The 56744-nt window shown below is 64.9% G+C and carries 51 protein-coding genes and 2 tRNA genes (2 of these 53 cut by a window edge); 31 read left to right on the top strand and 22 right to left on the bottom strand.

Going from position 1 to position 56744, the window contains the following annotated elements; translation table 11 throughout:
* The 4 genes in view from NJ75_RS16365 to recO are tightly spaced (at most 34 nt apart) and all read right to left on the bottom strand, a layout consistent with a single transcriptional unit that may run on beyond the window.
* Window positions 1–183, bottom strand: the 5' end (the start) of a protein-coding gene (locus tag NJ75_RS16365) for a DUF2238 domain-containing protein (RefSeq protein ID WP_039336410.1). 450 nt of this gene lie to the left of the window's left edge; the window shows 183 of its 633 coding nt (coding positions 1–183); it begins with the start codon at window positions 181–183; its stop codon lies off the left edge, out of view.
* Between the two features lies 1 nt (window position 184).
* A complete protein-coding gene (locus NJ75_RS16370; RefSeq protein WP_039336412.1) occupies window positions 185–1309 on the bottom strand; it encodes a glycosyltransferase in 1125 nt (374 codons plus the stop codon).
* Window positions 1310–1321: 12 nt separating this feature from the next.
* Window positions 1322–2380 (bottom strand): 3-isopropylmalate dehydrogenase, encoded by a 1059-nt coding sequence (leuB, locus tag NJ75_RS16375; protein WP_039336413.1) that lies wholly within the window; start codon window positions 2378–2380, stop codon window positions 1322–1324.
* Between the two features lie 34 nt (window positions 2381–2414).
* On the bottom strand, window positions 2415–3026 hold the full coding sequence (recO, locus tag NJ75_RS16380; protein ID WP_039336415.1) for a DNA repair protein RecO: 612 nt from the start codon (window positions 3024–3026) through the stop codon (window positions 2415–2417).
* A 112-nt stretch (window positions 3027–3138) separates the two neighbouring features.
* On the opposite strand from recO, the gene apaG reads away from it, so the two are divergent.
* The 3 genes from apaG to NJ75_RS16395 all read left to right on the top strand — a co-directional run bounded on the left by apaG (window position 3139) and on the right by NJ75_RS16395 (window position 6438).
* The gene (gene apaG, locus NJ75_RS16385; protein WP_039336501.1) at window positions 3139–3537 is read left to right on the top strand and encodes a Co2+/Mg2+ efflux protein ApaG; all 399 of its coding nucleotides are present in this window, start codon (window positions 3139–3141) and stop codon (window positions 3535–3537) included.
* A 12-nt stretch (window positions 3538–3549) separates the two neighbouring features.
* Window positions 3550–4347, top strand: a complete 798-nt coding sequence (locus NJ75_RS16390; protein WP_039336417.1) for a LysR family transcriptional regulator — start codon at window positions 3550–3552, stop codon at window positions 4345–4347.
* A gap of 90 nt (window positions 4348–4437) precedes the next feature.
* Window positions 4438–6438: a putative bifunctional diguanylate cyclase/phosphodiesterase gene (locus tag NJ75_RS16395; RefSeq protein ID WP_082013431.1), complete on the top strand. Its 2001-nt coding sequence runs from the start codon at window positions 4438–4440 to the stop codon at window positions 6436–6438.
* Window positions 6439–6584: 146 nt separating this feature from the next.
* Here the strand turns inward: NJ75_RS16395 and NJ75_RS16400 are convergent, their stop codons facing one another.
* The gene (locus NJ75_RS16400; RefSeq protein ID WP_039336505.1) at window positions 6585–7853 is read right to left on the bottom strand and encodes a multidrug effflux MFS transporter; all 1269 of its coding nucleotides are present in this window, start codon (window positions 7851–7853) and stop codon (window positions 6585–6587) included.
* An 86-nt stretch (window positions 7854–7939) separates the two neighbouring features.
* Between NJ75_RS16400 and dinB the strand changes: the two genes are divergently transcribed.
* Entirely contained in the window at window positions 7940–9076 is a 1137-nt protein-coding gene (dinB, locus tag NJ75_RS16405) for a DNA polymerase IV (RefSeq protein ID WP_039336419.1), read from the top strand.
* Here dinB and NJ75_RS16410 read toward each other — a convergent pair.
* The 5 genes from NJ75_RS16410 to NJ75_RS16430 all read right to left on the bottom strand — a co-directional run bounded on the left by NJ75_RS16410 (window position 9055) and on the right by NJ75_RS16430 (window position 14225).
* The gene (locus tag NJ75_RS16410) at window positions 9055–9540 is read right to left on the bottom strand and encodes an NUDIX domain-containing protein (protein WP_052242579.1); all 486 of its coding nucleotides are present in this window, start codon (window positions 9538–9540) and stop codon (window positions 9055–9057) included. The genes dinB and NJ75_RS16410 overlap by 22 nt on opposite strands.
* Before the next feature lie 40 nt (window positions 9541–9580).
* Entirely contained in the window at window positions 9581–10873 is a 1293-nt protein-coding gene (locus NJ75_RS16415) for a cytochrome P450 (protein ID WP_039336420.1), read from the bottom strand.
* A gap of 14 nt (window positions 10874–10887) precedes the next feature.
* The gene (locus tag NJ75_RS16420) at window positions 10888–12438 is read right to left on the bottom strand and encodes an acyl-CoA synthetase (RefSeq protein WP_039336422.1); all 1551 of its coding nucleotides are present in this window, start codon (window positions 12436–12438) and stop codon (window positions 10888–10890) included.
* A gap of 158 nt (window positions 12439–12596) precedes the next feature.
* Window positions 12597–13142 (bottom strand): fasciclin domain-containing protein, encoded by a 546-nt coding sequence (locus NJ75_RS16425; RefSeq protein ID WP_169745736.1) that lies wholly within the window; start codon window positions 13140–13142, stop codon window positions 12597–12599.
* Between the two features lie 45 nt (window positions 13143–13187).
* A complete protein-coding gene (locus tag NJ75_RS16430) occupies window positions 13188–14225 on the bottom strand; it encodes a hypothetical protein (RefSeq protein ID WP_039336425.1) in 1038 nt (345 codons plus the stop codon).
* 76 nt (window positions 14226–14301) lie between these two features.
* On the opposite strand from NJ75_RS16430, the gene NJ75_RS16435 reads away from it, so the two are divergent.
* The 3 genes from NJ75_RS16435 to NJ75_RS16445 all read left to right on the top strand — a co-directional run bounded on the left by NJ75_RS16435 (window position 14302) and on the right by NJ75_RS16445 (window position 18255).
* Complete coding sequence (locus tag NJ75_RS16435) at window positions 14302–14985, top strand: spermidine synthase family protein (RefSeq protein WP_039336427.1); 684 nt, start codon at window positions 14302–14304, stop codon at window positions 14983–14985.
* 140 nt (window positions 14986–15125) lie between these two features.
* Window positions 15126–16070, top strand: a complete 945-nt coding sequence (locus NJ75_RS16440) for a fumarylacetoacetate hydrolase family protein (RefSeq protein WP_039336429.1) — start codon at window positions 15126–15128, stop codon at window positions 16068–16070.
* A 64-nt stretch (window positions 16071–16134) separates the two neighbouring features.
* On the top strand, window positions 16135–18255 hold the full coding sequence (locus NJ75_RS16445; RefSeq protein WP_039336431.1) for an acetate--CoA ligase family protein: 2121 nt from the start codon (window positions 16135–16137) through the stop codon (window positions 18253–18255).
* An 18-nt stretch (window positions 18256–18273) separates the two neighbouring features.
* Here the strand turns inward: NJ75_RS16445 and NJ75_RS16450 are convergent, their stop codons facing one another.
* Window positions 18274–18810, bottom strand: a complete 537-nt coding sequence (locus NJ75_RS16450) for an adenine phosphoribosyltransferase (protein ID WP_039336433.1) — start codon at window positions 18808–18810, stop codon at window positions 18274–18276.
* 25 nt (window positions 18811–18835) lie between these two features.
* Window positions 18836–19480 (bottom strand): HAD-IA family hydrolase, encoded by a 645-nt coding sequence (locus NJ75_RS16455; RefSeq protein ID WP_039336509.1) that lies wholly within the window; start codon window positions 19478–19480, stop codon window positions 18836–18838.
* Between the two features lie 146 nt (window positions 19481–19626).
* On the opposite strand from NJ75_RS16455, the gene NJ75_RS16460 reads away from it, so the two are divergent.
* From NJ75_RS16460 to NJ75_RS16470, 3 genes are all read left to right on the top strand, one after another.
* Window positions 19627–20406 (top strand): universal stress protein, encoded by a 780-nt coding sequence (locus tag NJ75_RS16460; RefSeq protein WP_039336435.1) that lies wholly within the window; start codon window positions 19627–19629, stop codon window positions 20404–20406.
* A 50-nt stretch (window positions 20407–20456) separates the two neighbouring features.
* Window positions 20457–20936 (top strand): COG3650 family protein, encoded by a 480-nt coding sequence (locus NJ75_RS23425; protein ID WP_052242580.1) that lies wholly within the window; start codon window positions 20457–20459, stop codon window positions 20934–20936.
* 394 nt (window positions 20937–21330) lie between these two features.
* Window positions 21331–23649 (top strand): CDC48 family AAA ATPase, encoded by a 2319-nt coding sequence (locus tag NJ75_RS16470; RefSeq protein WP_039336436.1) that lies wholly within the window; start codon window positions 21331–21333, stop codon window positions 23647–23649.
* Between the two features lie 21 nt (window positions 23650–23670).
* Here the strand turns inward: NJ75_RS16470 and NJ75_RS16475 are convergent, their stop codons facing one another.
* Complete coding sequence (locus NJ75_RS16475; RefSeq protein ID WP_052242581.1) at window positions 23671–24993, bottom strand: sensor histidine kinase; 1323 nt, start codon at window positions 24991–24993, stop codon at window positions 23671–23673.
* 169 nt (window positions 24994–25162) lie between these two features.
* Here NJ75_RS16475 and rpmH point away from each other — a divergent pair, with 169 nt between their 5' ends.
* The 7 genes from rpmH to dapE all read left to right on the top strand — a co-directional run bounded on the left by rpmH (window position 25163) and on the right by dapE (window position 30624).
* A complete protein-coding gene (gene rpmH / locus NJ75_RS16480; protein WP_039336437.1) occupies window positions 25163–25297 on the top strand; it encodes a 50S ribosomal protein L34 in 135 nt (44 codons plus the stop codon).
* Window positions 25298–25334: 37 nt separating this feature from the next.
* Window positions 25335–25736, top strand: coding sequence for a ribonuclease P protein component (rnpA, locus tag NJ75_RS16485; RefSeq protein ID WP_039336438.1), 402 nt, complete (start codon window positions 25335–25337; stop codon window positions 25734–25736).
* The gene (gene yidD, locus NJ75_RS16490) at window positions 25733–25942 is read left to right on the top strand and encodes a membrane protein insertion efficiency factor YidD (RefSeq protein WP_039336439.1); all 210 of its coding nucleotides are present in this window, start codon (window positions 25733–25735) and stop codon (window positions 25940–25942) included. Before rnpA ends, yidD begins: the two co-directional genes overlap by 4 nt.
* A 48-nt stretch (window positions 25943–25990) precedes the next feature.
* A complete protein-coding gene (yidC, locus tag NJ75_RS16495) occupies window positions 25991–27781 on the top strand; it encodes a membrane protein insertase YidC (protein ID WP_039336441.1) in 1791 nt (596 codons plus the stop codon).
* On the top strand, window positions 27778–28431 hold the full coding sequence (yihA, locus tag NJ75_RS16500) for a ribosome biogenesis GTP-binding protein YihA/YsxC (RefSeq protein ID WP_039336442.1): 654 nt from the start codon (window positions 27778–27780) through the stop codon (window positions 28429–28431). The genes yidC and yihA overlap by 4 nt, the downstream gene beginning before the upstream one ends.
* A 391-nt stretch (window positions 28432–28822) precedes the next feature.
* Entirely contained in the window at window positions 28823–29497 is a 675-nt protein-coding gene (locus tag NJ75_RS16505) for a glutathione S-transferase family protein (protein WP_039336514.1), read from the top strand.
* Window positions 29497–30624: a succinyl-diaminopimelate desuccinylase gene (gene dapE, locus NJ75_RS16510; protein ID WP_039336443.1), complete on the top strand. Its 1128-nt coding sequence runs from the start codon at window positions 29497–29499 to the stop codon at window positions 30622–30624. Before NJ75_RS16505 ends, dapE begins: the two co-directional genes overlap by 1 nt.
* 93 nt (window positions 30625–30717) lie before the next feature.
* Here dapE and msrA read toward each other — a convergent pair whose 3' ends face one another.
* On the bottom strand, window positions 30718–31254 hold the full coding sequence (msrA, locus tag NJ75_RS16515) for a peptide-methionine (S)-S-oxide reductase MsrA (protein ID WP_039336445.1): 537 nt from the start codon (window positions 31252–31254) through the stop codon (window positions 30718–30720).
* Between the two features lie 77 nt (window positions 31255–31331).
* Here msrA and NJ75_RS16520 point away from each other — a divergent pair, with 77 nt between their 5' ends.
* The 4 genes from NJ75_RS16520 (at window position 31332) to NJ75_RS16535 (ending at window position 33720) form a co-directional block, all read left to right on the top strand.
* Window positions 31332–32189, top strand: a complete 858-nt coding sequence (locus tag NJ75_RS16520) for a class I SAM-dependent methyltransferase (RefSeq protein WP_039336447.1) — start codon at window positions 31332–31334, stop codon at window positions 32187–32189.
* Window positions 32190–32251: 62 nt separating this feature from the next.
* Entirely contained in the window at window positions 32252–33100 is an 849-nt protein-coding gene (gene aguB, locus NJ75_RS16525; RefSeq protein WP_039336450.1) for an N-carbamoylputrescine amidase, read from the top strand.
* A gap of 17 nt (window positions 33101–33117) precedes the next feature.
* The gene (folK, locus tag NJ75_RS16530; protein ID WP_231735667.1) at window positions 33118–33606 is read left to right on the top strand and encodes a 2-amino-4-hydroxy-6-hydroxymethyldihydropteridine diphosphokinase; all 489 of its coding nucleotides are present in this window, start codon (window positions 33118–33120) and stop codon (window positions 33604–33606) included.
* Between the two features lie 38 nt (window positions 33607–33644).
* Window positions 33645–33720 (top strand) — tRNA-Lys (locus NJ75_RS16535).
* Between the two features lie 134 nt (window positions 33721–33854).
* On the opposite strand, the gene NJ75_RS16540 is transcribed toward NJ75_RS16535, so the two are convergent.
* From NJ75_RS16540 to NJ75_RS16555, 4 genes are read right to left on the bottom strand one after another with little or no spacing between them, the layout of a single operon-like run.
* Complete coding sequence (locus NJ75_RS16540; protein WP_039336452.1) at window positions 33855–34808, bottom strand: TauD/TfdA dioxygenase family protein; 954 nt, start codon at window positions 34806–34808, stop codon at window positions 33855–33857.
* Window positions 34809–34844: 36 nt separating this feature from the next.
* Window positions 34845–36206 (bottom strand): MFS transporter, encoded by a 1362-nt coding sequence (locus NJ75_RS16545; protein ID WP_039336454.1) that lies wholly within the window; start codon window positions 36204–36206, stop codon window positions 34845–34847.
* A gap of 10 nt (window positions 36207–36216) precedes the next feature.
* Window positions 36217–38625, bottom strand: coding sequence for a TonB-dependent receptor (locus NJ75_RS16550; RefSeq protein WP_039336456.1), 2409 nt, complete (start codon window positions 38623–38625; stop codon window positions 36217–36219).
* A gap of 4 nt (window positions 38626–38629) precedes the next feature.
* On the bottom strand, window positions 38630–38809 hold the full coding sequence (locus NJ75_RS16555) for a hypothetical protein (RefSeq protein WP_039336458.1): 180 nt from the start codon (window positions 38807–38809) through the stop codon (window positions 38630–38632).
* 512 nt (window positions 38810–39321) lie between these two features.
* Here NJ75_RS16555 and NJ75_RS16560 point away from each other — a divergent pair.
* Window positions 39322–40734: a sulfatase-like hydrolase/transferase gene (locus NJ75_RS16560; protein ID WP_052242582.1), complete on the top strand. Its 1413-nt coding sequence runs from the start codon at window positions 39322–39324 to the stop codon at window positions 40732–40734.
* Between the two features lie 156 nt (window positions 40735–40890).
* On the top strand, window positions 40891–42276 hold the full coding sequence (locus NJ75_RS16565) for an alginate export family protein (protein ID WP_236727174.1): 1386 nt from the start codon (window positions 40891–40893) through the stop codon (window positions 42274–42276).
* Between the two features lie 69 nt (window positions 42277–42345).
* Here the strand turns inward: NJ75_RS16565 and NJ75_RS16570 are convergent, their stop codons facing one another.
* The gene (locus NJ75_RS16570; RefSeq protein WP_039336463.1) at window positions 42346–42963 is read right to left on the bottom strand and encodes a TetR/AcrR family transcriptional regulator; all 618 of its coding nucleotides are present in this window, start codon (window positions 42961–42963) and stop codon (window positions 42346–42348) included.
* A gap of 164 nt (window positions 42964–43127) precedes the next feature.
* Between NJ75_RS16570 and NJ75_RS16575 the strand changes: the two genes are divergently transcribed.
* Complete coding sequence (locus tag NJ75_RS16575; RefSeq protein ID WP_039336466.1) at window positions 43128–45458, top strand: TonB-dependent receptor; 2331 nt, start codon at window positions 43128–43130, stop codon at window positions 45456–45458.
* A gap of 168 nt (window positions 45459–45626) precedes the next feature.
* The gene (locus NJ75_RS16580) at window positions 45627–46382 is read left to right on the top strand and encodes a YkgJ family cysteine cluster protein (RefSeq protein WP_052242583.1); all 756 of its coding nucleotides are present in this window, start codon (window positions 45627–45629) and stop codon (window positions 46380–46382) included.
* Here NJ75_RS16580 and NJ75_RS16585 read toward each other — a convergent pair whose 3' ends face one another.
* Window positions 46383–47348, bottom strand: a complete 966-nt coding sequence (locus NJ75_RS16585; RefSeq protein ID WP_039336522.1) for a complex I NDUFA9 subunit family protein — start codon at window positions 47346–47348, stop codon at window positions 46383–46385.
* A 222-nt stretch (window positions 47349–47570) separates the two neighbouring features.
* Between NJ75_RS16585 and NJ75_RS16590 the strand changes: the two genes are divergently transcribed.
* Together NJ75_RS16590 and NJ75_RS16595 are read left to right on the top strand one after the other, a co-directional pair.
* A tRNA-Leu gene (locus tag NJ75_RS16590) sits at window positions 47571–47657 on the top strand.
* 234 nt (window positions 47658–47891) lie between these two features.
* Window positions 47892–50777, top strand: a complete 2886-nt coding sequence (locus NJ75_RS16595; protein ID WP_039336468.1) for a CHAT domain-containing tetratricopeptide repeat protein — start codon at window positions 47892–47894, stop codon at window positions 50775–50777.
* A gap of 8 nt (window positions 50778–50785) precedes the next feature.
* On the opposite strand, the gene NJ75_RS16600 is transcribed toward NJ75_RS16595, so the two are convergent.
* Entirely contained in the window at window positions 50786–51649 is an 864-nt protein-coding gene (locus NJ75_RS16600) for a dienelactone hydrolase family protein (RefSeq protein WP_039336470.1), read from the bottom strand.
* Between the two features lie 160 nt (window positions 51650–51809).
* Here NJ75_RS16600 and NJ75_RS16605 point away from each other — a divergent pair, with 160 nt between their 5' ends.
* Window positions 51810–52529 carry a nuclear transport factor 2 family protein gene (locus tag NJ75_RS16605; protein WP_039336472.1) on the top strand — a complete coding sequence of 240 codons (720 nt, stop codon included), beginning with the start codon at window positions 51810–51812 and terminating at the stop codon, window positions 52527–52529.
* A gap of 16 nt (window positions 52530–52545) precedes the next feature.
* On the opposite strand, the gene NJ75_RS16610 is transcribed toward NJ75_RS16605, so the two are convergent.
* Window positions 52546–53028: a MarR family winged helix-turn-helix transcriptional regulator gene (locus NJ75_RS16610; RefSeq protein ID WP_169745737.1), complete on the bottom strand. Its 483-nt coding sequence runs from the start codon at window positions 53026–53028 to the stop codon at window positions 52546–52548.
* Between the two features lie 174 nt (window positions 53029–53202).
* On the opposite strand from NJ75_RS16610, the gene NJ75_RS16615 reads away from it, so the two are divergent.
* The 3 genes from NJ75_RS16615 to NJ75_RS16625 all read left to right on the top strand — a co-directional run.
* Window positions 53203–55545 (top strand): TonB-dependent receptor, encoded by a 2343-nt coding sequence (locus NJ75_RS16615; protein WP_039336476.1) that lies wholly within the window; start codon window positions 53203–53205, stop codon window positions 55543–55545.
* 130 nt (window positions 55546–55675) lie between these two features.
* Window positions 55676–56077: a nuclear transport factor 2 family protein gene (locus NJ75_RS16620; protein ID WP_052242584.1), complete on the top strand. Its 402-nt coding sequence runs from the start codon at window positions 55676–55678 to the stop codon at window positions 56075–56077.
* Between the two features lie 14 nt (window positions 56078–56091).
* Window positions 56092–56744 carry the start of an aldehyde dehydrogenase gene (locus tag NJ75_RS16625; RefSeq protein WP_039336478.1) on the top strand. It continues 817 nt past the right edge of the window, so only the first 653 of its 1470 coding nucleotides appear in the window; its start codon is at window positions 56092–56094; its stop codon lies beyond the right edge, outside the window.

Raw genomic sequence — 56744 nt, forward strand, 5'->3', positions numbered from 1 at the left:
ACTTGTCGGCATGGGCCAGCGGCGCAGCGCGAGCCAGAGCCCGGCAACGATGACCAGCGTCGGCAGGTTCTGCAGCGGCGCGAGTGCCGGGTAAGGCGTATCGATCAGGCTGAACAGAGCCCCTGCGCCGGTAGCCCCGAGCAGAAGCGCTTGCGGTCCCGGAAGCCCCGCGACCGCGCGCAAATCAGTACTTGCCCCAGACGAAGCGCGAGGACAGCGCGAAGTTCCACACCGAGCCGAGCACGATGCCGACGATCACCGCAACCACGCTGTGGAAGCCGATGGTCTTGAGCACGGCAGCCGAACCGACGTTGGTCAGCAGGCCCAGTGAACAAGTCAGGCCGAACTGCGCCCACCCGCGCAGCAGCGGGCCGAAGCCGCGCAGGCGCTTGTCGGAATAGGTCAGCTCGTTGTTGAGCACGAAGTTGAAGGTCATGGCGATGATCGCCGCCAGCGTGTTGGCGGTGTTGAAGGTCGCGCTTTCCGACCAGTTGCCATAGACGAAGCGTTCGCCGGCAATGACCTTGAGCAGCACCCACAGCGCGCCCAGTTGCACCGCGACGCCCATGGCGCCAACGGTGCCGAACAGCGCGAAGCGTGTCGGGATGATGCGGCCGAGCCACTTGTCGTACAGGCCTACGAGGAATTCGAACACTACGGTCTGGTCCAGCTTGCTCTCGCCCTCGATGCGGGCGACGAAGTTGAGAGGGAATTCCTTGACCTTGAGCGGGCGGTCGACCGTGGCAAGGATATCGAGCAGGATCTTGAAGCCGACGCCGGACAGACGGTGCGCGTCCGCGCGCAGCGTTTCGGTGCGAAGCATGAAATAGCCGCTCATCGGGTCCGACAGTTCGACGCCGGTCACCTTGTTGGCGATGCGGTTGGCCAGGCCCGACGCCTTGACGCGGTCGGGACGGCCCCATTCCTCGGTACTCGCACCTTCCGCAAAGCGCGAGGCATAAGCGAGGTCATACTCGCCGCCTTCGACCGCAGCGAGCATCTTGGGCAGCAGTTCGGGATCATGCTGCTGGTCAGCGTCCATCACCGCGACGATCGGGGCAGCCGTGGCGCACATGCCCTCGATCGCAGCCGAGGCAAGGCCGCGGCGACCGATCCGCTCGATCACGCGGACGCGCGGATCGGTAAGCGAAATGCGGCGCGCCTCGTCGGCGGTGCCATCGGGGCTGTTGTCGTCAACGAAGATCGCTTCCCACACCACGCCCTGCAGCGCAGCGTCGAGACGCGCGACCATCGGCGCGATGTTCGCGCGTTCACGATAGGTCGGAAGGATAACGGCTAGCTGGAGCATCGGACGGGGCCTTTAGAGCCTTGCGAGCACCGCGTCACCTACTTCCGTCGTCCCGGCGCTACCGCCAAGATCGCGGCCCAGCACGCCATCGGCCAGAGTCCTGGCCACGGCGGCCTCCACCCGGTCTGCCGCTGCTGCCAGCCCCAGCGAGTGGCGCAGCAGCATCGCCGCCGAAAGGATCGTTGCCATCGGATTGGCAAGACCCTGGCCAGCGATGTCGGGGGCCGAACCGTGGATCGGCTCGTAAAGGCCGAAGGTGCCGTGCGCGGTCTGGCGCTCGCCGAGCGAAGCCGAGGCAAGCAGGCCGATCGAGCCTACGCACATCGAGGCCTGGTCCGAGAGAATGTCGCCGAACAGGTTGCCGGTCAGCACGACGTCGAACTTGCCCGGCGCGCGGACGAGCTGCATCGCGGCGTTGTCGACGTACATGTGCTCGAGCGTGACCTCGGGATATTCCCTGGCCACCTCGATCACCACGTCGCGCCACAGTTGGCTGGTTTCGAGCACGTTGGCCTTGTCGACCGAGCACAGGCGCTTGGCGCGGCCCATCGCGGTGCGGAAGCCGACATGGGCGATCCGGCGCACTTCGGATTCGTTGTACGACATGACGTCGTAGCCCTCGCGGTCACCGTTGGCGGCAGTGCGGAAGCCCTTTTCGCCGAAATAGACGTCGCCATTCAGCTCACGCACGATGACCATGTCGATCGCGCCGGCCACCTCGGGGCGCAGGGCGGAATGTCCTTCGAGGCCGGCAAAGACCTTGGCCGGACGCAGGTTGGCGAACAGCGTCAGTTCCTTGCGCAGGCCAAGGATCGCCTGTTCCGGGCGCAGGTGGCGTTCGAGCGAATCGCAATCGGGATCGCCTACCGCACCGAACAGGATGCCATCGGAAAGGCGCGCGATCTCCAGAGTCTCGGCCGGAAGGGGGTGGCCATAGGCCTTGTAGGCCGCGCCGCCGACCGGGGCTTCCTTCATCTCGATGCCGGGCAGGCCGAGCGCTTCGATCACGCGGACCGCTTCACGCGTCACCTCGGGACCGATGCCATCACCGGGCAGAACCGCAATCTTCATGAAATACCCCTTCGTCCCTGCACTCGCTCGCCGCTTATGCGTCGAAGCCAATCCTTCTCAGGCGGCCGAGCAGAATCGCGCGCGCCCCCATAACATCGCGCGTGCGATCGGCAAGCAGGCGGTTGGCGATGGCCTTGCCCTGACGCTCCAGACGGGCCAGCAGATCGGGCCATTGCTCGTCTGGCGGAGGGGCTGGGGCCGTGCCATATCCGACCTCGCGCAGCAGCAGCACTTCGTAGCCAGCCAGGACCCGTGCCCATCCTCGGGCCGAGGGCGCATGGCAGATCGCATCGAGCAAGGCGACGAGCGACTCGTAGAGCACCGGGTAAGGGTGGCCTTCGGGCAGTGTCGCGGCGGTCAGCGCACAGGCCCAGCCGATCCCCGCGCTGGGCAGAGGTTCCGACAGCCACGGCCCCCGACTTGCCACGAGCTCGACGCGGGCAGATGGCAGTTGCGAAGCCGTGCGTGAGCGCACTTCAACCTCGATCAGGTTCCCAGGGATCAGCACGGGCCGCAGTTCGCGCCCCCGCGCCCCGGCGACATAGGCGGCGGCAAGGCCGTGGTCGGCGGTCAGCACGCGGATGATCGCGCCGTGTTCGCCGTTGGGCAGGACCGAGCAGAGAATGGCAGGGGCGCGGATCAGCATTGCGTCATCCTCTGCGCCTGCCACCCTTTTTGGGCAATGCCTTCATGGGCAGGCGGCACAAAGTTGCACATCGGCGTTGGAACATCTGGCGGTTTGCGATAGTTTGATGGGCATGAAGCAGCTCTTCCAGCATGCCGCCATCACCGAAGGCGTCACGGTGCGAGTCGCCGTGAACTTCCTCCCCGAACAGTCGCGGGTGGAAGCAGGCAAATGGTTCTGGGTCTATCATATCCGTCTCGAGAACGACGGCGACCAGCCGGTGCAACTGCTGTCGCGCCATTGGCGGATCACCGACGGGCGGGGCATGATCAACTTCGTCGATGGCGACGGCGTCGTCGGCGAACAGCCCGTCCTGCAGCCGGGGCAGAGCCACGACTACGTCTCCGGCTGCCCGCTTGGCACCCACCATGGCAGCATGGAGGGCCATTACACGATGCAGCGTGCCGATGGCTCGTTGTTCGATGTGGCGATTCCGTTCTTTCCTCTGGCGGCACCGGCTCCGGCGAACTAAATCCGGTTCGCAATGAAGCGGACCCATCTCCCTCTCAATGGCCTGCGCGTGCTTGACGCTGCGGCCCGGCACCTCTCGTTCACGCGCGCCGCCGACGAACTGGCGGTGACGCCGGCGGCGGTCGGGCAGCAGATCCGCGCGCTGGAAGACCTGCTCGGTGTCGTGCTGTTCCGCCGCACTTCGAAGGGCCTTGAACTCACCGACGAGGCGATTGCCGGTCTCGATGCGATCCGCGAAGGCTTCCTGCGCTTTGAAGAAGGCGTGCAGGCGATGCAGGCCGGGCAATCGAGCCATGTCTACACGATCGCCTGCCCGCGCGACTTCTTCGCCGCGTGGCTGTCACCCCGCCTTGCGGCGTTTCGCGCCGGCAATCCGCAGATGCGCTTCTCGCTCGTGGGAGGCGATGCCGATATCGACTTCACCGAAGCCAATCTCGACCTTGCGGTGCGTTGGGCCGAGGGGCCGGGCGAACTGGAAGGCATCGCATTGGGCCAGCCGCTGATGGTGACGGTGGCCGCGCCCGATGCCGCGCCCGATTGCCCGTGGATCGGCTGGCCCGGCGATCCTGCACCGGGCGGCGGCGATGTCGGCTTCTCGGTCGGCGACGCCGGAACCGCGATCAGCGCAGCAAGCGCCGGGCTGGGCCGGGCGCACGTGCCCTATCAACTGGTCGACAATGCGATCGGCATGGGCCGCGTGGTCGTGCAGGGCGAACCCGTGACATCACGCAAGGGTTACTGGCTCGTCGCACCCCTGCCGCAGTGGCGGCAAAAGAAGGTCAAGGAGCTGGTCGCGGCGCTTTCCGCGTAAAGCTAAGGCGATGATTTGCCACGCCAGATAGACCCGATTCGGAATTGACCCTTACGCGCTGTTAACTGCCTTGGTGCTATCCGCGCAGCCATGTTTACCGGGTTGCGCAGTCTTGTCGCTCGCGGACGGCGCTTCGGCCGTCCGCTGCGCAATGCTCGTCCCTTCTCTTCCAGCTGGCAGCAGCGCGAGGGCGACAACTTCACGCTCGCCTATGCGCGAAGCCTGTCGCATCGCCTGCCGCTTCTCTATCTCGTCGTCGTCTTCGACATGCTGCTTGTGGCATTCCGGTTTCGCCATATCGCGCCTGGCTGGCTGATCGCGCCGGGACCGATATTCCTCGGCGGCTTTGCGCTGTGGCGGGCATATTACTGGCGACCGGCCGCGGTCGAGCGGCGTGCAACGGCGGTTCTCCGGCGTGATCTCGCCTCGATGAGCTGGCTGGGAGCATTCGCCAGTTTCCTGTTCGCCCTGTGGGGCATGGCGCTCTACGTCCATGGCGATTGGGAAGCGCAATCCTTCATCCACTATATCTTTGCCGTTACGCTGTTTTCCGGGATTCTCGGCCTCGGCCATTCGCCCATGACGGCATTGCGCATCGCGATTGCGACAACGATCCCGACCACTGGCCAGATCCTCTTCAGCGGGCATCCGAATGCGGTGATGGTCGTGCTGGTGCAAGTGGTGGTGACGACCTTGCTGCTGCTGATCACCAACGGCCACCACCGCGATTTCGTGCGGCTTGAACTGTCGCGTCAGCAATTGACCCGGCGAGAGCGCGAAGCGGCGCGGCTGGCGCAGGAGAACCTGCTCCAGGCAACCATCGATCCGCTGACCGGGGGGCTCAACCGTCGCGCCATCCTCGATCGGCTGGCCGAGGATATCGAACGCAGCGGCAGGGGCGTGCAACGGGCATGGCTTGCCTTGATCGACCTCGACGGGTTCAAGCACATCAACGATACCTATGGCCACGCGGCAGGCGATGCCGTGCTCCAGGCCGTGGCGAATCGGCTTGGCGGAATGGAGCGTGTGCGCTGCTTCGGTCGGCTTGGAGGCGATGAATTCGCCGTGGTGCTCGACCCCTCGCTTGATCACGCAGCCGCCTTTGCGATCGGTACGGCGCTTTCGGATTCACTGCGCGCCCCGGTGCTGCACGGCGGTGCAGTGCTGCGCTTTTCCGGCTCCATTGGCGTCCATCGCATGGACGGGCGCAGCGTCAGCGATTGCCTCGAACGGGCCGACGCCGCGCTCTACAAGGCCAAGGAGCTTTCCGATGGCGCCGTCGTCGTCTTCAGCCCGGACGACGAGGCCGAGCTGCAGGATCGCGCTGCAATCACCCGCCTGTTCAACGAAAGCAATCTCGCTGACCGGCTCAAGCTCGTCTACCAGCCAATCCTCGATGCCGAGAGCGGCGGCGTGATCGGCCTCGAAGCGTTTGTGCGCTGGAGCCCCGATGGCGAACGCTGGCTGGCACCGGGGCAATTCATGTCGCTTGCCGAAGCGACGGGGCGGACCGGCGAACTGACCCGCACGGTCATGGCGCGCGCCCTGGCCGAATGCCCGGCGTGGAAGTACGGACGTTGGCTGGCGATCAACCTCAGCCCCCGCGACGTGATGCGGACTGGCACGGCCGAAGCTCTAGCGCGCCTGGTGGAAGACCATGGGGCGCCGCCGCATTCGATCATCCTGGAGGTTACCGAACGGGCCCTGCTCGAAGATCCCAAGCGCGCCGAAGCACAATTGCTCGCATTCCGCGCGCGCGGTTTCCGCATCGCGCTGGACGATTTTGGCGCGGGCTGGTCAAGTCTCAATCAGGTGCACAGCCTGCCGCTCGACATGATCAAGATCGATCAAGAACTGTCCCGCGCCCTCGCCACCGACCCGGGTGCGCGTTCCCTCGTCGGTACGATCGTTTCACTTGCCTGGCAGCTTGGCATCGACTGCACGATCGAGGGCGTCGAGGACGAAGCGCAGGCCAGCACGGCCCGCGCTCTGGGCATCCGGCTCATGCAGGGGTATCATCTGGGGCGGCCGCAACCCGCAGCAGAAGCCTTGGCGCTGATCGCGGATAATGCCTTGAGCCTGCGCGCCTGAGAGTTCTTTGATCCGAAACTGGCGTTTCGAATCTTGCGGCACCGGCCCGCTCCCCCGCCCGGCCACCCATTCAGGATACTTGCGTGGGTGGCCGGGCGGGGGAGCGGGCCGGTGCCGCATGAACCTCGCCGGTGGCGAGGTTCAGATCAATGCTCCAGCACGATCGGGCGCGGCGTGCCCGGCGGGTGCAGGCGGCGGAACAGTTTCCCCTTTTCGCTGAACAGCACCAGCAGCAGGCTGAGCACGCCTGCTGACAGCAGCGCGAGCGCCAGCGGATGCGCCGTGCCGTCGTAGGCCTGGCCGACGAAGATCCCGATGACCGAGCCGATCACCATGCGCAGGAAGGCGTGCATCGAATTGGCGCTCCCTGCCGTGCGTTCGAACGGCTGCAGCGCGATCGAGCCGAAGTTCGCGCCGATGAAGCCGATTAGGATCATGTTCGTGATCATCAGCGGCATGAACTGCCACAGCGTCTGCCCTTCCAGACTCGAGGAGAAGGTCTGCAGCGCGCTGACGAGGATGAACGCGATTACCGCCGTGTGCGAGACGCGGCGCGCGCCGAAGCGCTCGACGATGCGCGAGTTGGAGAAGCTGGCGCAGGCCATCATCAGCGCCGAAAAGCCGAACAGCACGGGGAACATCTTGCCCGCGCCGAAGTGTTCGCCGACGAGCTGCTGCGAGGAGTTCACATAGCCGATCATCGCCCCGAAAGTGAGCGAACCGCCCAGCACGTAGCCGATGGCCGAGCGGTTGGTGGCAGCGTGCCCCATGTTCTTCGCGATCGTCATCGGGCGGATCGCCTGGCGATATTCGGGGTGCAGCGTCTCAGGCAGGCGGATATACAGCCATGCCGCCATGCCCGTGGCCAGAACGGCCAGCAGCACGAAGATCCAGCGCCACCCGGCAAACAGCAGCACGACCTGCCCAATGCTCGGCGCAAGCATCGGCACGACCATGAAGATCACCGAGATGATCGACATCTGCTTGGCCATCTGATCGCCCGAGAAGCGATCGCGGATGATGGCACCGGGCAGAACGGCAAGCCCGCCGCAGCCGATCGCTTGCCCCACGCGCATCGCCAGCATGCCGTCGAACGAAGTGACGAGCGCGCAGGCCAGCGAAAACAGGATGTAGATCGCCATGCAGGTCAGCAGGACCGGGCGGCGGCCATAGCGATCCGCCAGCGAACCCGGGAGCAGTGAGGCAAAGCCCGAGGCGAGCAGGAACGTGCCGACCACCAGCTGGCGGCGGTTGGGATCGGCAACGCCAAGATCCGTCGCAATGTCGCCAAGCGCGGGCAGCATGGCATCGACGGCGAGCGCCTGCATCGCCATGACGAGCGCCATCATCGCGATGGTCTCGCGCTCGCCCATCGTGCGCGGCGCGCGCAGGGTGTTGGAATCGTTAGCGGGCATAATCACCCTTTGAACGAGAATGGCTTCAAATCCCATCCCCCAAAACCGGGTTTATGTTGCAATGCGAAACGGAGTATCGTGGGCACATGGAATTTGCGCGAGACCAGGACGAGCCTGACCGTCAGGCGATTGCCTTGCGCAAGATCATCCATGTCGACATGGACGCCTTCTTCGCCAGCGTCGAGCAGCGCGACGATCCCTCGATCCGGGGCCTGCCCGTGGCGGTCGGCGGATCATCGGGGCGCGGCGTGGTGGCTGCGGCGAGTTACGAGGCGCGCAAGTTCGGGGTGCGTTCGGCCATGCCCTCGGCCCGTGCGGTGCAATTGTGTCCGGACCTGATCTTCAGGAAACCGCGCTTCGATGTCTACAAGGCGGTGTCGCAGCAGATCCGCAGCGTTTTCCTGCACTTCACGCCGCACGTCGAGCCGCTCTCGCTGGATGAGGCCTACCTCGACGTGACCGACGACGTGCGCGGGATCGGTTCGGCCACGCGTATCGCCGAGCTGATCCGCCAGCGCATCAGGGCCGAGACCGGCCTTACGGCAAGCGCCGGGGTGTCCTATAACAAGTTCCTCGCCAAGCTCGCCAGCGACCAGAACAAGCCGGATGGCCTCTGCGTGATCCGTCCGGGCGAAGGGGCGCAGTTCGTCGGCTCGCTTCCGGTGCGGCGCTTCCATGGCATCGGCCCGCGCGGCGCTGAGAAGATGGCCAGGCTGGGCATAGAGACCGGCGCTGACTTGAGGGCCAAGGACCTGGCTTTCCTGCGCGCCAACTTCGGGAGTTCGGCAGACTATCTCTATCGCGCGGCACGGGGGATCGACCTCAGGCAGGTCAAGGCAGACCGGCCGCGCAAGTCGGTCGGCGGCGAGCGGACGTTCGAGCGGGACATCTCCTCCGGCCCCGCGCTGCGCGAGACACTGGAGCGGATCATCGAGATCGTGTGGGAGCGGATCGCGCGCAGCGGGGCAACCGGGCGAACGATAACGATCAAGATGAAGTTCAACGATTTCACCCCCTGCACGCGCGCCAGGTCCCTGCCGCGCCCGATCGCAGGGAAGGAGGAGTTTGCCGCACTCGCCCGCGACCTGCTCGATGCGCAATTGCCGCTCCCCAGGCCGATCCGCCTGATGGGGCTGACGCTCTCGGCGCTGGAAGGCGAAGAGGCCGAGGACGGCGACGAGGGCGCCGCAGCGACGGTGCTTCAGGCCGAACTGCCGTTCTGATCGGCCAGCCAGCGCGCAACCATCTCTCGCACCGGGCCGCTGGTGTTTGCCGGGAGCGCCTCGGCCGCAAAGAAGCGTGCTTCCTCGATCTCGCGGCCATCGGCGGCGGGCAAGTCCCCTGTCGTCCCAACGACGAGTTCGATCGCATTGGTCCAGCCCTTGCGGTCCAGCACCACCGTGCCAAGGTGACGCGGCGCATCAAGGATGCAGCCGGTCTCCTCCAACAGTTCGCGTGAGGCTGTCACTTCCGGGCGCTCGTCACGGCCCAGCCCTCCGCCTGGCAGCATCCACGTGTCGCGCGCGTGGTAGCTGTGCCGGACGAGCAGCACTTCGCCTGCGGCATTGACGGCGATCACGTTGCAGCCGCGCACGCGCTTGCGCGTGATGCGCCAGTACCACAGCCGCGCGGCATGGGCAGTGCGCAGCAGGGTGCGGTGGAGCGGGCCGGGAAGGAAGTGCAGCACCAGCCCATTGTGAGGCCGGTGCTGCCGGTTGTCACCCCGGTTACGCCGCCTTCCAGCGCAGCGGCAGCGCCTTGAACCCGCCGACGAAGGTTGAATTCACGCGGCGCGGGCTTCCCGCCAGTTCGAGGCTCTCCACCCGGTCGAGCAGCACATCGAGCAGGATGCGCATTTCCAGGCGGGCGAGGTGCAGGCCGAGGCACTGGTGGGACCCCGCACCGAACGCAGCGTGCCGGTTGGCCGGGCGCGTCGCGTCGAACTTGCGCGGTTCCGGGAACTGGGCGGGGTCGTGATTGGCCGCGACGTAGTTCAGCATCAGCCAGTCACCTTCGGCGATCTGCTGGCCGCCAAGTTCGGTGTCGCGTGCGGCGGTGCGCATGAAGTGCTGCACTGGCGTAGTCCAGCGGATCGCCTCTTCCACGATGCCCGGCAGCAGGCTGCGGTCGGCCTTGGCGCGGGCAAACAGGTCAGGGTCGCGGGCAAGGGCAAGCACGGCTCCTGCAGAGGAGGCCGAGGTGGTGTCGTGCCCGGCGCTGGCGACGATGATGTAATAGCCCGCCGTATCGCGATCGCTCATCGGTTCGCCATCGATCACGGCATTGGCGATCACGGTGGCAACGTCCTCCCCGGGGTTCCGGCGGCGCTCGGCAGCAAGCCCGGCAAAGTAGCGCTCGAACTCGGCCACGGCGCCGGCGACGATCTGCGAAATCTGTTCGGGCGGCAGGTCCTTGATGCCGGACTTGTTCATGTCCTCGTCCTGCCCGCCGAACATCTGCTGGGTCAGGAACAGCATCTTCGGCTCGTCCTCCGGCGGCACGCCGAGGATCTGCATGACAACGTGGAGCGGATAGGGCGCAGCGACCAGCGGGATGAAATCGCCTTCCTCGCCCGCCGCCAGCATCCGGTCGATCGATTCGTTGGCGATCTTGCGGATCTCGCCATCAAGCTTCGACAGGTTCTTGGGCATGAACCAGTCCTGCGTCAGGCGGCGCAGCTTCGGGTGCTTGGGCGCGTCCATGGCGACGAGCGAATCCACCAGATGCGGGCTCCCGCCGGTGATCGAGCGGGCCAGCATGTCTCCGACGCGCAGGGTGAAGACGGCCGACTTGGGCCGGTTGAGGAAAGTCGCATTGTCCTTGCTGACCTTCATCACTTCGTCGAAGCCCGAAACCAGCCAGAACGGCTCGTGCTCGTCTTGGGGCGCGACGACCCGGGCCACGGGCGCCTTGGCGCGAAGGGCATCGAACTGGTCGAGCAACGGGTCCCACGTGCCGTAGGACTTGGGGTCGATGACGGCGCGGCCCACTTCGGCCGGAACCACTGGAACGCTTGCCATTGTCCTGTCCTCCCTCAGACCGTGGCCGCTTGCGCGGCTTCGTAGGCCTGCTTGTATTCGTCGCGGAGCAGGCGCTTGAACAGCTTGCCGGTGGGTTCGCGGGGCAGCTCCTCGCGGAAGTCGATCTGGCGCGGCATCTTCACGCGCGAAAGCTGCGGGTTCAGCCACTCGGTCAGCTCGGCTGCAAGTGCCGGACCAGCCTCGGCCATGTCGCGCGGCTGGACGACCGCAACGACTTTCTCGCCCATGTCGGGATCGGGCGCGCCGATCACGGCGACGTCGGCCACCTTGGGATGGGTGACGAGCAGGTTCTCGATCTCCTGCGGGTAGATGTTCACTCCACCCGAAATGATCATGAAGCTCTTGCGGTCGGTCAGGAAGAGGTAGCCGTCCTCGTCGACCCAGCCCACATCGCCAAGGCTGGTCCAGCCGTGCTTGTTGGTGGCGTCGCGCGTCTTGTCGGGGTCGTTGTGGTAGGTAAAGGCATTGCCGCCTTCGAAGAACACCTGGCCTTCGGTGCGCGGCGGAACCTCGTCGCCCTCCTCGTTGCAGATGCGGATCGTGCCAAGAATCGCGCGACCGACCGAGCCGGGACGCTGCAGCCAGTCCTCGCTGGCGATGAAGGTGAAGCCGTTGCCTTCGGTGCCGGCGTAGTATTCGCGCAAGGCCGGCCCCCACCACGCGATCATCGCCTGCTTTACCGGCACCGGGCAGGGCGCAGCGGCATGGATCGCGCACTTGAGGCTGGAGATATCGTACTTCGTGCGGACGTCATCGGGCAGCTTGAGCATGCGCACGAAGTGCGTCGGCACCCACTGGCTGTCGGTGACCTTGTACTTCTCGATCAGTTCGAGGGCATACTCGGGATCGAACTTCTCCATCGCGACCACGGTGCCGCCCATGCGGTGAATGGTCATCGACCAGCGCAATGGTGCGGCGTGGTAGAGCGGAGCGGGCGAGAGATAGACCGCATCGCCGGTGATGCCGAAGGCCTGGTTCGCAATGCCGATCAGCGAATTAACCGCGCCGATCTCGGGGTCTTCGGGAAGCGGAATGCGCACGCCCTTGGGCTTGCCCGTGGTGCCCGAGGAATAGAGCATGTCGCAGCCGGCGCGCTCGTCCGCGATGGGCGTGGCAGGCTGCGCCGCCAGCGCGGCGTCGAGTGAAAGGGGGCCTTCGGTATCGAAGCGCAATTGCGGCACCCCAGGGGCCAGCTTTGCCACTTCGTCGAGCACCGGGGCGGTGTATGCCGAACCGATCAGCAGGCGGCTGCCACTGTCCTGCGCGATATAGGCAATCTCGGGCGCGGCGAGGCGGCACGAGACGGCGACGTAGACGAGGCCAGCCCGCTGCGCGCCCCAGGCCAGAGCGAAGAAATCGGCCCGATTTTCAAGGCACAGTGCGATCGTATCGCCGATCTGGAGCCCGTGCGAGCGCAGCAGCTGCGCGAACTGGTTCGATTTGGCCTCGAGCTGCGCATAGGTGACCACCTCGCCGCTGCCGCCCATGATCACAGCGGCGCGATCGGGATTGCGGGCGGCATGATACTTGGGGTGGAAATGCACCGGCCTTGTCCTCTCGCAATTGGCGGACTCAGGCCGCCATTTGCGAGGAAGCTTAACCGATCAGTTAAGGGGCGCAACCGGGATTTGCGAGTCCGGTTGCACCACCTTGCTGCAATTCTTGCCCGATCCTTTCACAGCGGAATCATCGGCCAAGGCCGTTACTGTGGCGCGGGCAGGACGCGGTCGATCGGATAGATCACGCCGTTGCGGGCGACGATCGGTTCGCCAACCAGTCTCGGCGCGTCGTCTCCGCTGCCGAGGCGAATGGTGTCGCCGCTGCGGGTGAGCGTGAGAGGCTGCCCGCCGAGACTGGCGAGGCGCACCGTGCCGTTGGCGCGCTCGATACCCTGCTCCAGATCGGCCCGCGCGACGTAGCCCGGCGAGAGGTGCTGGCTGACGAGAGCGAGGAGTTGCACCTTGCCGTCCTCGCTTTCCAGCGCCTTGCGATCGGCTTCGGGCAAGGCCTTGATCGCTTCGTTGGTCGGCGCGAACAGGGTGTAGCTGCCGACGCCCTCGAATGTCTTCTCGAGCCCCGCCGCCTTGATCAGCCGGGCCGATTCCGAAAGATCGCTGCTGTCGTCGAGAGCGTCGAACAGGTCCTTGCTCGACGCCTCGGCGACTGCGCCGCTGCTCTTGGCATCTGGCACATCGCTCTTTCCGCAGCCGGCAAGGGCGAGCGCTGCTACCAGCACAGTCCCCATCATCGTATGGCGCACCATGGAAATCCCCTTCGTGTCTTCGAGTGCAGGTCAGGCGATCAGTTCGATCACGGCGCGGACCAGCTGGGTGGTCGGGTCGACTTCGTAGACGTAGCCGTCGCTATAGCGGTACCAGCTGTCGGGCGTGTCGGCGTAGCGGCCGCGCCAGTCAGGGGGGACGTTATAGAAGCCGTAGCCGGCCGGCATCGGCTGGCCCACTACCCACGGATCACCCGTCAGCAGCGCGGCAATGCCCTCGATCACGTTGGACTGCGGATTGACCTCGAAGATGGCGTTCTGTGCGTAACGATAGTCATAGCCATCGCGGAAGCCATAATAGCGGTCGTAATAGCTGGGTACGGCGTAGTCGCTATACTGCGTCGGCCAGACCTGCCCGCCGAACAGCGCACCGCCAAGCAGGGGCACGATACCCGAGACCAGCCCGCCATTGCCGACGCGGTACATGTAGCCGTTGCCGTAGCGCCAGTCATAGTTGTTGCCGAGGTAACGCACCGGGTACCAGTCACCCCAACTGCGCGAGTCCCGGATCTGGCGGGCCTGGCCCGGCGGCAGGCAGCCGTTGTTCTTCTTGGCAAGGCCGGGAGGGCAATCGCTCGCGACCGGAATCAGGAAGCGGCGGTCGTCGTAACGATAGCGGCCGTCCTGCCATTGGCGGCTTGCCACGCGGATGACGTTGCGGTCGTCCCCTCGGTCAACGCGGCCGTCGCCGCCACGGTTGGCTTGGCGTTCGACCTTATCGAAAGCCTTCGCACCGTTGTCGCGGTCCCAGTCCTTCCCGGGGTCCTTGTCATTGTTGCCGCGCATGGCCTGCTGGGGCATTTGCCGCGCGTCGTTGCCGCGGGACTTTTCCGGGCGCATTTCGGCGCGCTTGTCAGGGCCCTTTGCCTTGTCAGGACCCTTGGCCTTTTCGGGGCCTTTCTGGCCGCCGCGATCCATTTTCTCAGCCTTGGCCGGGCCGCCGCCGCCCTTGCTGTGGCCGTTTCCGTTGCCGTTCCCATTGCCTTGGGCGAGGGCCGGGGCACTGGCCGCGAAAGCGGCGATACCGGCCATGAGCATCATCTTGCGCATCGTCTTGTCTCCGAATCCGTCGGTTGAGGCAACGTGCGCCTTGTGGCTGCGGTTCCCGCAGACTAGGGCTTCAGAGATGATAGCACGCGAACTTCTCGGCACGGCTCGAGTGCCCGATGGTGTAGAGCTGAAGCTCTACAGGCACGACCGCGATTTCATGATCGTGCTCGGCCACAACGAATTGATGAGTACGCGGCAGAACGGTTCGGAGATTGCACTCGCCACGCAAAGCATCGCCCGGATTGCCAAGGCGCAGCGGCCGGCGATGCTGATCGGCGGCTATGGCATGGGCTTCACCCTTCGCGCCGCGCTGGAGAAGCTTCCGGCCGACGCGCACGTGACCGTGGCCGAACTGGTGCCCGAAATCATCCAGTGGGCCAAGGGGCCGATGGCGGAACTGGAAGCAGGCTGCCTCGGCGATCCGCGCGTGCGGCTGGTGATGACCGACGTGGCCGACGTGATCTCGGCCAATGCGCTGTCGGTGGGCGGGACCGGGTACGATGCCATCCTGCTCGATGTCGACAACGGACCTGATGGGCTGGTGCGGGCGGGCAACAACCGGCTTTACACGATGCGGGGGCTGCGCACGGCGATGGATGCACTGCGCCCCGGCGGCGTGCTGGCGATCTGGTCTGCGGCAAGGGATGCCAATTTCACCCAGCGCCTCAAGGCAGCAGGATTCAACGTCGATGAAGTGGAAGTGCGCGCCCGCACCAATGGCAAGGGTGCAAAGCACGTGATCTGGTTTGCCAGCGCTTGAGGGGTAGCCCAGGGCGAGACTGCGCACGCGAAGGCTCACGTTTCATTCACGGCGTTTATGCCGGGCAATAAATACCATTCCTTTGCTGTCTCGCCCGGCGCGGACTAGGCGTCGGGGCAAGACAGCATCGGGAGAATGACATGCGCCTCGCCACAATCGACAACGGTACTCGCGACGGGCGGCTGATCGTGGTCTCGCCGCAAGGCGATGCCTTCGCCTATGCTCCGGCCGCGACCTTGCAGGAACTGGTCGAGGGCTGGGAGGCGTTCTCGCCGGCATTGCAGGCCATCGCCGCGTTTCCCGAAGCGCTTGATGATGCAAGGCTGCTCGCACCGTTGCCCCGTGCCTGGCAGTGGCTGGATGGTTCAGCCTTCCAGAGCCATGGGGACCTGATGGACGCGGTGCTGGGGATCACCAAGCCCAAGACCGACGTGCCGCTGATGTACCAGGGCATGTCCGATACCTTCATGGCGACAGGGACCGAAGCGCGCTTCCCTTCGACCGACCTCGGCATCGATTTCGAGGGCGAGTTCGGGGTAATTGTCGATGCCGTGCCGATGGGGACAGGCGCTGCCGAGGCGATGCAGCACATCCGGCTTGTCGTTCAGATCAACGACTGGTCGCTGCGCACGCTCGCGGGGCCGGAAATGAAGACCGGCTTCGGCTGGGTCGGTGCCAAGCCAGCCTGCGCAATGGCGCCCTTCGCCGTGACGCCCGATGAACTCGGCGATGCGTGGAGGGATGGACGCGTCTGCCTCGACCTGCTGGTCGACTGGAACGGGAAGCGCTTCGGCGCCGCCAATGGCCATGCGATGGGCTTTGGCTTCCACGAACTCGTCGCCCACGCCGCGCGCACGCGCGATCTGGTGGCGGGCACGGTGATCGGATCGGGTACGGTCTCCAACGAAAACTTCCGCGAGATCGGCTCGTCCTGCATTGCCGAGCGGCGCGGAATCGAAGTGCTGGACGAAGGCGAACCCAGGACCGCATTCATGGCCTTTGGCGATACGGTGCGGATGGAAGCGGTCGATGCTTCGGGCCGCGCACCGTTCGGTGTCCTGCACCAAAGGGTCGTGCAGGCCTGACCACAACGCCCACTTGCCGTCCTTCCGATAATTGTTATAGCGCATAGCGAAATCGGAGGATGCCATGGCCGTTGTTGCGAGTCTGTCCCACGCTGCGCTTGATCGTTTCCTGCGCCCGAAGTCCGTCGCCGTCGTCGGCGCATCGGACAAGCCCGGCGCGCTTGGTGCAACGCTGCTGACCAATCTCGATCGCAACGGCTATGCCGGTGCCGTCTATCCAGTGAACCCCAAGCGTGACGAGATCATGGGCAAGCCCTGCTTTGCCTCGGTCGACGCGCTTCCCCAAGGTGTGGACGTGGCCGTGCTGGCGATCCCGCGCGCCGGCGTGCTGGATGCTGTGAAGGGCCTGGCGGAGCGCAAGTGCGGCGGCGTGGTGATCTTCTCGGCCGGCTTTGCCGAGGGCGGCGAGGAAGGCCTGGCCGAACAGCGCGAGATCGCGCGCATCGCGCATGAAGCGGGCATGGTGGTCGAAGGGCCGAACTGCCTTGGCCTGGTCAACTATGTCGATCGCATTCCGCTGACCTTCGTGGAAACCAATGCGGTGCCCCCTGCCGGCAAGCGGGCGATCGGCATCGTTTCGCAATCGGGCGCGATGGCGGCGGTGCTCGGCACGATGCTGCTCGCCCGCGATGCCGGCGTCTCCTACTCGGTCTCGACCGGGAACGAGGCAGCCAGCGGGGTCGAGGACTATGTCGATTGGCTGGTCGACCAGGACGATACGCAAGTGATCGCGATGATCGTCGAACAGTTCCGCAAGCCGCAGGCGTTCCTCGCTGCGGCGCGGCGGGCGAAGGCGGCCGGCAAGCCGGTGGTCCTGCTGCACCCCGGCAAATCGAGCGCGGCGCGCGAATCCGCAGCGACGCACACCGGCGCAATGGCGGGCGACTACAAGCTGATGCGGGCCATGGTGGCACGTGCCGGCGTGATCTTTGCCGAAACGCTGGAAGAACTGGGCGACATTGCCGAGATCGCGGTGCGCTGTCCGGCGCTGCCTTCGGGCAAGACCGCGGTGCTGGGCGAATCCGGGGCCTTCAAGGCGCTGACGCTCGACCTCGCCGAAGAGCTCGACCTTCCGCTGGCCGATCTGCACGACGAGGATTCGCCACTGCTGCGCGCGGCCCTGCCGCCGTTCGTGCCGGTGTCCAATCCGCTCGACATCACCGCGCAGGGTCTGTCCGAGCCGGCTATCTACACCCGCTGCGTCGAGGCCCTGCTGGACGACGACCGCGTCGGCACGGTCTTCGCCGGGATCATCCAGGCCGAACCGATCACCTGCAAGATCAAGTTCCCGCCGATCCTCGCCGCTGTGGAAGGCAAGACGCTCACCAAGCCGGTGATCTTCGCCGGGCTCGACGAAGGCGCCGAGGTTCCGGCCGAGCGCATCGCCGCGCTGCGGGCGGCCGGCATTCCGTGGTTCCCCACCACCGAACGCGCACTGCGTGCCGTGACCCGGCTGACGCACTGGTCCGCTCAGGACCTTTCCGCCAACGACCTTCCGGCAACACCGCTGCCCGGCCTTGCCGATGTCCACGGCGTGATCCCGGAATACAAGTCGAAGGAACTGCTCGGCCCGCTGGGCGTGAGCTTCCCCAAGGGCGGCTTTGCCGACAGCGCCGATGCCGCGGTAGCGGCTGCCGATGCCGTCGGCTATCCGGTGGCGATGAAGGCGCAGGCCGCAGCGCTTGGGCACAAGAGCGATGCCGGCGGCGTGATTCTCAACCTTGTCGATGCCGCTGCCGTGCGCGAGGCGTGGGACCGCATCCATGCCAACGTCGCAGCCTACTCCGCGTCAATCCGCTTGGATGGCGTGTTGATCGAAGCGATGGGCAAGCGCGGCATGGAGATGATCGTCGGTGCCAAGAACGATCCCGAATGGGGTCCGGTCGTGCTCGCAGGTTTCGGCGGCGTGACCGCGGAGATCCTGCAGGACGTGCGCCTGCTGACTGCAGACCTGACGCAGGCTGCGGTCGAGGCCGAACTGATGAAGCTCAAGAGCTCAGCGCTGCTCAGCGGCTATCGCGGTTCACCCGCGCTGGACGTTCCGGCGCTCGCGGCCCTGATCGTAAAGGTTGGCCAGGTCCTGCGCGCCGAACCCTCGATCCGCGAGATCGACCTCAACCCGGTGATCCTGCACCCCAAGGGTGAGGGCGTGGTAGCACTCGACGCGCTGATGCTGGTGGAGTAAAGGCCTTTCCGGGGCAGCTCAGTGCCCCGGAAAATCCATCAGCGCCTCTACCGTCAGCCCGGCGTCGCGCAGGCGGGCGGCGCCGTGGAGGTCGGGGAGGTCTATCACGAACAGCGCGTGAGTGACGTCCGCGCCTGCCGTGCGCAGGAGTTCCGTTGCCGCAAGGGCAGTACCGCCCGTGGCGATCAGGTCATCGATGATGACCACGCGCTGGCCTGCGGGAATGGCCGTAGGATCGATCTCCAGCCGGTCGCGCCCGTATTCGAGCGCATAGTCGATGCCGATGGTCTTGACCGGCAGCTTGCCGGGCTTGCGTACCGGCACGAAACCGAGGCCCATATGCGCCGCTACCGCAGCACCGAAAATGAATCCGCGTGCCTCCATCCCGGCGATCGCCTCGGCACCGGCGTCCTGCGCCATCCGCGCCAGGTGGCCGATGCTGGCGGCAAGCCCGGTCCCGTGCGAGATCAGCGTGGTGATATCGCGGAACAGGATGCCGGGTGCGGGAAAGTCCGGCACGGTGCGGACAAGGGCCTTGAGCTCTTCGGGTGTCATGCCTCCAGCCTAGCCGCCATGCAGGTCAAAAGGAAAGGCCGAGAACCTGCCCGAGGTCGGCCAGGGCCTGTTCGCCGCTGGTCACCTTGATCGCCTGCATCCCCAGCGCGGCGGCCGGTTTGCAGTTGATGCCGAGGTCATCGAGGTAGACGCATTGCGCCGGGGCGAGGCCCAGCGTCTCGCACATCATCAGGTAGATGCGCGGATCGGGCTTGCGCACGCCCGCCTTGCTGCTTTCGATGACGTGTTCGAAGCGGGCGAAGATCTGTTCGAGCTCGTCGTGCGCGTCGGCGCTGCGGGCCATGCCGGCGCCGTGGCCGGCGGGCACGTTGTTGGTGATGCAACCAAGCCGGTAGCCTTCTGCCTTCAGCCGATCGAGCGCCGACACCATCGCCGGACGCACCGCGCCGGCAAGGACGGCCAGGACCGACGCGCCATCAAGCTCGTGGCCAAGCGCCCGGGCCTCTTGCGCAAAGCGGCGGTCGAATTCGGCGCTGTCGATCTCGGCGCGTTCGAACAGCGCCCAGGCGTTGGTATCGCCGTTGCGGGCATTGACGGAACGGACGAAGTCCTGCGGCAGGCCCCGTTCCGCCTCGAGCCGGTTGAACGCCTCGAACGGGGAGGAGGTGATCACTCCGCCAAAATCGAAAATCACCGCTGCGTACGCCATCGTGCCTCCCTTTGTGTGGCGCGCAGCCTTAACCGATCGGTGAAATCGGACAAGGCCATCGGATTTTTCCTCCGTTTTGATGTGGATCATCGTATGTTGACGGCGGCGAAGGCAGACTTTTCCCATTGAAGGACAGGAGGATCCCGATGCGCTCCATTCTTTGCCCCGTCGAAAAGTCCGAAACCCTGAACGACCGCGTGGAAACTGCGCTGGCGCTGGCCCGCAAGACCGGAGGGCATGTCACCTTCGTGATCGCGACTCCGTTCGCGCAAATGGCGGCGTGGGAGCCGTTCGGCGGTGCCGCCATTTCCGCTGCCGCAATCAACGAAGCGCGTGAGGCCGACGAGGCGTTTGCGCGCGAGCTCGATGCCCGGCTGGCTCCGCAGGACGTCGCTTTCGACGTCGCGATAGACGACAACGGCCGGGTCGAAGCTGCAGCGGCCGCCGCGCGCTTTGCCGACCTGATCGTGGCCACGCTGGACGATCCCAGCGTCGAGGAACTGGTTCTTGGCGTGCGCAGCCCTGTGCTGGCGGTGCCACGCGGCGTGCCGATGCTCGATTTCGCGGCACCGGTGCTGATCGCCTGGGACGGCGGGCATGAATCCGCCAACGCCCTGCGCGCTGCCTTGCCGTTCCTGGCGATGGCGAAGTCGGTGCATATCCTGACCGTGCGCGAGAAGGACGATACCTTCCCGGCGGTCGATGCGGCCTGCTATCTCTCGCGCCACGGAATCCATGCCGAAGTGCATGAACAGGAGCGCAACGGTTCGATCGCCTTCACGATCGAGGAATGCGCCCGCAGTCTCGGCGCCGGCCTCGTCGTCATGGGCCTGTTCGGGCACAGCCGCCTGCGGGAACTGCTGATGGGCGGCGTGTCGCGCGAAATGCTCGACCGGTCGCAGATTCCGCTGCTGCTGGCGCATTGACGCCTGGGGCCCGGTTGCGACGCAGCCCGGGTGCGAGCCAGAATGCGGCAATGACAACGATCCGCTCGCTTCCCGCGCTCGCCCTGATGGTCACTGTCTCGCTTGCGGCCTGCTCTCCGGAGCCGGCAACCGGACCGACCGGCGTGGCGGGGGAAAGTGCAGCCGCAGTCGAAGCCGATTCCATGCCGCCTGCCGAGCCGCCTGCGCTGGTAGCAACCGAAGCGGCCGCAGTGATGCCAGCGCCGGTGCCGCCATCTTTTCGCGCCATCGGCACCGAGCCGTTCTGGTCTGCGCGGGTGGACGTGGACAAGCTCTCGTGGTCCACGCCCGAGCAGCCCGATGGACTGGTCGTTCCGGTGAAACGGCAGGATGTCGAAGGGAAGGCGATTCTCTCCGGCCAGGTCGAGGGGAGGGCGCTGGTGCTTGAAGTCAGTGCAGGGTCCTGTTCGGACGGCATGTCGGACACGGTCTATCCCTTCACCGTGACACGGCGTCTCGGCAACGACACCCAGCGTGGCTGCGCGCGCTGATGGTATCCAAATCATGCTTGTGCGCTGCACAACGACGAGTCGCACGACATGCCTGCAAACAATTGCGAACGGAACGACCTGGTATCGTTACGCTTGAAACAACTGCAAAATCCCTGTGAAACAGCGGTTTATGCGATAAATTGCAAAAAATGCAACCAATCCCGATCATTTCGCAATTGCACAATATGTGTGTGCAGTGCATACAGAACCTGCCTTTCAGGCATCCTCTCCCAAAACTTTCCGACCCGGCGGGCAACTGCCGGGTCTTTTTTTGCCTGCGTTCCGGGCGGAGCGACGCTCTTCGCAACCTTCGCAGGCCTCCCGCGTTTGAAATCCTGATTGCCGGTTCCCACATCGGAACCCGTCGATAGCTCAAGGGGATTTCTTAAAGCTCATGGCAGATGCGGCAACCGAAGCCCGGACCGATGCGCGCACCGTGCGCCTTCAGGTTGCGGGTGCTCGTCAGGAAGAAAGCGGCCACGGCATTGCCCGCATCAGTCGGCATGTGATGTCGCAGCTGGGCGTGACCGAAGGCGACGTCATCGAGATCGTCGGCAAGCGCGCCACGGCGGCGCGGGTGATCCAGCCCTATCCCGAGGACGAGGGGCTGGAACTGATCCGCCTCGATGGCCTCCAGCGCGCCAACGCCGATGTCGGTTCGGGTGAGCACGTGGAAGTGCGCAAAATCGATTCGCGGCCTGCGCAGCGCGTCGTCTTCGCGCCCGCGCAAAAGGAACTGCGCCTGCAAGGACCGGCCGTGGCGCTGAAGCGCAACTTTGCCGGGCGTCCGCTGGTGACGGGCGATCTCGTGGCGACCGCCGGGCAGCAGCAGGTCAACCGCACCGACATGCCGCCACAGCTGCGCCAGATGCTCAATGCGCCTGCCTTCGCGCTGACCCAGATCCGCCTGACCGTGGTCTCGACCAGCCCGAAGGGCGTGGTCCATATCGACGAGAACACCGAGGTGGAACTGCGGCCCGAATACGAGGAGCCACGCTCGAGCCGTGCCGACGTCAATTATGACGACGTCGGCGGCATGGGCGATACCATCCGGCAACTGCGCGAGATGGTCGAACTGCCGCTGCGCTATCCCGAACTGTTCACGCGCCTGGGCGTCGATCCGCCCAAGGGCGTGTTGCTGCACGGCCCGCCGGGGACCGGCAAGACGCGGCTGGCGCGTGCCGTGGCCAATGAAAGCGATGCCTCGTTCTTCACCATCAACGGCCCCGAAATCATGGGATCGGCCTATGGCGAGAGCGAGAAGCGCCTGCGCGAGGTGTTCGAGGAAGCGACCCGCAACGCGCCCTCGATCGTGTTCATCGACGAAATCGATTCGATCGCGCCCAAGCGCAGCGAGGTTCACGGCGAGGCGGAGAAGCGGCTGGTTGCGCAGTTGCTGACGCTGATGGACGGACTGCACAGCCGGTCCAACCTTGTCGTGATCGCGGCGACCAATCGCCCCGATGCGATCGACGAAGCGCTGCGCCGGCCCGGCCGGTTCGACCGCGAGATCGTCGTCGGCGTGCCGGACGAATCCGGTCGCCGCGAGATCATCGGCATTCACACCCGCGGCATGCCGCTGGCCGAGGACGTCGATTTGCAGGAACTGGCCCGCACCACGCATGGCTTCGTCGGTGCCGACCTTGCCGCGCTGGCCCGCGAAGCGGCGATCGAGGCAGTGCGCCGGATCATGCCGCAGCTCGATTTCGAGCAGCAGACGATCCCGCAGGACGTGCTCGACAACCTGCGCGTGGAGCGCGACGACTTCCTGCAGGCATTGAAGCGCGTGCAGCCATCGGCGATGCGCGAAGTCATGGTGCAGGCACCAACCATCGGTTGGGCCGACATCGGCGGCCTCGACGATGCGCAGGACAAGCTGCGCGAGGGCGTCGAACTGCCGCTCAAGAATCCCGAGGCCTTCCACCGCCTCGGCATTCGTCCGGCCAAGGGCTTCCTGCTCTATGGTCCGCCCGGCACCGGCAAGACGCTGCTGGCCAAGGCCGTGGCGAAGGAAGCAGAGGCCAACTTCATCGCGATCAAGTCGTCCGACCTGCTGTCCAAGTGGTACGGCGAGAGCGAGCAGCAGATTGCCCGGCTCTTTGCGCGCGCGCGCCAGGTCGCACCTTGCGTGGTGTTCATCGACGAGATCGACAGCCTCGTTCCCGCGCGCGGCAGCGGGCAGGGCGAACCGAACGTCACGGCGCGGGTGGTCAACACCATCCTTGCCGAGATGGACGGGCTGGAGGAACTGCAGTCGGTGGTGCTGATCGGCGCGACCAACCGCCCGAATCTGGTCGATCCGGCGCTCCTGCGTCCGGGCCGCTTCGACGAGCTGATCTATGTCGGCACGCCGAGCGTCGAGGGCCGTGAGCACATCCTTGGCATCCACACCCGCAACATGCCGCTGGCTGGCGATGTGGACCTTGGTCGTATCGCGCGCGAGACCGAGCGCTTCACCGGTGCCGATCTCGAAGACGTGGTGCGTCGCGCTGGCCTTAACGCCATTCGCCGTGCGGGCGGCAATGTCGATCAGGTCACCGCGGAGGACTTCGCCGGTGCACTGGAGGCGTCACGCGCGACGGTGACCGAGCAGATGGAGGAAGAGTACGGCCGGATGAAGGGCGAGCTCAAGAAGCGCGCGATGAATCCGGGGCCGCTTGGCTTCATCACGCCGGGAATGGTCACACCCTTGCGCGAATCCAAGCACGGCTGACGGCAACGCGGGCGGAGAGGTTCAGGCCTCTCCGCCTTCCAGCGTGAAGTCCATTTCCACGACGATGCCGCGTGCTTCGAAGCGGCGGACGATCGTGCCGCCCAGCTGACGCTCGGACGAGCGGATCAGGGCTGAGCCGAAGCCTTCGCGGCCTTGCTCTGTCGGTCCAGCCGCTTCCCCGGCGGCAATCTCTTCCCAGATCACCTTGGCGCGCGAGTCCTCGCTCTCCCAGCGGATGCGCAGCAGGCCGCCGGGAGCGGACCAGGCGCCGTACTTCACGGCATTGGTCGCCAGTTCATGCAGGACGAGGCCCAGCGGCACCGCGTGCCGACCCGGCAGGTTCACCGTGCCGCCGTCGAGTTCGCACCGCTCGCTGGAAGAACGGTACGGCGCGATGACCTTGCCGATCAGCTCGGCCAGGTCGACCGTCTGGTCCTTGCCCGACCCTTGCGTGACCTCGTGCGCGGTGACGAGCGCGTGGATGCGCTTCGCGATGCGATCCACCGCGGGGGCGGCTGCAGCATCGCCCCGCGCGCTCATCTTGACGATGGCTAGGATCACCGCAAACAGGTTCTTGACGCGGTGGTTGAGTTCCTTGGCCAGCAGGTCGGCCCGGTCGCGCGCTTCGGCAATGGCGGCGGCGCCCTCTGCCAGAGCCTCGGCCTCGGCCTTGCGGATCGCCTGCCACAGCCCCAGCGCCAAGGCGCAGACGATCACCACGAACAGCGCGGCCAGCGAAGGCAGGATGCGCGCCTCGGCATTGGCCGCGCGCTGCGCCGCCTGATCCAGACGCACCCGCTCGATGTCTTCCAGCCGGGCGACGGCCTTGCGCAAGCCGTTCATGGCGAGCTGGCCTTCGTCGGACAGCAGCCGGGCGTGGGCGTCGGGAATGCGGCGTTGTTCGACAAGGTCGACCACGCCGGCCATCTCGGCCCACTTGGCATCGCCCAGCCGCGCGATCTCGGCAACGAGATTCGCCTGCTCTGCCGGCAGGTCCGGCCCCATGCGGTCGCGCAATGCCCGCATGCCGGCGGCATAGCGGCCCTGGCCTTCGCGGTAGGGTTCGAGGTAGCGGGTGTCGCTGGTGATGAAGTAGCCGCGCTGGCCGGTCTCGCCGCTCATCGTGGCGCGCACGATCTCGTCGAGCGAAGCGATGATGCCGCTGGTGCGGGCGGCCTGCTGGCGCTGGGTGCGTTCAACTTCGACCGTGGCAATGATCAACGAGAAGGTGCCGATCAGCGCCAGGGCGACGACTGCGAACAACGCAAGCGTGGGGATCCGCGGCGCACGTTGCCACCAGTGCAGCCTCATCTCCTTGAGGAGGGATTCGTTTTCCCTGTTCATCCGGGGGGCCTAGACCCTATGGCTTGCATCGGCAATGTATTGAAGCGCTTGTGCCTTTGCCTGCAGGGTTGACGCAAATCGCCTTGTCGCCTATCGGCCACCCCCTGATTCCGGCGCTTTGTCCCGCGGCAAGTGCCAGTCCACAGATTCGATATAGAAGAGAAAAGCCATGAAGCGCACTTTCCAGCCCAGCAACCTCGTGCGTGCCCGCCGCCACGGCTTCCGCGCCCGCACCGCCACTGTCGGTGGTCGCAAGGTTCTCGCCGCCCGCCGTGCGCGTGGCCGCAAGAAGCTGTCGGCCTAAGCCTTTCAGCATAGATCCGGTTCCGGCGAAGGCGGGGATGACCCGAATCGCCACCATCCGGAAACGGGCAGACTTCGTTGCTGCCAATCGCGGAATCCGGGTCGCAAGGCCCGGATTCGTGCTGTTGGTGAACCGCGACGTCGTGCCTGCCGAAGAGGCCGACCTTCGCTTCGGCGTTACCGTCACCAAGAAGATCGGCAACGCGGTCGTCCGCAACCGCATGAAGCGCCGCTTCCGCGCCCTGCTGCGCGAAGCCCTGCCTGATGCCGGCATTGCCGGCGCAGACCACGTGATGATCGGCCGTGAAGGCGGCGTCGAGCGCGACTTTGCCCTGCTGCGCGAGGAACTGGCCGTCGCCCTGTCCCGCGCCGCTGCAGGCAAGGGCGACCCGCCGAGAAAGCGTGGCGGTCAGCGTTCCAGCCACGGCAGGGGCAAGTGAAGCGCCTGCTCATCCTCATTGCCCGAGGCTGGCAGCTCGGCCCTTCGCGCGTGCTTCCGCCATCCTGCCGCTACAGCCCTTCCTGCTCGCGATATGCGATCGAAGCGCTGGAAAAGCATGGCGCGATTAAGGGTGGCTGGCTCGCGGCGAAGCGGCTATTGCGCTGCCATCCCTGGGGCGGGCACGGCTATGATCCCGTACCTTAGGCCGGGTGCCCTGACCAAGACGAATTCAAGATTTAGGACGCGAACACGGTGCAGAATCAGCGCAACGTCATAATGGCAGTGATCCTGACGGGTCTGCTGCTGATCGGCTGGGAAGCGGCCATGCGCTGGTTCTACCCCGCGCCGCCGGCAAAGCCACAGGGGGCAGCGACCGCTGCCAGCACCGATGCCGCAAAGCCCACGCGCGAAGGCGGACTGCAGAACGCGGCTGACATCGCGCTCGAGAAGAAGGACTTGCGCGCCGAACTCGCCGCCGGCAACCGTGTCGCCATCGACGCGCCGGGCCTCAAGGGTTCGATCAACCTCAAGGGCGCGCTCGTCGATGACGTGACGCTGGTCCGTCACCGCGAGAACGTCGACAAGAACAGCCCGCCCGTGCGCCTGTTCTCGCCTGCGGGCACGCCAGCGCAGCACTATGCCCAGATCGGCTGGGTGGGCGAGGGCGTGGCAACGCCCGACACCAACACCGTCTGGCAGGCCGATAGCGCAAGGCTGGCACCGCAGACCCCGGTCACGCTACGCTGGACCAATCCCACCGGCCAGACTTTCGCGATCAAATACGCGATCGACAGCGATTACATGATCACCGCAACGCAGAGCGTCGCCAACACCGGCGCCGCACCGGTCGTGGTAAAGCCCTTCGCGCTGGTAAACCGCACCGACAAGACGGCAAGCGTGGATACCTGGCAGCTCCATTCGGGGCCGATTGCCGCGCTCGATGGCTCGGTGAACTTCGACAACAACTATTCCACCGTGACCGAAGCCCCCGGCCAGGCCGTCGCGCTCAAGGGTGCAACCAACTGGATCGGGTTTACCGATATCTACTGGCTCTCGGCGCTGATCCCGGATGCCGGGGCCAAGGCCGAAGGTTCGCTGCGTTCGCTTGGCAACAACGTGTTCCGCGCCGACCTGATCTATCCCGGCGTGTCCATCGCCCCGGGCAAGGCGCGGAGCCAGACGGTCCGTCTGTTTGCCGGTGCCAAGGAAAATTCGGTTCTCGAGAAGTACGAAGCCACTGGCGTCACCAATTTCAGCCTCGCGATCGACTGGGGATGGTTCCGCTGGTTCGAAAAGCCGATCTTCTGGCTGCTCGATTCGCTGTTCAAGCTGGTCAAGAACTTCGGCGTGGCGATCATCCTGCTGACGCTGATCGTGCGCGGTGTGATGTTCCCGATCGCCCAGCGCCAGTTCGCCTCGATGGCGGCGATGCGCGCGCTGCAGCCCAAGATGAAGGCGCTGCAGGAACGCTACAAGGACGACAAGCAGACCCAGCAGCAGAAGATCATGGAGCTGTACAAGACAGAGAAGGTCAATCCGCTGGCCGGCTGCCTTCCGATGTTCCTGCAGATCCCGGTGTTCTTCGCGCTCTACAAGGTGCTGACGCTGGCCATCGAAATGCGGCACCAGCCGTTCGCGCTGTGGATCAAGGACTTGTCCGCGCCCGATCCGCTGCACGTGCTGAACCTCTTCGGCCTGCTGCCGTTCACCCCGCCCAGCTTCCTCGCCATCGGCGTGCTGGCGATCCTGCTCGGCATCACGATGTGGCTGCAGTTCAAGCTGCAACCGGCGGCGATGGACCCGGCGCAGCAGCAGGTCTTCGCGATCATGCCGTGGATGATGATGTTCGTGATGGCGCCGTTTGCGGCAGGCCTGCTGATCTACTGGATCACCTCGAACATCCTGACCATCGCGCAGCAGAAGTACCTTTACAGCAAGCACCCGCAGTTGAAGGCTCAGGCCGACAAGGACCAGCTCGATGTCGATCGCTCCGTCGCGCGTGAGCAGAAGCCTGCTGCCAACCGGAAGCCGAAGACGCGGTGACACCTGAAGAAGAAGCCGCCCGCGCCGAACTGATCGAACAGGCACGCCTCCTCTTTGCAGGCCGTGTCGAGTTCCTCAAGTCGGCCCCTGCGCTCAAGCACCTGCCCGATCCTGACGTGCCCGAGATCGCCTTTGCCGGCCGATCGAACGTCGGCAAGTCGTCGCTGCTCAACGCGCTGACCGGGCGCAAGTCAATTGCGCGCACCTCGGTCACGCCGGGGCGCACGCAGGAACTGAACTACTTCGAAGTGGGCGAGCCGACGCGCCTGCGCCTGGTCGACATGCCGGGCTATGGCTTCGCCAAGGCCCCGCCCAAGGTGGTCGAGCAGTGGCGCCGGCTGGTCCGCGATTTCCTGCGCGGACGTGTCGTCCTGAAGCGCACGCTGCTGCTGATCGACAGCCGCCACGGCGTGAAGCCGGTGGACGAGGACATGATGCAGATGCTCGATGAAGCGGGCGTCGGCTATCGCGTCGTGCTGACCAAGGCAGACAAGATCAAGGCCAGCGAACTCGAAGCCGTCACGGCCGAGACCATCGCTGCAGCGCGCAAGCGCACGGCCGCCTATCCCGAAGTGCTCGTCACCTCTTCCGAAAAGAAAATGGGCATCGAGGAACTGCGCGCAGCCGTGCTGCAGGATTCGTTAATTTAATCACCACTTTTTCTGAATGGTGGGCAAGCGCCTGTTCTCCCCTCCCGCAGGCGGCAGGGGCCGGGGGTGGGCAAGCGGCGAAAACCGCCGACCATTTCCAACACTCCGCCATTACGGAGCGATAAGCGCTGTCCTACAGCCGCGCGCATGACGCAGCCTTCGCGCCATGCCCTACCGCGATCCTCTCCTCCCCGCCTGCCATTCCCTCGGCCAAGCCTTGCGTGAAGCGGTGACGGCGCCCGTCCTGTTGAACCAGGATCGCCTTTCTGAAGCTCTACGAGGGATCGAGACGATACACGCCCTGAACTGTGTAAACCGTGTAAACCCGTTCACGGTCGACACAGCGAACCTGAACGGCTACGCGGCTCGCAGGCGTAACAGGGCGAATACGATGAAGCTGATCATCGGCAACAAGAACTACTCCAGCTGGTCGCTGCGGGGCTGGCTGGCGTGCAAGCAGTCCGGCCTGCACTTCGAGGAAATCACCGTCCCGCTCTACGGCGAAGACTGGGACGAAGCGCGCCGGACCGACGAACTTGCACCATCTTCGGGCAAAGTGCCGATCCTGTGGGACGGCGATGGCGAAGACGCACCTGTGGTTTGGGACAGCCTCGCGATCATTGATTATCTTGCCGACAAGGTCGGGCGGGATCGCTTCTGGCCCAAGGACGAAACCGCGCGCGCCATGGCCCGCTCGATGGTGGCCGAGATGCATTCGAGCTACCTGCCGCTGCGCCGCAGCCTGCCGATGAACATCCGCAAGCGCGTGGAGGGCGTTGAGATCAGCGCCGAGGTTCGCGCCGACATCGTGCGCATCCTCTCGCTCTGGGCCGAGGCGCGGGCGCGGTTCGGCAAGGGCGGGCCGTTCCTGTTCGGCACCTTCTGCGCCGCTGACATCATCTATGCCCCCGTCGTCTCCCGCTTCATGACCTACGGCGTGCCTGTGCCCGGCTTCGCCATGACCTACATGGAAGCGGTCTGGACGCACGACTGGATGCAACAGTGGATCGAAGCCGCCGAGAGCGAGGGCTGGACCATCGAGCAGTTCGAGGAGCCCGCGCGCTGATGTCTCTTGATCCTGTAATCCTGGCCGAGCAGCTGATCGATTGCGAAAGCGTGACGCCCGCAACCGGCGCGGTATTCGACTGCCTGCAAGGAATGCTCGAACCGCTAGGGTTCGCAATCCATCGCTTCGTGGCGGGCGAAGCACCCGACGGCCCGGTCGAGAACATGTTCGCGATCCGGCGTGGTCCTGAAGGCTCGCGGCACTTCGCTTTTGCCGGGCACCTCGATGTCGTCCCGCCGGGTGAGGGCTGGACGACTGGTCCCTTCAAGGCCGAGCGCCGGGGCGAGCTGCTCTACGGGCGCGGCGCGGTCGACATGAAGGGCTCGATCGCCGCGATGGTTGCCGCTGCGGCCGAGGTTCCGGCCGAGGCCGGAACGCTAAGCTTCATCATCACTGGCGACGAGGAAGGCCCGGCGCGCTACGGCACGGTGCCGCTGATCGAACTGATCCGCGAAATGAAGACAGAGCCGGACCTGTGCCTGGTAGGCGAGCCGACCTCGGTCCACCGTCTGGGCGATATGGTGAAGATCGGCCGTCGCGGTTCGGTCAACATGTGGATCACCTGCAAGGGCGCGCAGGGCCACGTTGCCTATCCGCACCTCGCCGACAATCCGATCCCGCGCCTGATCGCGCTGCTGGCTGACCTTGACGCGCTGGTGCTGGACGAGGGCACGGAGTGGTTCCAGCCGTCGAACTTAGAGATCACCGACCTTGAAGTGGGCAACAAGGCGACGAACGTGATCCCCGCCGAGGCGCGCGCGCGCATCTCGATCCGCTTCAACGATCGTCAAACCGGGGCGGGGCTGGTCGCGATGGTCGAGGACGTGGCGCGGCGGCACAAGGGTGAGGTTCGTGCTGTCATTTCCGGCGAGAGCTTCATCACCCTGCCGGGCGATTACTCGACGCTGATCGCCGAGGCGGTGAAGGCCGAGACCGGCCTCGACCCCGAACTCTCGACCAGCGGCGGCACGTCGGACGCGCGCTTCCTGCGCAGCCTCTGCCCGGTGGTGGAATTCGGCCTGTGCAACGCGACGATGCACAAGAAGGACGAGGCGGTGGCGCTGGAAGACCTGTCCGTCCTCCAGCGCATCTACCGGCGTATCACGTTATCTGCGCTGCGCGCGTGAGGCGGCACCGGCCCACTCCCCCACCCGGCCACCCGCGAGAGTACCCTGAATGGGTGGCCGGGTGGGGGAGCGGGCCGGTGCCGATCAAAGGCCTCAGCCTTTGACTTTCGACGCGAAGCTCTTGCGCAGCTTCATCAGCTTGGGCGGGATTACGGCGAGGCAGTAGGGGTTCCGCTGGCCTTCGCCTTCCCAATATTCCTGGTGATAGTCCTCGGCCGGATACCAGGTTGCCATCGGTTCGATCGTGGTGACGATGGGCCCCGGCCAATCGGGCTGGGCGCGTTCGATCGCCGCCTCCATTGCCGCCTTCTGCGCCTCGTCCGCCGGGAACATGGCCGAACGGTACTGCGTGCCGACGTCGTTCCCCTGGCGGTTCAGTTGCGTCGGATCGTGCGTCGCCAGGAAGATATCGAGGATCTGGTCGAGGCTGATCGTTTCGGGATTGAACGTCACGCGGATAGCTTCGGCATGTCCGGTGTTGCCGGAACAGACCTGCTTGTAGGTCGGGTTCTCGACCGTACCGCCGATGTAGCCGCTCTCGACATTGCTCACGCCGATGACGTCGCTGAACACTGCCTCGGTGCACCAGAAGCATCCCCCTGCGAGGATGGCCGTTGCTTGTTCGCTCATGCGCTATATTCTCCTGAATTGAGTGAGAGATAAGCACGCCTCCCCCGCTTGTCACCGGCCCGAAGGAGAATCTCCCCATGCGTTCATTGAGCCTTGCCTTGCTTGCTGCCGTTGCTGGCAGCAGCCTTGCCAATCCCGTAATGGCAGAGACTGCGAAGACGGCATCGGCCATGATCGAACCGGCCCTTGCCGCCGCAATCGCTGACCCCTTGCGCGAAAAGGACCGTGCCCGTGACGTCTATCGCAAGCCTGCGGAGACGCTGAGCTTCTTTCAGGTTTCGCCGACGATGAAGGTGGGCGAATATGCGCCGGGCGGCGGCTGGTATTCGCGTCTGCTCGGGCTCTATCTCGGCCCGAAGGGCAAGCTGGTCGGTCTGTACTTCGACCCCACGTCGAGTGCGTTCGGCGACAAGATGAAGGCGGGCATCCGCGAAGGCGCGACCAAGTATCCGGCGGAGGTTGCGGAATGGTCGGGCCAACCGGCTGAGCGCTTCTCGGCCTTCACCCTCGATGTCGTTCCCGACAGCGAAAAGGGCACGTTCGACCGCATCCTCGTCATGCGCATGATGCACAACCTGCTGCGCTGGAACCTTGCCGCGCACGAGATCAAGCAGATGCGCGAGCTGCTGAAGCCCGATGGCATGATCGGCATCGAGCAGCACCGCGCCAAGCCTGATGCGCCCTACTCCTTCACCGACGGTTCGAAGGGCTACCTGCGCGAAGCCGACGTGATCAAGTTCATGGAGATCAACGGCTTCACCTTTGTCGGCAAGAGCGAGGCCAACGCCAACCCCAAGGACCCGGCGAACTGGCCAAACGGCGTCTGGACCCTGCCACCGCAGCTGGGCGGCAATCCGGACGAGGCCACCAAGGCCAAGCTGCAGGCCATCGGCGAGAGCGACCGCATGACCCTGCTGTTCCGCAAGCGTCCCTGATCTTGCGTTGATCGCAAACGGCGGCGGTTGAATTGCCGGGGCAGGGGCCTTAGGTCCCACCCATGACCACGATCTCCGTCGCCGCCCTGCAACTCGCCCTTCCCGGGGGCGAGGCCGAGAATATCGCCGCCACTGCCGCGCTGGTGGAAGAGGCCGCGCGTGGCGGCGCGCAGATCGTGCTGCCGCCCGAACTCTTCGCCGGGCCCTATTTCTGCAAGGTCGAGGACGAGGCCCTGTTCTCGATGGCCTATCCGCTCGATGCGGACCCGTCGGTGCGCGAGATGCGCAAGCTCGCCAAGGCGCACGGCATTGCCATCCCCACCAGCTTCTTCGAGCGCGACGGGCACCACTACTACAACACGCTGGCGATGATTGGCCCGGATGGCGAAGTCATGGGCATCTATCGCAAGAGCCACATTCCCGATGGCCCCGGCTATGAGGAGAAGTACTACTTCCGCCCCGGCAACACCGGCTTCAAGGTGTGGGACGTTTTCGGCACGCGCATCGGCGTGGGCGTGTGCTGGGACCAGTGGTATCCCGAATGCGCCCGCGCCATGGCGCTGATGGGGGCAGAGCTGCTGTTCTACCCCACCGCAATCGGCAGCGAACCCTATGACGCCGATCTCGACACCAGCCGCATGTGGCGCCGCGCGATGATCGGCCATTCCGTCTCCAACTGCATGCCGGTCATCGCCGCCAATCGCATCGGGACCGAAGATGGCCAGCGTTTTTACGGGCACAGCTTCATTTCTGACGAATGGGGCGATTACCTTGCGGAGTTCGGCGCCAGCGAAACCGGTGTGCTGCACGGGACGATCGACCTCAAGCGCGCTTCCACGCACCGTGCTGGCATGGGCTTCTTCCGCGATCGCCGCCCGCAGCTTTACGGCCGGCTTGCCGAGGACATCTGAGCCTGCACCGCTACATCGTGGCGCTCGGCTCGAACCAGCGCCATCCGCGCCATGGCGATCCTTCGGCGATCCTGTGGGCGGCGCTGGATGAGATCGGGCGGCGCAACTGCAGGATCGATGCGGTGTCCCCGACGATCCGCAGCAGGCCGATAGGTCCGTCGCAGCGCGTCTATTGCAACGGCATCGCTGTGGTTTCGACCGGTCTCGAACCCCACGAGCTGCTGGACGAACTGCAGGCTGTGGAAGCCCTGTTCGGACGTCGCCGACAAGGGCAGCGCTGGCGCTCGCGCACGCTCGATCTCGACATTGTCTTGTGGTCCGGCGGGTGCTGGGCGGACGAGAGCCTGATCATCCCGCACCCCGAATTCCGCAAGCGCGATTTCGTGCTGGGTCCGGCGGCGCGCGTTGCCGCTGGCTGGCGCGATCCGATTACCGGACTGACAGTGCAGCAGTTGCATCACCGGCTCGCCAAAGGCTTGACCCGCTCGCCCACGCCCCCTAGGTGACGCGCCACGCCTGACGCGCGATCCGCGTCAATGCAGGCGGGCCCTTAGCTCAGTCGGTAGAGCAACTGACTTTTAATCAGTAGGTCGCTGGTTCGAACCCAGCAGGGCTCACCATTACAGATCCGCAGTGATGCCGAATTGCAGAGCTATCGCAAGTGGCCTGCTGGTCGCTCTAAGCCGGACTCTTTTCCATCTCCCGTTTGCCACGTGAATGGGGCGACGGTGAGGGCCGCCGCCCCTGCCGGCCCTCAGGCAGGCTGGTATTGCGTGGCCCTTTCCTTGCGAACGGTGCGGCTGTTGCGACCGTCGATGCCAACCGGCACTTCGCCCGCGATTGTCGCGCGGCGCAGGGTGCGGCGTTGCAGGCCGAAGTCGGCGACGGCGCGGTGCTGGGTCGACTGGTTGTCCCAGAAGGCCACGTCACCGGGCTGCCAGCGCCAGCGCACGACGTTCTCGGGACGGGTGATGTGGTCCTGCAGGATCTGGAACAGGCGCGAAGAGTCAGCCTGGTTCAGCCCGACGAACTGCTTGACGAAATGGCCCAGCAGCAGGCTGCGCTGTCCCGAGACGGGATGGACGCGGACCACCGGGTGCTCGGTTTCGTAGACGGTCGAGGCGAAGACGTTCTTCTGGAACAGCTGCCGTTCCTTCTCCACCGCGTCACCCTTCGGCGCGTTCGAGAGGACCGCTGCGTAGTCGTAGAGGTTGGTGTGGACTGCCCAAAGGTTGTTCACCAGCTGGCGCAGCGTTTCAGGGAGGCTTTCGTAAGCTGTCTCGCCATTGGCCCAGACGGTATCGCCACCGGCTTCGGGAATGGTGATCGCGCGCAGGATCGAGCCCTTGGGATAGGCATCGACGAACGTCACGTCGGTATGCCAGCTCGAGGCGGCGTAGCCTTCCTTGCTGTCGAGTTCGAGCAGGTAGCGCGAACCCTCGGCCACCGGCACGGTGGGATGTGCCACCGGATCGCCGAAAAGCGAGGCGAAGCCTTCGTGGCGTGCGTCGTCCAGTTCCTTCTGGCCACGGAAGAAGACGACCTTGTGGCGCACGACCGCGTCCTTGATCGCCTGCACGGTCTCCGCGCCGAGATCGCCGGAAAGGGTCACCCCGCGGATTTCGGCACCGATCGTCCCGGTGATCGGAACGATGTCGAGCGGGGAGTTCGGGTCCTTGGCATTGGCATAGGTGGTGATGGCATTCATGTGGGTTACTCCTACTTGGGGTAAGGATTTGGGGTGTTATTCGGCGGGCTGGAGCGCGGGGTCGGCGGCGGTGTCCAACTGGCGGCGAATGGCGTTGTGCTGTTCGGCATCGAGCGCGAAGCCCGATATGACGGCAGCGGAGATGGCATGGGCGAGGGCCGGTCCGGTCGCGAAGACAAGCAACAGGCCGTTCAACGCCTCAGGAGAGTTTGCGGCGGACTTCGGATCGAAGCCCAGCCACGCGATCAGCGGCAGGGCGATGCCTGCGGCAATCGCACCGCCGATCTTGTCGGCCAGGGCAAAGACTGAATAGTAAAGGCCGGCGCGCTCCTCGCCGGTCTCGGCGCGGTGCTTGTCGGCAACGTCGGCGACCATCGAGCGCAGCATGATGTTGCCTGAGCCCTGGGTGATCCCCTGAGCAAAGGCGAGCGCAAGGACCAGCCAGAACCGGTCGGGCGTGGTCAGCACCAGCGCGAGGTTGATCAGTGCCTGCAGCACTTCGGCGAGAATGGCAGCCCGGCGCTTGCCCAGGGATACACCGATGCGCTGCCAGATCGGCGCGGCGAGCATGCCGAAGGCGTATTGGAACAGGAACAGTCCTGCACCCCATTCAGGCCTTCCGAGATAGAAGGTCACGTAGAACAGCAAAAGCGTCGTGCGGATGCCCTGTCCTGCCCGGACTGCGGCGTCCGAAGCGAGGACGCGCAGCAGCAGCGGGTTGCCGAGCACCGCGCGCGCGGCGGCCAGTGGCGACAGCGGGAGTGCCAGAGCAGCAGGCGCGCTGTCATCGCGATTGGACAGCGTCAGCCACAGCGCCGGGATAGCGGCAGCGAGGACAAGCGAACCGAACAGCGTCAGTTGCAACTGACCGTCACCGGGTCGCAGATGCTGGGCGAGTGCCGCGAGCGCAAGGGCACCTACCAGCGCAATCGACTGCCACAGTGTAAAGGTTGATGCCGCGCGGGTCCGGTCGTGATAGCCGGTGGCGATCTCGCCGCTCCACGCCAGCAGCGGCGTGGAGAGAAGCGCAAGGCCGATGTAATAGGCGGCCAGTGCAGCAATCAGCCAGCCAACGCCGAGGTTCGCAGGCGGGAAGAACAGCATCGCGCTGCCAGCGACGAACAAGGATCCCCCGCCCGCTACCCACGGTCGCCGCCTGCCGAAGCGGCTCTGCGTGCGGTCGCTCAATGCGCCGACTATCGGGTCGAGCGCGCAGTTGAGCAACTGGCCCGCCAGATACAGCGTCCCTACCAGCGTCAGTGGCACACCATAGTCTCGCGCAAGAATGGCGGGGAGCCAGGCAGCAACTGGCTGAGCAGCAGCGGTGACCGGCACGTAGATCGCAGCAAGGCGGTGGTAGCTACCAGAAGGCGAACTGACGGGGGATCCTGTTGTCATGCGGCCAGCCTCACAGTCGCGTCCGCAACGTCACACCATAAGTGCGTGGCTCGCCCACCTGGGCAGTGACCACGCCGGTGTTGCCGGCGGAGAGGTTGAGGAAATAGTCTTCGTTGAGCAGGTTGCGCGCCCAGACCGACAGGTCCCACAACCCGTCGTCGGTCTTCAGCCCGATGCGCGCATTGGCGATGCCGAAGCCCGGAACCTGCGCCCATGCGGAGTTGGTTGCAGATGTATTGAAACTCGAGCGGTGCGCGTAGTCGGCGTGGGCGTAAAGGCTCAGTTCGCGCCCGCCGAGCTCACCCAGCGGCGTGTTGCCGTCGGCACCGACTGACCATGCGAACTTCGGAACGCCCGAAAGCGGTTTGCCTGACATGTCCTGGATACCGCCGAGGTTGAGGTTCTCCACCGCCTGCGGTGCGTTGGCGTACTCGACGTATTTGGCGTCGGTGTAGCTTGCCGATGCGGTGAACGAGAGACTGTCGCTGGCCTGGAAGGCAAGGTCGCCCTCAACTCCGCGCGAACGCACCTTGGGGATGTTCGCGATGTATTGGCGCACGTTGACGGTGTTGGGCACCTGTTCGGTGATTGCCGTCTGATAGTCGCGGATCTCGGTCCAGAACGCAGCAGCATTGAAGGTGGCGCGCCGATCGAGGAACCGGGATTTGAAGCCCAGCTCGAACGCATCAACCTTTTCCGGGGCGACTTCGGGCGCAATGCCGGCGGGCAGCGCCGTCAGGTTCAGTCCGCCCGACTTGTTGCCGCGCGAATAGCTGCCATAGACGCTCGCGTCCGGCGCAACCTTCCAGTTCAGCGTGACCAGCCCTGACAGGCTGTTGTCGCTGAATTTCGTCGCGAAGCTTGTCACCGGGTTGAACTGGGTGCGGATCGCGTTGATCGCGGTGACCTGCGCCGCGGTGAAGCCGGAAAGATCGGCACCATCCACCCAGAACTGGCTGAACGCGCCCGCCTTCTTCTCGTGCGTCCAACGCAGGCCGGTGGTCAGCGTCAGGGCATCGGACATGTGCCAGTCGGTCTGCCCGAACAGCGCGAATGTGCGCGTTTCCGGCGTCGAGGTCGAATTTGCCTCGAACCCGTTCAGCGCCGCATTGGCGAGGGTCTGGTCGGCCGCAGGCAGGTTCCACAGCGCGGCAGCCGAGCCATAGCGGGTGGCGCCATAGCCCTTGACGACCTGCCAGAAGTAGTACGCGCCGATCACGTAGTCGACCGTGCGGTTGCCCATCGAGGCAAGCCGCAGCTCCTGGCTGAACTGGCGCTGGCGGTTGGCTTGCTGGGCCTTGGTGGTGATGGGCAGCGAGGTGCTGTCGCCATCGTTGGCCGGGTTCCAGTCCCACCAGCGATAGGCGGTGATGGAGGTCAGGGCCGCGCTGCCGAAGTCCCAGTTGACCTCGCCTGAAACGCCATAGCCCGCCATGTTCGACTGGTAGTGGCTATCGGCCTCGCCGATGCGGTCGAACGGCCTGAAGGCGGGGAGGGTGTAGCCAGGGAACCGGGCAGCTCGCAGGGCAAAGTTGTTGGGTATCGTCGCGCCATTGGCATAGGTCGTGTGCAGGTCGGCGAAGACCGAGAGCACGTGATCCTGCTCCTGCTTTGCGTAGTCGCCGATGATCCGCACCTCGAAGTCCGGGTCCGGCGTGAACAGCAACTGGCCGCGAATGCTCTCGTTGCGGTAGTTCTGGGCGCGGGTATTGGTGGTCTTGTTGAACAGGAAGCCGTCGTTCCCGCTGATCGCGCCGGAGATGCGCACGGCGAGCAGATCGGGCAGGATACCTGCCGAGGCCGAAGCCCGGACTTGCCGGAAGCCGTAATTGCCGATGCTCGCCTCGCCCGAAAGCTCGGGATCGAAGCTCGGCTTGCGCGAGGTGATGTTGATGACGCCCGAGGTGGTGTTCTTGCCGAACAGCGTGCCCTGCGGACCGCGCAGCACTTCGATGCTCTGCAGGTCGACGAGGTCGAACTGTGAAAGCCCGACGCGGCCGTAGTAGACGTTGTCGATATAGAAGCCGACGCCGTTCTCGAGCCCGTCGTTGGTCAGCGCGACGTTCGAGCCCAGCCCACGGATGTTGATGTTGGTATTGCGCGGATTGAAGCTGAACACCTGCAGGCTCGGTACCTGCTGCTGGATCTGGCCGAGGGTGAAGTCGCCACGCCTTTCCAACGCGTCGGCGCTGATCACGCTGATGGCGACCGGCACGTCCTGGACATCCTCGTCGCGGCGGCGCGAGGCGGTGACAACGATGGCTTCACCGGCCTCGCCGGCGTCTTCGGCAGCAACTGCCGGAACCTCGACATCGGCAGGCTGCTCGGCGGCGAAAGCCGGAGCCGCGCCGATGAGCGAGCCCAAAGCCACGCCTGCAAGGATAAGCTGGCGCTGCTTGAAGAGAAAAACCCTGTTCATTCCATTACTTCCCTGAACCCAAGTGGCTTGCCGCGTCGGGGCGGCGATTGAAGGCAGCGGGAACGGGCACGGCTTCGCGCACGGGGTCGCCGGGGGCGACGCCGCAAAGGGCAACGATCGACTGTTGCAGGGACGCGGGATACCGGGCCAGTTCCGCAAGGTCGGAGCTGGTTAGCGGTCGCATGACGCATTCCTCCGGGCGGCGACCGCAAGGGCCGCGCCGAACTGGCGTTATGGTGAGAGAGGCGGACGAGAGCGGACCGCGCCCGGTCGGGGCGGCAGGTCCGTCAATCGTGTCCGGTGGTTTGCGCGCTCTAGGCGCGCGTCATGGGCTTGTGCATCGTATCACCTCTTGATTGGAGGGGAACACGATGCCTGGCGCCGTCGCCCCAGCATCGCGCGCTTTAGCGGTTGTTCACGCGGAGCAAGCTGCTTCCCATCAAATGCCGCGGATCAGGACCCTGGATGTGCAGGCCGACCTGATCGTCGGATGTCCTGCGGGTTAATCTCTACTTATCTGGTTGAGTGTTCTCGGTCAACCCGGACCTCACCCGTTTGGCGCAAAAGGAAAACTTCCCGACGGACAAGATGAATTGTCTATCGATGCAATAGACATTGATGGGGCTGGCGATAAGTTCATATTGCCTTACGCGACCACGCGCGGGTCCACCTGCAACTGCAATCACGGACCGCACCATGACCTCGACCTACAGTCTTACCCGCCGCGCGACCCTTGCAGGCGCCGCCGCCACTCTGGCCGTCGGCTCTGTGCCCGCGATTGCCCGCAAGCGCGTGCGGCAGCCCAACATCCTCTACATCATGGCCGATGACCTCGGTTACGCCGATCTGTCCTGCTATGGTCGGCGCGATTTCGAGACGCCGGTGCTCGACAAGCTGGCGGCGCAGGGCCTGCGTTTCACCAATGCCTACGCCAACAGCGCCGTCTGCACGGCCACGCGCGTCGGCCTGATCACAGGCCGCTATCAGTATCGCCTGCCCGTTGGCCTCGAGGAGCCGCTGGCCTACCGGCCCAACATCGGCCTGCCGCCTTCGCATCCGACGCTGCCGTCACTTCTCGCCAAGGCTGGCTATCGCACCTCGCTGATCGGCAAGTGGCATCTTGGCAGCCTCCCGGACTTCGACCCGATCAAGAGCGGCTACCAGTCTTTCTGGGGCATCCGCAGCGGGGGCGTCGACTATTACACCCACGCCACCAGCAACGGTCAGCCCGACCTGTGGGATGGTCCCACGCCCGTCGACAAGGCGGGTTACCTGACCGACCTGCTTGCCGACCGCGCGATCGCGGAAATCCGCCAGGCGTCGTCAGCAAAGGCGCCGTGGTTCATGTCGCTCCACTTCACTGCGCCGCACTGGCCGTGGGAAGGGCCTGATGACGCCAGCGAATCCGCTCGGATTGCCGGACTGAAGGACCCCAAGGCCCTGTTCCACTTCGACGGCGGCAGTGCGGCGATCTACGCCGCCATGGTCCGCCGTCTCGATTACCAAATCGGGCGCGTACTCGATGCCCTCAAGGCAAACGGCGCCGAGCAGGACACCATCGTCGTCTTCACCAGCGACAACGGCGGCGAACGCTTCTCCGACACCTGGCCCTTCAGCGGCCGCAAGACCGAGCTGCTCGAAGGCGGCCTGCGCATTCCGGCCATCGTACGCTGGCCGGGCGTCACCATGGCATCGACGATCAGCGATGCACAGATCATCTCGATGGACTGGCTGCCGACATTCCTTGCCGCCGCCGGTGCAGCGCCAGATCCCGCATTCCCCAGCGATGGCGAAGACATCACCGCAGCCCTGTCGGGCCGAGCCTTGCCCGGACGCACGCTGTTCTGGCGCTACAAGAACCACGCCCAGCGCGCGGCCCGTCGCGGCAACCTCAAATACCTGAAGATCGGCGGGAACGAGTTCCTGTTCGACGTCGTTGCCGACCCTCTCGAGCGGGCCAACCTGAAAGACCGGCAGCCCGAAGCCTTCACCTCGCTCAAGAAGGCGTGGGAGGACTGGAACGCCCGAATGCTGCCGCTGGATGCGCAGTCCTACACCCACGGTTTCGGGCCTGGCGAACTGGCGGATCACTTCAACCCCGAACTCTGACAAGCCTCCGGCAGCCGGCAACATTTGGCATTGCTGGGAAACACTTGTCTTGAAAGCAGAAACATTGCATCAGCCGTCCAACCGGGTCAGCGCAACCTCCCGGTCAAGCGCAGCGCGCGCTCAAGTGTTGCTTCATTGGACGGCCGCTTGGCCGCGATGGAGCCTGCCTTGAAGTCGTTCGCGTTCCTTTTGCCAGTTGCTGTCACCGCAGTTTTTCTACCGTCCGGCAGCGCACTCGCCGACACGCCCCGGCTCCAATCCATGCTCGGCGCGCCGCCGAATATCGCGGTCAGCGGCTCGATCCGTCTGCGCTACGAGACCCTGACCGGACAGCCGCGCGTAAACCTGCCGCCCGCCGACGAGCAGCTCGCGCTTCGCACGACACTGGCCATCGAATACAAGGCCGCGCCGAACGTCCGCATCGGCGCGGAGATGTTCGACAGTCGGGCCTGGCTCTGCAAGCCCGGCAGTTCGGTCAGCGCCAACGACGTCAACACGCTCGAAATCGTGCAAGGCTATGTGGCCGTCGATCTTGCGCCCGCACAGGGCACCAGGCTCAAGCTCGAAGCCGGGCGTTTCGTTCTTAACCTCGGCTCGCGACGACTGATCGCGGCAGACGACTATCGCAACACCACCAACGGCTACACCGGCCTGCGCGCGGACCTCAAGGCAAGTGATGGCACCGCTGCTACATTGATTTACACCCTGCCGCAGATCCGCAAGCCCGATGATCAGGCATCGGTGTTGTCCAACCGCCATGGGTTGGACAAGGAGAGTTTCGACCTCCGGCTCTGGGGTGGTCTGGTCTGGCATCCCAGGACCGTCGTAGGTGCCATGGCAGAAGCATCCTACTTTCGCCTGCAGGAGCGCGACAGCCCGTCACGCGCCACGCGGGACCGCAACCTCCACACCGTTGCCGCGCGCCTGATCCGCGAGCCCAAGGCTGGCAAGCCCGATTTCGAGATCGAGGGCGCATGGCAGTTCGGAGATGTCAGCGAGACAACGCGGCCCAATGCCCGCAAGCTCGATGTCGATGCCTGGTTTGTCCATGCCGATGTCGGATACCTGTTCCCCGGTCCGGCGCGGATGCGGCTGTCAGTCGAATACGATTACGCCAGTGGAGACGGTCCTGGCGGCTCCTATGGCCGCTTCGACACGCTGTTCGGCATGCGACGCGCTGACTTCAGCCCCGCAGGCGTGCTCGCCGCGATCGGCCGTAGCAACATCAACAGTCCCGGCATGCGCGCCGAAGTGGCCCCCGGCAAGCGCTTCGACGCGTTCGTCACCTACCATCCGCTTTGGCTCGCCGAAAAGACGGACAGCTTCGCCACGACCGGCGTGCGAGATGCGAGCGGCAAGGCAGGCTCCTTTGCTGGCCATCAGGTGGAAGGACGGATGCGCTACTGGATCGTGCCAGGCTTCCTGCGCGGGGAGATCAATGCGTTCTGGCTCGCAAAGGGACGGTTTATGCGCAGGGCTCCCAACGCACCGGCTTCAGACAACACGACCTATGTCAGCTCAGCCCTGTTGGCCTCATTTTGATGTTCGAAGACAAATGGGATCTTGATTGCCAATGGGGCGTCCCTTGCGCCCAGCAGGGCTCACCATTCCTCATCCTTGGCGCGCGCGGAGCCCTTCGCCCAGCAGGTCTGCGGCCACTTCGGCGATCTCTTCCACCGGACGGCTGTCGTCCCAGACGCCGAAGCGCAGGCCGAGGAAGACGTTCATGCCCATGATGGCCCATGCCCGCACGTCCTGTTCCCCATCGCGCAGCGTGCCGGACGCCACGCCGTCGGCCAGACGCGCGGCGATGCGAGTGGCGGTGCCTTCGTAGTGGTCGCGGTAGCTTTGCGGATCGGCAAATTCGGCCTCGTCGATAATCCGGTAGATTTCCTTGTGATCACGCGCAAAGTGCAGGAACCCGACCAAGGCTTCGCGCTCACGCTGCAAGCCGGTGGCGCCTTCGCTTACGGCGGCGGCGGCGGTCGTTGCCACCCTGGCTGACATGTCACGCACCAGCGCGGTGAAGATCGCGTCCTTCGAATCAAAATAGGTGTAGAAGCTGCCCAGGGCCGTCCCGGCGCGCCGGGTGATGCCGCTGATCGAGGCTTCGTGAAATCCGCGCTCGCCGAACTCTGCGGCAGCGGCGTCAAGCAACTTGCGCAAGGTTTCGCGCCCGCGCGCAGTGCGCGGCACCTTTCCCGGACTTGCAGCGCTCGTCTGCGCCATGTGCGATCCTCCCCGCAACCGCCCACCCCACACGCGTGTTGCCGTTTCGCCACGATTCGTAGCGACAAACGGGCAATCTCACAACGAGAAGTTGAAAGGTGGTTCAACTTTCAATATCAGGGTGCTCGAGCGGACGGAGCAGTCCGCGAGAGGGAGCCTGTCTGATGACCCGTATTTCCACGCGCGCCGCCCTGGCCGCCACAGTTGCGCTGTTCGCCGTGCCCGCCATGCCCGCCTTCGCACAGGAAACGCCTGCTGCCGAAGATGCTTCGGATATCGCTACCGGGAACGAGATCACCGTGATTGCCCGCCGCCGCGAGGAACGCCTGCTCGACGTGCCGATTGCCATATCCGCACTGAATACCGATGCACTCGAACGTGCCGGTGCGAAGGACCTTTCGGGCATCCAGGGCGCCATTCCCAACGTGAACATCGTGCAGGGCCGCGGTTCGGCCAGCAGCGCCAACTTCTACATTCGCGGCATCGGCCAGCCTGATGCGCTGCAGACATTCGACCCCGCAGTCGGCGTCTATGTGGACGGGGTGTACCTGAGCCGTATCCAGGGCGCGCTGCTCAACCTGTTCGATGTCGAGCGGGTCGAAGTGCTGCGCGGGCCGCAGGGTACGCTCTACGGCAAGAACACGATCGGCGGTGCTGTCAACGTCGTGTCGAAGAAGCCCCATCTCGATACCGTGAAGGGCGAGGCTGCGTTCACCTACGGTCGCTTCGATGAAGTGACGGCGAAGGGATATGTTTCGGCCCCGCTGGTCACCGACAAGCTCGCGCTGTCGCTTGCCGGGGTCTATGACGACCGCGACGGGATCGTCACCGACCCGCGCACCGGCCGCAAGTACAACGATCGCAACAATCTTTCCGGCCGCGGCATCCTGCGTGCCAAGCCGACCGATACGGTCGAAGTGCTGATCTCGGGCGATTATACGCGCCAGCGCAATGCGGCCACGCTTGGCTATCTTACGGCACCGTTGATCCAGACCGACTTTGCCCGCGGCGCGGTCGTGCTTGCTCCGGCAGAACCTTATGGTCCCTATGACTACAAGGCATCGACCAGCCTTGCCCCGGATCAGGGCCAGAAGCTTGATCACTGGGGCGTTTCGGGCACGATCAACGTCGATCTCAGCGACAGCTTCCAGCTCACCTCGATCACTGCCTACCGCAAGCTCAAGACCGACTTCTTCATCGACATCGACGCCACGCAGTTCGAGCTGGGCGACGTGTTCGTCGGCGTTCGCCAGGACCAGTTCAGCCAGGAACTGCAGCTCAAGTACGATGCCGACAAGCTCAAGGGCGTGTTCGGCCTTTACTACCTCAACGAGAACGTGAGCTCGCATCAGGAAGCCTACGCCGACGGTCTGTTTGCCTTCAACGGCGCGCCCATTACCTTCCTGCGCACGATCGACGACAAGCAGGTGACCAAGAGCTATGCCGCCTTCGGCCAGCTGACCTACGCCTTCACCGAGCAGCTCTCGATGACTGCGGGCCTGCGCTACACGCACGAGAAGAAGACCTACAACCGCTGCACGGTTACTGCCTCGACGCTTGGCCTGCTCAACAACATCCGTTACTGCTTCCCCGACAACCTGCCCGCGCCCTTCACCGGCGACAACGACGTCAGCTACGATGCGTGGACGCCGATGGTCAGCCTCTCGTATAAGCCGACGCCTGATACCCTGCTCTATGCCTCGGCCAGCCGCGGCTTCAAGGCGGGCGGCTTCAACGGCCGCGTCAACTCGAACGGCGATATCTCGGTAACGCGCAATGGCGTGACGACGGTGGTGCCGAACTTCGAACCGGAAACGGTCTGGTCCTATGAAGCGGGTGCCAAGGGCACCTTCCTCGACGGCCGCGTCAATGTTTCGGCTGCCGCCTTCTACACCGACTACAACAACTTCCAGGCCCGCGTCGGCAATGGCACCAATGTCGGGCTCGGCGGAAGCTTCCCCGTGCTCAACGCCGGCAAGCTGCGCATCCAGGGCTTCGAGTTCGACATCTCGGTCCGCCCGGTCCAGCCGCTGACGCTTTTTGCGTCGGTCGGCTACCTCGATGCCGATTACAAGCGCTTCGACGATCCGCGCCGCTTGCCGCCTGCCGGTGGCGCCGCGTTCAGCTGCAACCCGACAGGCACGCAGATCACCTGCCGGCCGGCCTTCGCGCCACCGCTCACCCTGCGGGCGGGCGGCGAATACCGCGTCTCGCTCGGCGATGCTTCGCTGACGCTGGGCGGTGACGTCCGCTTCGTCGACAAGCAGTACCTCTCGGTCGACAACCGCCCAGGATTGACCGAAGACGGTTACCTGATCGGCAATCTCTATGCCCAGGTCGACTTCGACAAGTTCTACCTCCGCGGCGCGGTCAAGAACGTGGGCAACACGCTCTACAAGACCGATGGCCAGGAATTCAGCTCGGTGGGCAACATCCAGACCGTCTACTACGGCGATCCGCGCACGTGGAACGTCACGGTCGGCGTCCGCTTCTGATGTGACACAAGACCTCGAGCGGGGCAGGCGCCCTCAAATCCCTCCATCGCCTGCCCCTGCCGCCGAAGCCCCGGTCCGACGTGGCCGGGGCTTTTGGCAGGTTTGGACTGCTCCATACCTGTTGGTTCTTCGCTTTGCGGACGAAGCGCGTCCCGCTCTATTGACGGCATGGAACTGCACTTCGAATGCACGCAATGCGGGCGCTGCTGCCATGATCTCAGGTTGACGCTTTCGGTAGCAGAAGCCTGTGCCTGGGCTGGCAGAGGCCATCAGGTTGACCTGCTGACGGAAGCCTGGCCATGGCCCGACGATGGCGCTTCTTCCGATGCCGGGATGGCGTGGCGGAAGGCGACCAGCTTCGCTGTTCGCGTCGGGGACGTTCCATTCCGGATCAATCTCAGGCTGGTTGCGCGGCACGAGGGCGCTTGCCCCCATCTGCTGCCGGACATGCGCTGCGGGAACTACGAAGCCCGTCCTCGCATCTGCCGCATCTATCCGCTCGAAAGCCGCCCCTTCGAAGCGGTGGAGCCCGTGCGTCGGAAGTGCCCTCCCGAAGCCTGGCACGATGATCTGCCGCTGCTGGAGCGCGACGGTGAACCGTCCGACAGCGCAGCGGGCGAAGTGCTTGCCGCGCATCGCCAGGCCATGATCGATGACGTCCCGGTCAAGGCGCGGCTGGCGTCGGCACTGGGATTTGCCGAGACGGCTTTTGCCGGGGAGGGCATGGCAGTGTGTGAAGTCGCTCCGCTCGCCTTGCTGACGGTTGTCGAGGAAGTGTCCTCCGGTCGCTGGGATGTTGCGCAGGGCTGGGCAATCGTCACGAACCGGACATCGACGGCGCAGATGCTGGCCAATCTCGATTGCCCGGTGCGGTTGGTGTCGGCCGGGCCCGCTTACCTGCCGGCCTTTGCTGACGAGGCTTGATCAGGCGGACTTGGCGCGTGCGCCGAAGCGACCGAACTTGCGGTAGCGCGTCATCCAGCGGGCGAGAAACAGGCCCAGCGGCCGCGGAGTTACGCCGAGTGCCTCGATTCCGGGCAGGTCGCCCGAAGCCACGTTGCCAGCCTTCAGCAGCTTCCACTGGTCGGTGCTCATCGGTGCGCCCGGCAGCCATCCGGTCAGCGAAGCGAAGGCGCCCGAAACCGCGTCGGGCAGTTCGACCAGCATGGGCGTGCGGTCCGCAGCCTTGGCGATGCGGCGGTTGAGCTCGCCCATGGTGATGACTTCGGGCCCGGCCAGCTCGTAAGTCTTGCCGCCATGCGCGTGCGGGTTGGCCAGGGCATTGCCGATGGCTTCGGCAGCATCGTCCACGAAAACCGGCTGCAACCTGGCGGCAGGGCCGAATACCGGCAGCACCGGCAGCTTGGCTACCAGACCGCCGAACATATTGAGGAAGTTGTCATCCTCGCCGAACAGGATCGAAGGGCGCACGATCGTCGCTGTGGGGAAAGCAGCCAGCGCGGCCTTCTCGCCCTCGGCCTTGGTCCGGGCATAGGGCACGTCCGATCCGGCATCGGCCCCAAGCGCGGAGACATGGACAAACGCGCGCGCGCCCGCAGCCTTTGCAGCTTCGGCCAAGCGGCCTACGCCCTGTCCCTGCAGCGAATCGAGATCACCGGCAAAGGCACCCACCAGGTTGACCACGGCGTCTGCGCCGGTCAGGGCAGCTGCGACGGTGTGCGGCTTGGTGACATCGGTGGCCACGAACTGGATCTGTCCCAGCGTGCCAAGCGGGCGCAACTTGAAGGCGCGCTCGGGATGACGGCTGCACACGCGCAGGCGCGCGCCGCGTGAGAGCAGTTCCTGCGCCAGATGCGTGCCGAAGAAACCGCTGCCGCCCACCAGTGCCACCAGCATGCCTTCGAGATCGCGCGTCCTGCCGTTTGCCATATCGAGCGTGTCCTGAATCATCTTTGCCCGCCAATCCGGGCCATTTCACGCGACGCCTTTGGCACAGCAGCGGGCGCAGTTTCAATGAGGAAACACCCCTCTGCCCTGCCAGTTGCAAAAAGAGTTACCCTCGCGTGGATTTGCCCCGTTGACACCCCGCCGCGCCTGTCCTAGTGGCGCGCTCCTACCCGGCGAGACGGCGCTTCAGCCCCTCGCCTCCGTGCCCAGATGGCGGAATTGGTAGACGCACCGTCTTCAGGTGGCGGCGCTGGTAACGGCGTGGAGGTTCGAGTCCTCTTCTGGGCACCATTTCTTGATCGGGCGGTCACCCGCCATCAGGTTCAGCTCCCTTTTTGAGAATTGCGTATTCGCCTGGACAGGCGGTGTGCGGCATTCCGGCTTGGTCCGGTTCGCTTTTGCGGCGCAGGGAAATGTCCCTTCACTCCGATTTATTGTCGATGATCGACAGTCCCGTGCGTCTCGCTTATCCAGCAAGGCGGGATGGATTTGGAAACGGGGTGGGCACAGATGCGGGCTTCTCGGATGCGTAGGGCTGCGCTGGCCGCCGTTTCGGGCCTTGCCTGTCTTGGGCAAGTGCCAAGCCATGCCGCAGCAAAGTCCCCAGCACCGCTCGCCGCGCTCGACAAGGCCCTGTCCGCGGCAATCAACCGGGAAAACGCCAATCCCAACCAAGCCAATTTCGATGCCAGTCTGAAAGCGGCCGAAGCCGTCATTGCTGCGGCGGAGGGTTTGCCGATGGGGCCGGACACATCGCCATATCTGGCGCGCGCGCTCGTATCGCGTTCAAGCTATGCGCGCGAAGCAGGAGAGATCGACAAGTCCCTGGCCGATGCCGAGCGTGCGCGCGAGGTGATCCTGCCCTATCGCGATCTTGCGCCCGATGCTTACGTGCAGTCTATTGCCCTTGCCGGTGACGTGGCGATCCGCCGGGCCCTGTTCCAGCAGGCGGCCGATCGGCTTGGCGAAGGGGCTGGCTATCTGGCGCAGCGGCGCGGCAAGGGGCCGTCGTCTGCGGCGCTCGACATGAGCGAATCCAACATCGGCTACACACTGGCAATCGCCTACATGCAGCTCGGGCAGTACGATGCCTCGGTCAAGGCGCAGGAAGCGAGCCTGGCTGCCCGGGTGCGCGCCGTGGGCGAGTTCCATCCGGCGACGATCAGCGCACGGTACAATCTGGCGTTGCGCCTGTCGCGGGCAGGGCGGCTCGAAGAGGCCGAAGCTATGGCGCGGCTTGCAGCCGAGCAGGTCAAGCAACATGTGCCGCAGACCGACCTGGGGCATGTCCGCGCCGTCGAGACGCTGGCGCTGGTGCTGGCAGGTGGAGGCAAGCGGAGTGAGGCGGTGGAGGTGGCGCGGCATGCGCTCGATATCCGCGTCGCCACCACTGGCACCGGCGATGTCAACTTTGCTGCCGGCCTGACCTCGCTGGGAGGGCTGCTGGCCGATCTCGGGCGCTATGACGAGGCCGTGAGCGTCCTGTCGGGGGCAACGTCGACGCAGGACAAGCTTGGCGCGCTTGCGGCGCCTACGGACCGCCTTCGCACCTTGACGTTTCTCGGGCATGCCCAATTGGGGCAAGGCAAGATGGCCGATGCGCGCCAATCGCTGGATGCGGCCTACGCGATCTGGGAAAAGACCAGGGCGGCAGGGACGGCCGAAACCCTTCTGCCATCGGTAGCGCTGGCGCGTCTAGACAGTGGCGACGAAGCTGGTGCGGTCGCCGCCGCGACAGCACATCTTGCGGTCGCCTCCAGCCCAAGAGCGCCCGTGCTGGGCAAGGCGCAATCATGCGCTATCGGCGCCTTGCTTGGCATTGCGGCGGCCGAATGCGGCGGAAGTCCGGGCTATGCGCTTGTTCGCGCGGTGACCGACCGGCTCGATGCGAGTGCGGATGGCGAGCTCGTGCTGGCAGACCGCCTGTCGCTGGAACTGGCAATGCGGCTGGCACTGCGTAATGGTGATGTTCAACTGGCGGCCGATGCATCGCAGGTGCTGGTAGGATCGAAGGTTGCGCGGGCGACACGGCTTGCCGCGGCCCGGGCGGGGACTTCAGACCCCGGGCTGGCAGCGCGCATACGCACTCTTCAGGATGCCGAGATGGCCTACCGTCGTGCCAATTCGGTCTATCTGCTGCTGCTGGGAAATGGCGGCGACGTGCAATCGGCCCGTACGGCTCGCGATGTGGCGCTTGCCACGCTGGAGCAGGAGCGTGCCGGTATCGCCAGCAGCTATCCTGCCTGGGCCGCGCTTACCGCTCGCCAAGGCGTCCCCTTGGCCGATATCAGGAGCACGCTGGCAAAGGACGAGGCTGTCCTGGCGGTCGTTCCGGCGTTGACGTCGGCCTTCGTCCTGCTGGTCTCGCCAGACCGGGCCGTGGTGCAGCGGATGCAACCTAGTCGCGCGAGCTTTGCGTCGAGCGCGGCACGGTTGCGTCGCGCGCTCGACCAGCGGAGCTTCGATGCGGCAAGCTCGCACGAACTCTATCGCGCGATCTTCGCAGGCATAGCACCTGATTTGCGCAGGACAGGGGCCTTGCGGATAGTCGCTGGTGGTGATGCCGCAGCCATCCCGTTCGCAACCTTGCTGGAGCGTCCGGTCGACAGGATCGGTCGCAAGGCTCCGTTTCTCGTCATGCGCTATGCCTTGTCGGCTGGTGCGTCATTGCAGGCGCGGACAGCACAGCCGCGGCGCGCGCTGGCTGCTTCGGCCATGCTGGCGCTGGGCGCGCCAACACCGTTCGGCACCAGCATGGCGGATGCGCAAGCGGCAAGGAAGGGGCCGCTCCTGGCAAGTGCTGTCTTTCGCGGGGGGCAGGCGGATGCGCAGTCGCTCGCCTCGCTGCCCGCCTTGCGCTCGGCCGAAGTTGAAGCCGTCTCGCGCAGCGTTGGCAAGGCAACCGTCCTTACCGGTGACCAGGCAAGCGAAGAGCAACTGGCCAAGACCAGGCTGGACCAGTACGGCGTCCTGTTGTTTGCCACGCATGCATTGGTCGCCGGGGAAATGGAAGGCGTTACCGAGCCCGCGCTCGTGCTGGCCCGACCGGAGCGAGGATCAAGCAGCGATGGCGTGCTGACCGCGTCAGAGATTGGCGCGCTACGGCTCGATGCCGACTGGGTGATCCTTTCCGCCTGCAACACTGCTGCCGGCGACGGTGAGGCAGCCCCGGCCTATTCCGGCCTCGCACAGGCATTCCGCTACGCGGGGGCACGAACGCTGATGCTTTCGCATTGGCCCGTACGCGACGATGCGGCGGCGGTACTGGCCGCAACAGTGCTCAAGGAGGCGGCGAAGGGGCGAAAGCCGGCGCAGGCGCTACGTACGGCCATGTTGCGCGCCATGGCCGATCCGGACCTGCCGGATGCGGCCAATCCGCACGTCTGGGCTCCGTTCGTCGTGTTTGAATAGGCGGAGGTTCAGAGGTTTGCCTTGAACAGGTCGAGCATCCTGCCCCAGGCCCGTTCTGCCTGAGTACGGTCATAGATCGGGGCGTCTAGGGTGCACCAGCCGTGCTGGGCAGGGTAGACTTCGATCTCGGCAGGGCGGCTGGCGGCATCGGCTGCTGCGCGAAGCTGCGTCTTCTCCTTGGGTGCGCGCTCGTCATCGTTCTGGGCGATGGCAAAGAGATAGGCGGCGCGGGTCTTGCCGATCAGGTTGACCGGGCTGTCGGCCTCCGGCCCGACGAGACCGCCGCCGTGGAACGAGGCAGCCGCGCCGACGCGAGCGGGGTTGGCAAAGGCCGTCCGCACCGTGAAGGGGCCGCCCATGCAATAGCCGGCGGAGCCGATGCGCTTCCTGGCGTTCACTTCCTTCTGCATGTCGAGCCATGACACGAATGCAGCGGCATCCGAGGTGGTGCCCGAAGGCGTGATTGCCGCGATCATGGGCTTAAGCTTCTTCTGCCCGGCGTCAGAGCGCCACGCCATCAGTGACTCGAGGATCGGGGCGGGGCTGGAGCGGTAATACTGGTTGACGACCAGCACCGCATAACCGGCAGCGGCAAGGCGGGTGCCCATGGTCTTGTAGGCATCGCGCAGGCCCGCGATGTCGGGCCACATGATCACGGCAGGGTGCTTGCCGCGGGTGGGGTAGACAAAGAAGGCATCAGCCTTGCCGTCGGGCGTGTCGATCGTCACCATGCGGCTGGAGGTCGGCGCTTCTGCGGCGGTGACGCAGCCCGGGATCGTGGCGAGCGCGGCAGCGCCTGCGCCGAGGCCTGCAAACTCGCGCCGGTTGAGGAAGAATGCAGCGTTTTCGGCTTCGGTGATCTCATCACACATCGCAGGTTCTCCAGCTCCCGTCAGTCGAGAAACCTAGCGCAGCGGAGTTCGCGCGCAAGGTTTGAATCGGTTTCATTTTTCCCTCTCGCAATCACGGCGACATTTGTTAGTGTTGCTTACAATATTAACCCTGCCGAAGAACTCTGGGGAGAGTCGAGACATGACCGATGTGAATGCCCGCCTTGCCGCGCTCGAAGCGCGCGTGACCGAGCTTGAGGATCTCAACGCGATCCGTCGCCTGCAGTGGGCCTACGGCTACTACATCGACTACAACCGGCCGGAAGAAGTGGCCGGGTTGTTCGCGAAGGACGGCGCGGTCGTGTTCCTGTCGGGCGAATACGTCGGCTACGAAGGGGTGATGCGGCTTTATGGAACGTGGTTCCAGAACCTGTTCACCGGAGGGCGGCGCGGCCCGGTCCATGGGCTGCTGCTCGACCACTTCCAGCTGCAGGACGTGATCACGATTTCTGACGACGGTCAGAGCGCCAAGGGACGGTTCCGGGGCATTCTTGCAGGCGGCTGGCACGATGACATCCTGGGGGACAAGCCCGAGGGCATGCCGCAGCAGTTCTGGGAAAGCGGGATCTACGAAAACGACTACGTCAAGGAAGACGGCGTCTGGAAGATCAAGCGCCTCGACTACATGATGCAGTGGCAGGCCGATTACGAGACTGGCTGGTCAAAGACCGTGGCGCACCTGCAGCCTGCCGCGGTGTGCTTCCCCGAGAACCCGATCGGGCCGGACCGCCTGCTACCCGATACCGACGTACGCCAGACCTGGCCGCATCGGCAGGAAGTGGCGATGAGCTTTGCCCATCCGGTGCTGGCCAAGGCCTTTGCCGTGGGGGATTTCACCAGGATGCAAAAAAAGTGGCCGTAAGGGGCGTCGGGGCGGGTTAACCGCCCCAGCGGCCGATGCGAGCGAGTACGGCTGCGGCGACGCGGCGGAAGGCTTCGCGGTCACGCGCCGGAACGCCCTTGAACAGGTCTGCGCCGACGTGGGCCAAGGCTGGAATGGTCTGTGCGAACAGTTCTTGCCCCGCAGTGGTCAGCCGAACCGGCTTGCGGCGGCGATTGCGGCGATTGGACCCGGGTTCCACAAGGCCGCGCTGCATGAGCGCGGCGATCGCGCGGCTGACGTTCATGGGCGGGACGCCCATGATTTCGGACAGGTCATGGCCGGCCAGTTCGCCTTCGCCACCCAGGGCCAGGACAATGCGCAGGTCGGTGGTGGTAAGGCCAAGCGGATCGGCGACCCCTTCGCGCATCGGCGTGCCGATAAAGGTGCCCAGCTTGAGCAGGTCGACCAGCAGCGCAACCTCACCCTCGATCAGGGCGATGTTCTGGTCTGCTTGTGCCGTGGTCGGTGGCGTATCCATCAGGCGCATCTATTGCCGGGTTCCCGTCCATCGGCAAGTGCTGAAGTGTGCTCGATCTGCATCACTTTGCACCCTCTTGAACATGCGCAAATGTTAGGCTTGCAAAGCGGTAATTAGTATGTCTTACTAACAAACAGCAACCGGTTCCGAAGAGGACCATACAGGAGAGGGGATATGGCTCAAGCCCATCGTACCACGTCACATGTGCGCCTGCTAGCCGCAGGTAGCCTGGCCGCACTCATGCTCGGTCTTGCCGCGCCGGCCATGGCGCAGGATGCTCAGGCGCAGGCTGAGGAAAGCACGCCGGAATCGGCGCGCGAGATCGTCGTGACCGCGCAGTTCCGCGAACAGCGCCTGCAGGATACGCCGCTTTCGATCACTGCCGTCGATGCGACCTTGCTGGCCTCGCGCAACCAGACCGACCTGTCGCAGATCGCGCAACAGGCCCCGAACGTCACGCTGAATGCGATGGGCGGCGCCTATGGCTCGTCGCTCGGCGCTTCGATCCGCGGCATCGGCCAGTTCGACTTCAACCCCGCCTACGAACCGGGCGTCGGCATGTATGTCGATGATGTGTATTACGCCACGCTGACCGGCGGCATTTTCGACCTGCTTGACCTTGAGCGCGTGGAAGTCCTGCGCGGCCCCCAGGGCACGTTGACCGGCCGTAACGCAATCGGCGGCGCGATCAAACTGTTCTCCAAGAAACCGACCGACGAGAATTCAGGCATGGTCGAGGCGGTCTACGGCAGCCGCAACCGCGTCGACATCCGTGGCAGCGCGAACTTCATCCTCGCGCAGGACCTATATGCCCGCATCTCGGGCGTGTACAAGCGCCAGAATGGCTACGTCGACCAGATCGACTATGGCTGCGCCAATCCCGGCAACCCGCAGGGTATCAGCGCGCGCCCCGGATCGGGCCAGGACTGTGTGATCGATAAGCTCGGCGAGAAGGGCTACGCCGGTCTTCGCGGATCGGTGCGGTATAATCCGGGCGATAATTTCGACCTCGTAATCATCGGCGACTATACGCATGAAGAGCGCACCAACGCGGCAGAAGTGATCTCGCTGATCAACCCGGCGCGCATCACCAACGCCTATGCCTGCGGCCGCTTCTGCACTTACGCGAACTTCTACGCCCCGCCGGGCGGCTTCGTCAGCCAAGGCTACGAGATGCCCAACCGCCTGAAGTTCGATGGCTATGGCTTCTCGGCCAACATGACCGTGGGCCTGAGCGATTCGATCAACATTCAGTCGATCACCGCCTACCGCAACTACCGCCAGAAGTGGGGCACCGACGACGACTTCACCCCCGACCTTGCGATTGCGGGTCAGGGCTACAACGACCTGAAGTTCTGGTTCTTCAGCGAGGAATTGCGCGTCAACGCCAAGCTTGGTGACATGATCGACCTGACCGTCGGCGGGTTCTATTCCGACCAGCGCTCGGTCTACTTCACCCGCCAGGACATTCGCTACATCGCGCCGGGCCTGAACTTCCAGTTCCTCGGCAACGACCCGGTCAACGCCGATAGCAAGGCCGTGTTCGGCACGGTGATTGCACGCCCGATGGATGGCCTGACGCTGACTGGCGGTCTGCGCTACACGAAGGAAAGCAAGGACTACACCTTCGTCCGCAAGAACTTCGACGGCGTCACCAAGTCGATCTACCTGGGCGCACTCGACGGCGTGAAGGCCGTCTACTCGGGCGACAAGGTCGACTGGCGCCTTTCGGCTGACTATCGCTTCAGCCCGGAAGTGCTCGCCTACGTGACAGTCGGAACGGGCTTCAAGGGCGGCGGCGTGACCGCGCGTCCGTTTGACGCCGCGCAGGCGCTCAACGGCAGCTTCGATCCCGAAACGGTTACCGCATATGAAGCAGGCCTCAAGACCGATCTGTTCGATCGCCGCCTGCGCATCAACATCGCCGGGTTCATCAACGACTACAACGATATCCAGCTGCCGCTGATCTCCTGTGCGTCGCTGGGCTCGAACGCGCCGTGCGGTGCGCGCCAGAATGCGGGTAACGGCCGCATCAAGGGCTTCGAGCTCGAAATGCAGGCCTCGCCGATTGAGGGTCTGGATATCGATGCCTCGCTCAGCCACCTGACCGGCAACTACAAGAATATCGATCCACGCGTTGGAAACGCGATCCTGCTGACCGACCCGATCGTGACACCGAACTGGAAGTACAGCTTCGGCATCCAGTATCGCGCCGATCTCGGCAGTGCAGGTTCGATCACCCCGCGCTTTGACTTTGCGCACACGGGCAAGACCAGCGCCGGCCGCATCGCTGCTGGCCAGCCGATTGAGTTCTTCAACGCCTATGACATCGGCAACGCCCGCCTGACCTGGCGGAACGAGGCCGAGGACCTGTCGATCTCGTTCGAAGTGCAGAACGTCTTCAACGAGTACTACACGCCGTTCCGCTTCGCATCGGTCTATGCCTTCACCGGTACGGCCTACAGCCAGGTGGGTCGTCCGCGTGAATGGGCAGTCACTGTGCAGAAGCGCTTCTGATCATTTCAGAGTACGCTAGGGAATGGGGCGGTCAGCGATGGCCGCCCCTTTCTTTTGAGCTTGGCGTGAACCATATCAAATGTTAGCTTTTCCATGCGAGCCGAATCCGGCCGCTACTGGGAGAGCCACCGTGCTGACGCGCGAAGCCTATGATCGCTATGTCGCCGCGTTCAACGCGAAGGACTATGACGCGGTTGCCGATTTCTACGTCGATCCGCCGCTGATGACGTTCTTTGGCGTCGACATACGTTCGCGCCAGGCGCTCAAGGATTTTTACGCATTCCTTCACCATCATGTGAAGGAAAGCGTGACCGTTCTGAACTTTGCCTGTTCCGATACCCTGACCGCCATCGATGCTGTCATTCGGGTGGAAGCGGTGAAGGACCTTTCCCGTGAAGCGCTCGACGCGCGCGGGATGCACGGCTTCTTCCCGATCGCGGTGGGCGAAGTGCAGGAAATGCGGCAGTTCATATTCTATACGATCAAGGACGGCCTGATCGAGCGCGTTGAATGCGCGCTGGCGCAGGCGTGAGAGGACACCAAGCCATGACACCAGAAGGCGTGAACGTCGCCCATCCCGACAAGCTCTTCATCGGCGGTCGGTGGGTGCCCGCCCACTCCGGACGCATGATCGAACTGGTCTCGCCCAACACCGAGCAAGTGGTGGGGCGCGTGGCGGAGGCCGACGAGGCCGACATGGATGCTGCCGTGGCCGCAGCGCGCATGGCATTCGATCACGGGCCTTGGCCAACCACGCCGCCTGCCGAGCGCATCGCTATGTTCCGGCGGATGGTGGCCCACCTCGAAACGCGCGTGCCCGAACTGGCCAGAGCCTGGACAGCCCAGATGGGCGGGCTGGCCTCGTTTGCCGGGCCAATGCATGGCGGCAGCGTCATGGCATTGAGCCAGATCGCCGGGTTTGCCGAACAGTTCGAATTCGTCGAGCGCCGCCCGAGCATGGCAGCGGACACAGCGCTGATCGCCTACGAGCCAGTCGGCGTCGTTGCGGCCATTGCGCCGTGGAACGGCCCGTTCGGGATCATGGCCAACAAGGTCGCCTATGCGCTGTTGACCGGTTGCACGGTGATCATGAAGCCATCGCCGGAAACGCCGCTCGAGGCCTACATCATTGCCGAGGCGGCAGAGGCGGCAGGCATTCCTGCGGGCGTGGTGAACCTTGTTACCGGGCACCGTGAGGC

This window comes from Novosphingobium subterraneum, from assembly GCF_000807925.1.
Lineage (GTDB): Bacteria > Pseudomonadota > Alphaproteobacteria > Sphingomonadales > Sphingomonadaceae > Novosphingobium > Novosphingobium subterraneum.

Coding starts and splice junctions, on each gene's coding strand:
- NJ75_RS16370 (WP_039336412.1), bottom strand. CDS start 1,309: ATGCTCCAGCTAGCCGTTATCCTTCCGACCTATCGTGAACGCGCGAAC.
- leuB (WP_039336413.1), bottom strand. CDS start 2,380: ATGAAGATTGCGGTTCTGCCCGGTGATGGCATCGGTCCCGAGGTGACG.
- recO (WP_039336415.1), bottom strand. CDS start 3,026: ATGCTGATCCGCGCCCCTGCCATTCTCTGCTCGGTCCTGCCCAACGGC.
- apaG (WP_039336501.1), top strand. CDS start 3,139: ATGAAGCAGCTCTTCCAGCATGCCGCCATCACCGAAGGCGTCACGGTG.
- NJ75_RS16390 (WP_039336417.1), top strand. CDS start 3,550: ATGAAGCGGACCCATCTCCCTCTCAATGGCCTGCGCGTGCTTGACGCT.
- NJ75_RS16395 (WP_082013431.1), top strand. CDS start 4,438: ATGTTTACCGGGTTGCGCAGTCTTGTCGCTCGCGGACGGCGCTTCGGC.
- NJ75_RS16400 (WP_039336505.1), bottom strand. CDS start 7,853: ATGCCCGCTAACGATTCCAACACCCTGCGCGCGCCGCGCACGATGGGC.
- dinB (WP_039336419.1), top strand. CDS start 7,940: ATGGAATTTGCGCGAGACCAGGACGAGCCTGACCGTCAGGCGATTGCC.
- NJ75_RS16415 (WP_039336420.1), bottom strand. CDS start 10,873: ATGGCAAGCGTTCCAGTGGTTCCGGCCGAAGTGGGCCGCGCCGTCATC.
- NJ75_RS16425 (WP_169745736.1), bottom strand. CDS start 13,142: ATGATGGGGACTGTGCTGGTAGCAGCGCTCGCCCTTGCCGGCTGCGGA.
- NJ75_RS16430 (WP_039336425.1), bottom strand. CDS start 14,225: ATGCGCAAGATGATGCTCATGGCCGGTATCGCCGCTTTCGCGGCCAGT.
- NJ75_RS16435 (WP_039336427.1), top strand. CDS start 14,302: ATGATAGCACGCGAACTTCTCGGCACGGCTCGAGTGCCCGATGGTGTA.
- NJ75_RS16440 (WP_039336429.1), top strand. CDS start 15,126: ATGCGCCTCGCCACAATCGACAACGGTACTCGCGACGGGCGGCTGATC.
- NJ75_RS16445 (WP_039336431.1), top strand. CDS start 16,135: ATGGCCGTTGTTGCGAGTCTGTCCCACGCTGCGCTTGATCGTTTCCTG.
- NJ75_RS16450 (WP_039336433.1), bottom strand. CDS start 18,810: ATGACACCCGAAGAGCTCAAGGCCCTTGTCCGCACCGTGCCGGACTTT.
- NJ75_RS16455 (WP_039336509.1), bottom strand. CDS start 19,480: ATGGCGTACGCAGCGGTGATTTTCGATTTTGGCGGAGTGATCACCTCC.
- NJ75_RS16460 (WP_039336435.1), top strand. CDS start 19,627: ATGCGCTCCATTCTTTGCCCCGTCGAAAAGTCCGAAACCCTGAACGAC.
- NJ75_RS23425 (WP_052242580.1), top strand. CDS start 20,457: ATGACAACGATCCGCTCGCTTCCCGCGCTCGCCCTGATGGTCACTGTC.
- NJ75_RS16470 (WP_039336436.1), top strand. CDS start 21,331: ATGGCAGATGCGGCAACCGAAGCCCGGACCGATGCGCGCACCGTGCGC.
- NJ75_RS16475 (WP_052242581.1), bottom strand. CDS start 24,993: ATGAACAGGGAAAACGAATCCCTCCTCAAGGAGATGAGGCTGCACTGG.
- rpmH (WP_039336437.1), top strand. CDS start 25,163: ATGAAGCGCACTTTCCAGCCCAGCAACCTCGTGCGTGCCCGCCGCCAC.
- rnpA (WP_039336438.1), top strand. CDS start 25,335: ATGACCCGAATCGCCACCATCCGGAAACGGGCAGACTTCGTTGCTGCC.
- NJ75_RS16505 (WP_039336514.1), top strand. CDS start 28,823: ATGAAGCTGATCATCGGCAACAAGAACTACTCCAGCTGGTCGCTGCGG.
- dapE (WP_039336443.1), top strand. CDS start 29,497: ATGTCTCTTGATCCTGTAATCCTGGCCGAGCAGCTGATCGATTGCGAA.
- msrA (WP_039336445.1), bottom strand. CDS start 31,254: ATGAGCGAACAAGCAACGGCCATCCTCGCAGGGGGATGCTTCTGGTGC.
- NJ75_RS16520 (WP_039336447.1), top strand. CDS start 31,332: ATGCGTTCATTGAGCCTTGCCTTGCTTGCTGCCGTTGCTGGCAGCAGC.
- aguB (WP_039336450.1), top strand. CDS start 32,252: ATGACCACGATCTCCGTCGCCGCCCTGCAACTCGCCCTTCCCGGGGGC.
- NJ75_RS16540 (WP_039336452.1), bottom strand. CDS start 34,808: ATGAATGCCATCACCACCTATGCCAATGCCAAGGACCCGAACTCCCCG.
- NJ75_RS16545 (WP_039336454.1), bottom strand. CDS start 36,206: ATGACAACAGGATCCCCCGTCAGTTCGCCTTCTGGTAGCTACCACCGC.
- NJ75_RS16550 (WP_039336456.1), bottom strand. CDS start 38,625: ATGAACAGGGTTTTTCTCTTCAAGCAGCGCCAGCTTATCCTTGCAGGC.
- NJ75_RS16555 (WP_039336458.1), bottom strand. CDS start 38,809: ATGCGACCGCTAACCAGCTCCGACCTTGCGGAACTGGCCCGGTATCCC.
- NJ75_RS16560 (WP_052242582.1), top strand. CDS start 39,322: ATGACCTCGACCTACAGTCTTACCCGCCGCGCGACCCTTGCAGGCGCC.
- NJ75_RS16565 (WP_236727174.1), top strand. CDS start 40,891: ATGGAGCCTGCCTTGAAGTCGTTCGCGTTCCTTTTGCCAGTTGCTGTC.
- NJ75_RS16570 (WP_039336463.1), bottom strand. CDS start 42,963: ATGGCGCAGACGAGCGCTGCAAGTCCGGGAAAGGTGCCGCGCACTGCG.
- NJ75_RS16575 (WP_039336466.1), top strand. CDS start 43,128: ATGACCCGTATTTCCACGCGCGCCGCCCTGGCCGCCACAGTTGCGCTG.
- NJ75_RS16580 (WP_052242583.1), top strand. CDS start 45,627: ATGGAACTGCACTTCGAATGCACGCAATGCGGGCGCTGCTGCCATGAT.
- NJ75_RS16585 (WP_039336522.1), bottom strand. CDS start 47,348: ATGGCAAACGGCAGGACGCGCGATCTCGAAGGCATGCTGGTGGCACTG.
- NJ75_RS16595 (WP_039336468.1), top strand. CDS start 47,892: ATGCGTAGGGCTGCGCTGGCCGCCGTTTCGGGCCTTGCCTGTCTTGGG.
- NJ75_RS16600 (WP_039336470.1), bottom strand. CDS start 51,649: ATGTGTGATGAGATCACCGAAGCCGAAAACGCTGCATTCTTCCTCAAC.
- NJ75_RS16605 (WP_039336472.1), top strand. CDS start 51,810: ATGACCGATGTGAATGCCCGCCTTGCCGCGCTCGAAGCGCGCGTGACC.
- NJ75_RS16610 (WP_169745737.1), bottom strand. CDS start 53,028: ATGGATACGCCACCGACCACGGCACAAGCAGACCAGAACATCGCCCTG.
- NJ75_RS16615 (WP_039336476.1), top strand. CDS start 53,203: ATGGCTCAAGCCCATCGTACCACGTCACATGTGCGCCTGCTAGCCGCA.